The organism is Prosthecobacter sp. (genome assembly GCF_044226605.1).
Lineage (GTDB): Bacteria > Verrucomicrobiota > Verrucomicrobiia > Verrucomicrobiales > Verrucomicrobiaceae > Prosthecobacter.
Genome location: NZ_JBGAGS010000007.1, coordinates 112,628 through 170,298, shown reverse-complemented (window position 1 = coordinate 170,298; position 57,671 = coordinate 112,628). Strand labels below are relative to the sequence as shown.

Below are 57,671 nucleotides of genomic sequence, written 5' to 3'. Positions count from 1 at the left end.
GTGTCGTGATACATCTTGTCGTTCACGGCGAGGACGTTGAGGAGCTCGAGTCCGCCGCTCTTCACGGCCTGACGCAGGCCCTCGCTGATGAGCTTCTTTTCCAGCTCGTCCTTCACTTCGTTTTCGTAGCGCTTGGCGACGATGCTTTTGGGAGTCTTGCCGGGGCGGTAGCCGGGCAGGCGCACCATGCTGGCGAAGTAGGTGATGATCTCGTCCCGCTCCTTGCCGACCTGGTCGGAAGGAACTCGGACATGGGCGACGGCGCGGCAGTTAGGCTGATGTTCGACGTTGATGTTCATGAGAAAGGGGTTAGGGGCGAAGGGTTTTCCACCGCAAAAACCGGGCGGTGGGGACCGCTTCCGGGCCGGAGGGGCGTGCATGATAGACAGTTTGCCGGTTTTGACAAACAGAGAACGAAAACCCCTATTTTAGCCCGCCATGCGTGTTTTTCAGAGATTTGAGGTCTGGCTGCTGCTCATCGCCGGCGGCATCGCCATCTGGTGGGCGTTTTCGACGGGTCCAAACGGGGCCGAAACGGGGCCGGTGGCGGAAATGAACCCCGACTCCCCCCTGCAACTGCGCCGCTGTACCCTCGAGCGCGATTTTGGTAATGCCCGGCTGGATGTGGAGGTGCGCTACAAAAATGCCAGCCCCCGCCCCCTCTTTATGCAGCCGCCGGACGTGCGCCTGACCAGCGGCGCAGGCAAGGAAGTCCCCCCATTCATCCTCCCCGTGGAGCGCCCCTCCAGCGTGGAGGCCCAGACCACCAGCGACATCCGCCTGCGCTTCTGGCTGGAAAAAGCCGACCTCTCCGGCTCCCTGACCCTGGAAATCCGCGGCCAGAAGCTGGAGATCAAAAACAGCACCCCGCTGGACCTGGAAAAACTGGAAAATGCCAAGCCGAAGGTGTGGACGAGTGCGGACTGGAAGCTGTGAGCCCGAACTGTTAAAGCACATTCATCAGAGCATTTGCGCCTAAAGGAGAAGGCGCACGCTGGAACGGCAGGCAGCCTGTGAAGGGTGCCGTCACCGAGTCAAAACTGGCCAGCGGCCTTTGCGTGGCACCATGCCAGAACTGGACACCGCCCCGCGGTGGCAGAGTCACTTCATATTCAAGTTTCAGCAGTTTCTGCCCAGGCCACGAAACCTTGGGTTCGGCGACCGCGCCGTCCTGATAAAAAGCCAGCAGCGTGGCAGGCCGGGTAGGGCCATCAAACTCAACGATCAGGGAACCGCCCAACTGCCTCGCCATCTTGGGCGCTGCACTGGGTTCAACAGGCTGCCCCTTGGCATCATAGAGAGCTTTGATGGGTTCGGAAAAACTGCTCACAAACGCCAGCTTAACCGTCCTCGGTTCCGCCTGCTGGTTGGTGATGTGATCGATGACCATGGGCATCTGCTGGTCCGGGGAACGACCGGGCGAACGCAGGAAAGTCACCTTCTCATCCAGTGAAAACCCTCGGTAATTGAAAAGGCTGGTGGGTGCCTGCAAAGCAGCATTGTCATCCTGAAACGCAAACACGCCCAAACTGCTGCCTGGCAAAGGCGCACCATCCAGCCAGAGCTGATGTGCGGAAGCGATGCCGGTGGAATTTTGCAGGCTGCCGTCAGCATTTCTGATCCATGAACCCAGCTCATCCGCCAAAGTGCTGGCTCCTTTCCACAAAGCCTCATCCCTCACTTCCCAGTGGCCAGGGCCAAAGTTGATGCCCCGGGATTTGGCCGAGTAAACCACCCCTTTGGCGAAGTCGCTCGCTTCGGGAGCGGTAAAATGATCGGGTTCTACACCCTCCGGGAGGAAAACAATCCGCATTCCGTGGGCCAGATACCGTGGGTCCCCGGCCGGCAGCAGCACTGAATGGCGAACCGTCAGAGTGTGGGTATCCGCCTTCCACTGGAGGCGATACGACTGTCCGCCAGAACTGGAACGGAACCAGAAAACCGGCACACTGCGCAGCGTGCCCGAAGCAGGCAGGGCGGCCAGCCAGACGACATCCGGCCTGATCTGCAAGATGCCTTCGTCATTCACCTTCACCTGCTGCAAATTCGAATCGACAAGCTGCTGGGTCTGGGCAGGGAAGCGCACTTCGAAGTCGATCTCAGCCTGCTTGTCCTGGCCTGAAAGATTGGTCAGCGTGTCAGTGAAAGTCAGGAACTGATGAAAACCGTTCACAGGGTTGCCGGTCTGCCGGGAAACCCACACCCCATCCGCGCTGCCCTCGCTGAGATGGATCAATCCGGCGCTTACTTCCGGAAGCTGGTTCTGAGACAAGGGAGTGAATCTGGGGTCCGCACGGTTCGGCGCGGTTTCAGACCGGAAGTCCTGCTGAGCGTGAAACAGGCGGTTGATCGTGGAGGGGTGGTTGAGACGATGCCCCTTCATCTCAAACTCTGTGCCGTTGATGCGCAGCCGTCCCGCTTCAGGCAGCACCTCTGCTTTGCTTACAGTGCCGTTTTCAATGAAATCCCAGATGCCGCTGCCAAACATGTGATCACGCCGCTTGGTGCTTGGCTGGGACGGCGCAGTCCCCAGCGGCGCGGCTGCTGGTGGCGATGCCGTGGCTGATTTCGTGGATGCGGGTGCAGGTGTCGCCGGAGCCGGGACGGCTGCAGGAGCCGCAGGCACTGTGAGTTTGGCCACATCCCACAGCGAGATGGCGGTGTTCTCATGGCCGCAGGCCAGCAGGCTGCCATCGGGAGAGAGGGCCACGCAGGTGGCGTCATTGGTGGGCAGCGGCGCGTAGCCGACGAGCTTGCCGGTTTCGACCTCCCAAACAAAAACATGCTGGTGCCGACGCACGAAATCTACCAGCACACAGGCACAGCGCTTTTCATCCTGGCTGACACCCGCGCGCATGTTCGGCACCTCAAACCCACGCACGGGCGCTTCAAACCAAGGCAGCTGAGTTTTCCCGTCCAGGCTGGTGACGCAAACGCGGTCATTGAACTGGCGCACGACAAACTGCCGTTTGGGCAGCACGCCAATGGGCTGTGGAAACACAGATCGTCTGGGGTTGTCTGGGTCAGGCACTCCTGATGGATTGGGCAGGTCTTCAAGAGTGCCCTTCGGCAGGTTCAGGCGGACCCAATTGTCGGTCTTCACCGCGCGCATCACCAGAAAGTCATCTGGTGTAAAAAACCAGAGCTGCGGAGCCACCTCTGGAAACAGCCCGGTCACCGAACGCGAACTGCCTGCGCCGAGGACTGAATGAATGACCCCCTGCTGAACGGCATTGGTGGAGAGAATCCATGAAGCATCTTCTTTGACGAAGACCCCTGGGTAGGTGCCTTTCCATCCCTGCCGCACTCCTCCAAAGACCAGCTGAGGTGCAATGAGCTGAGGTTTCTCAGGCGGAGGTGCCTCCAAAGATGGCAGCTTCCACCTCAAAGGATCGTCATGCTCCTCAGACAGGACTTCGCTGTCATTGGCGATCAATGACAGCGTCTGGAAGGTGGATTCGCTCAGAACATGCCGCTCAAATCCGCGGAGCCAGGCACGCGGCTTGCGTGTGGCGATGTCCCAGGTCCAGATCCCATCCTGATCCGCGGCGAGCAGTGTTTTTCCATCTCCCAAGAAGCGCAGCTGGTGCGGCCTCCACACGTTCTGCTGCTGGCGTTCGGGCTGGGTGGCGTCCGTTTCCCGCAGGCTGACAATTCTCATTCCGTTCTCATGCTCCACCAAAAGATGGCTCCCATCAGGTGAAAGCGTGCCGCCCGAGTTTTCATCAAGCTTGATCTGATGGGTCTTTTTCGTCGCGAGATCCACCACCCGCGCCGAGTCCTTGGTAACCAGGACCAGCCGCTGACTGTCGGGCGTGAACTCAACATCGCGCAGAGTGCCAAATTCGGATTCGGGAGAGGTGCGAAAGTTATCCTCCTGGAAAGCCACGTCCCAGGACCCGTTGCGGAACTCCAGGCAGGTCACATCAAACTCAGTATGGCACAAAATGCGCCGCGCGTCCGGAGACAGCCGCGCAAAACCCCGGAGACGCTCCAAAGGCGGGCATTCAAACGAAGTGGGCTTCAGAGTGGCCAGGGAGAAACGCCACAAAACTTGTTTTCCATTCTCCCGGTTGGGCATCCACAGCTCGCTTCCGCGGACCATCAAACGCGTGACATCGAAAGTGAGCGCACTCGAACGCCCCGGGAAGTCATGCTGCTGAAGCAGTGCTCCTGACGCGGCATCCAGCAGACGCAGGCTCATCTGCTGATTCCAGACACTCAAGACAGCCACCTTTTTGTCGTCAGGAGTGAAGACTGCACCGCTGACGCTTTCCCCTTGGCGCATGGGAAGCTTCCACAAGCGGGTGCCGTCCTGAACACGAAAGCAGCCAAACGCGCCCGCCATCCATGCCTGCCCGTTCTTGGCGGGGTCCAGTCCTGGCTCGTCTGCCATGCTGCGTGAATGAGCACACAGCAAATCTCCTTGCTGCGAGATGCACCAGGCATCGCCAACATTCAGCAGCGAGCCACGGGTGGCCCGCATGGTTTTGGCGTCAGGCTGCCAGAAGGAGACCGGATGGATGCCAGATTTCCAAGACTCCATGGTGATGATCTTCCCGCTGCGGTGCCAGACTAGGCCACCACTAAGAAAATTGCCGCATCCCGGCACGCCGAGAAATCCCTGCAAAGCCGGATTGGTGGGGTTAAACGGGGCCCACTTAACCTCTTCCTGAGCGGCGGCCACGCCTGCCAGGCATAGAAGTGCGCAGGCGGCTTTCGAAACAAACAGTGATGACACATTCATAAGATCAGAGCGGATGTTATTTGTTGATGCCCGGCGGGACCACGAGGCCAACATCGGCCTCTTCGCCGTTTTTGCGCTGGATGTGCAGCAGCACGACCGCCTTCTTCGGAGTCAGCCGCTGCATCAGGCTCTCCGGCGTGTCCCCATCGTTGGGGTATGGGCTGGAGCCGTTGACGCGGAGGATGAAGTCTCCGGCGGAAAGTTTGAGCACGCCTTCGGGCGTCTTGTAGTCTTCCAGGACGAGGAGGGCGTGAAAACTCGGCTGCAGCAGAAGTTTGTTGCGCAATTTTTCGTCCACCAGCGCCACTTTGAGTCCGGGCAGCAGCTCTCTTTCCAGCGTGGCAGGCGGCAGTTTCACCGGTGTGTCCATCAGCGTGGCCTCGGTCTCCCGCTGCTCTGAGGCACGAAAGTAGGCCAGCTTTACCACCTCTCCGGTTTTCAAGGTGGTCATGCGCATGAGAAAGCGGGCTCGGCTGGTCACTGCCTGCCCGTTGACGCTGACGATCACATCTCCGGGCAGCAGGCCCGCTTTGTCCGCGGCCTGGCCTGCTTCGACATGCAGCACCACGGCACCTTTCGCTGCCGAGCTGAGCTTGAGCTCAGCGATCACTTGCGGGTCCACATCCACAAGTCGCACTCCGAGCATGCCACGTTTGACGCGCCCCCCTTTCATCAGATCATCAGCCACCTTCAGTGCCAGATTCACCGGCACAGCCAGGCCGATGCCTTCCCCGCCATAGCGTGCGGTGTTCATGCCGATGACCCGCCCGCGCCCATCGACCAGCGGGCCGCCCGAGTTGCCGGGATTGATGGCGGCATCCGTTTGAATGAAATCCTGCAAGCTGCTGGCCAGCCCGCGAATCTCGGCCCGGCCGGTGGCGCTGACGATGCCCAGCGTCACGGTTTGCTCGAGGCCAAAAGGGCTTCCGAGCGCCAGCACCACATCTCCCGGCTGCACCCGATCGCTGCTGGTCAGGGTGGCTGCCTTCCAGTCGCCGCTTTTCGCGCGGAGCAGCGCCACATCGGTGGCGCCATCCATGCCCACGATCTCCGCCGGTACATCCACCGTGCTGCCGCGCGGCCTGATCAGGATTTCCTGAGCTCCATTCACCACGTGGAAGTTGGTCATTACCAGACCGTCTCCCGTCAGCACGATGCCGGTGCCGAAACCCGACCTCCGCAGGTCTGCCTCCGCCAATCCGCGAGGCTTCATATCCCAGGGGTCATCGTCCCACTGCGCGCGGGGCTTCCAATGCTTGACCAAAACAGTTACGACACTATCCCGGATCCCGGCGACGGCCTCGCGATAGCTTAAAACGACGGCCCCAGCATTGGGCAGGGGAGAATCATCGCGCTTCAACCGTGAGGCTAGGTCATCCTCTGCCAGGGCTTGCCGAGAAAGGCAGGCGAAGAGCACGACCAAAATAATACGCATATTTTTTACGCTATCAGATCCATCGCCTCACTGGCAATTCTAGAATGGCTTTAAAATCACCCAAGTCGCCCCCCAGGAGCCGCTGGTTTCATCGGCGGGCCAGATGAACTCATTCACCTCTGGCAGCTTCGCCAGGAGCTGATGCACTCCGATTCTCAAGCTGCCGGTGCCTTTGCCGTGAATGATGCGGACGCGGAGGAGGCCACGCCTGCGGCATTCCGTGAAATATTCGGGCAGCAGGCTGCTGATTTCCCCGGGGCGGAAGGTGTGGAGATCAAGTTCCGGGCCGATGGGGTGCTCCACCACCTCGGGAATAGAGTCGTCATCGGCAGCGGGCATGGCGGAAAATGATTCGGCAAGGCCGCGAGTCCAGCGGCAATCGTAATGCACAATGCTTGTGCTATGGGCTCCGGCGTCTAGCATGGGCGAAGCACCTTCAAGGAGTTCCTTTTGTTTTCCAACCTACGATCCTGGCTTTTGCATCTGCGTGGTCTTGCACGTCAGGGCTGGGGTTTGTTGCGCACGACAGTAGGCGAGAGCACGCTCGATCCGTTTCCGCTCAAACAAATCCTGAAGGGATACCACAAGGAGTTCTTTAAAGCGGACTGCAGGAGCGGACTGGACGGGGCGCTGCTGGCCATCCCGCAGGGCATGGCGTTTGCGGTGGTGGCCGGACTGCCGCTGGCGTACGGCATCACCTGTTCTGCGGTGGCGTGTGTGGTGGGGGCGCTGTTGATGAGTTCACGGCATTCCATCTATGGCCCGACGAACGCGACGGCCTTCATGGTGTCGTCTTATTTCGCGGCTTTTCCAAACCTGAACCAGCTGGCCTCGATGCCCATGCTGGTGTTTCTGGTGGGGGCGCTGCTGATTTTCGGTGCTTATTTTCGGGTGGCGGACATGGCTCGGTTCATCAGCCGGGCGGTGGTGGTGGCGTATCTCACGGGAGCGGCTTTGCAGATGTTTGCGCACCAGCTGCCGGTGGTGCTGGGGCAGCAGATCGCCCCGGCTCCTGGCAGACCTGTGGCGCGGACGCTGGTCTCGGACGTGCATGATGTGCTGGGCCATCTGGGGGACATTCACTGGCCAAGCGCCCTGATCTGCGTGCTGGCCATCGGCTGCTATTACGGCCTCAAACGCTTTGGCAAGCGCTTCCCGGCGCTGACCTTCACGCTTATCCTGATGTCTTTCATTGCAGCGGGAATGAACAGAGCGGGGTGGCATGTCGCCACCTATTCCGATTTGTCGTTTACCTGGCGCACGCTGCTCCCCCCCTTCCCCGACTTCACCAGTGGCAATGCCTCGGCGCAGTTCAGCCAGCTCTTCGGACTGGCGCTCTCCCTTGCGTTTGTGGCGATGATGGAAAACTCCGCCATGGCGCGCACGCTGGCCAGCCGGTCCGGCCACAATGTGGATGCCAACCAGGACATGCTCAGCCTGGGTGCGGCCAATCTGGCCTGCGCCTATCTCAGCGGCATGCCTGCCTCCCATTCACTCACCCGTTCGCTGGCGGCGTATGAAAGCGGCGCGGTGTCTCCGGTGTCCGCCATCGTGAGCGGCGTGGTGTGCCTGGTAGCAGCGCTGACCATCGGCCCGCTGGTGGCTTATGTCCCCAAGGCCGCTCTCGGTGCGATGGTAATCTGCGTGGCGGTGGCTCTGATCAACAAGCGCCAGATCCACATCTCCCTGCGCGCGACGGCGTCTGACGCCATCGTGTTTGTCACGACTTTCTTCGCAACGCTGCTGGTGCCGCTGCACGTGGCCATCTTCACCGGCGTGGGCGTCTCGATCATCCTTTACCTGCACAAGGCCAGCCAGCCCTCCCTGGTGGAGTACGAATTCAATGCGGAGGGGAATCTGGCCGAGGCCCAGCAGGGCGGACGCCAGCATCCGGCGATCTCGATTGTGCATGTGGAGGGTGATTTGTTTTTCGCCTCCGCGGACATTTTCCGCACGCAGATTCAACGCTCGTGCGCCGACCCCAACCTGCGCATTGTGATTTTGCGGCTGAAGAACGCGCGGCATCTGGATGCCACATGCGCCATGGCGATCGAGGAACTGACCCGCGCCCTGCGGGCCGATGGGCGTGATATCATCGTCAGCGGCGTGTCGAAAGACCTGTACCGCGTGTTGAAGGATTCGGGAATGGTGGAGGTCATCGGAAAGGACAACCTCTTCCCGGCCAGCCCGTCGAATCCCAATCTTTCCACCCGCAATGCTTTGCGGCGTGCCCAGGAGATTCTAGGCATTAAAGATGCGGACGTGCGTATCTACTACGATCCTTCAAAATCTCCAAAGCACTAGATCCCGCTTTCCCCTATGAAATGGTCTTTCCGCCTCTTCTCCGTTGTCGGCACCGAGGTGCGCGTTCATGCCACCTTCCTGCTGCTGCTGCTGTTCGTGGCCAGCCAGAGTTATTTCAGCGGACAGGGGCACCTTGTGGCGCTCGAGTCCACACTGTTCATCATCGCGATTTTTACCTGCGTGGTGCTGCATGAATTCGGCCACGTCACCGCGGCGCGCGGTTATGGCATCCGCACGCCGGACATCACGCTGCTGCCCATCGGCGGGGTGGCGCGGCTGGAGCGCATGCCCCGGAAGCCCTCTGAGGAACTCGTCGTGGCCATCTGCGGCCCGCTGGTCAATGTGATCATCGCAGCAGGCATCTGGCTGGCCTTCGGCATCGATGCAGTTTTTCATCCGGGCTATGACTTCCTCAAATCAGGCGACTTCTTCGAGAAGCTCATGGTGTGGAATATTTTCATGGTGGTGTTCAACCTGATCCCCGCCTTTCCCATGGATGGCGGCCGCGTGCTGCGCGCCTTTTTTGCCATGTTCATGGAATACGGCGCGGCCACACGACGCGCGGCTTCCATCGGGCAGGGCATCGCGATGCTGGTGGCCATCTTCATGCTGCTGAGCCACACCTTTCAGCCCATGCTGCTGCTCATCTGTTTCTTCATTTTCATGGCCGCCGGGCAGGAGGCAGCCACGGTGACGCAGCAGGAGGCCACGCGAAACCTGCGCGTGCAGGATGCCATGCTCACGGACTTCCGCTCACTGCCGCCGGATGCCACCCTGCGCGAGGCGGTTGTGCTCCTGCTCGCAGGCAGCCAGCAGGATTTCCCTGTGCTGGACGCAGGCGGCGGCATGCAGGGCATGCTGACGCGCCATGACCTGATCTCAGCACTCGCTGAAAAGGGCCCCTCTCATCCGGTGAGCGACGTGATGCGGCCCTGCCCTGCCTCGGTGCAACCCGTCGGAGGTTTGACAGAAGGTCTCGACACCCTGAACGCGAGCGACTGCCCGGCCATACCCGTGCTGGATCCGATCAGCGGAAGACTCGTGGGACTGCTCACCGCTGAAAATGTGGGGGAGACGCTGATGGTACGCGCAGCCTTGATGAAGCTGCGGGCCTAGGCCGCGCCATCCGCCGACGGCGGATTCACCGCTGGCAGAGGTGCGACGATGTTCACCGGCCACGGAGAAAACTTTTCGAAGATGCCGGTGCCGAGTTCCTTGCTGCTGGCATAGCCGCGGCGGAACATCTCCAGCTTGGCATCGATGTTATCGACGTGGTGGAGGGCGACCGCCTCGGGTGTCTTGGGCAGCACGGGTGAACCAAACTCCAGGCTGCCATGATGCGCGGCGATGAGATGCAGCAGGTGCAGGCGCACGATCTCGGATGCAGGCTCCATGGCGGTCCATTCCCCCGCTGCGGGCTGCTCCAGCATGTCGCGCCAGAGCTTGTTCACGAGTTCCAGGCCCAGCGGGATGTGCCCAAGCATCTCCGCCGTGAGATTGTACGGCATGGTGAAGCCGGATTCGGCATACACGTTCTCCCAAAGCTTGCCACAGTCGTGGAACAGCACGCCGGCGATCATGAGATCGCGGTTCAAGTTTGGGTAAACACCCGCCACCGCCACGGCGCAGCGCATCATCTGCGCCACATGCTCCACCAGGCCGCCACGACGGGCGTGGTGGTTTTTGCGCGCGGCGCCGGTGCGGCGGAAGCGCTCGCCGTGGCGCTCGAGAAACAGCAGGCAAAGCTTCTGGAGGCGCGGATCGCGGATGGACTCGATAAAGGCAGTGATGTCCGCGTAGTCCGCCTGCTGGCGGGAGGCGAGATCGGGATCTCCCAGCAGCAGTGTGGATGATTCCTCTTCGGTAAGAGCGCGCATCTGCACCTGGCGGGGCTCAATGCCGTACTTGCCCTCAACCCAATGGCCGGAGAGCTGGATGAAGGAGTTGCGCGCCAGCCTGGCCGCGTCCTGGAACACGGGATTGTTGTCAAAGATGCGCCAGACCAACGAATCGGCCGCGTCCACGAGCTTGACCTCCAGAAACGGGCTGCCCGTGCTGGTGGCTTTCTCGATGCGTGACTCCACCTGCAAGTGCAGCCGGTAGGGCTGCGGCGTTGGATTCGCGACCTGCCGCAGCTGCGTGATCGTGATCAGGTCGAGGTCGTGAGCCGTGGAGTCTTCCATGGAGGAGAGTGGCCGCAGGGCACACTCGGCGTCAAGAGCGAAGCCGCCGGCTTCGGATCCAGTTGCGGCGCAACTGGACAATTACATCACGGGCTGGCCGATCTCGCGCCATGGTCCTTGCTTGAGAACGATGTCAGGCACAAGTGACTGCCAGTTGCCGTCGCGTGCGTGGATCATGTTGCGAACTTCCGCGCTGGTGTGGAAGAGAAAGTCATGATTCGGCTCCTCCAGAGCTCGCACGCTTTTGGTCTCGATCAGGTAGCGCAGCAGATGCTTCTGCTCGGGAGTTACGCGGGCATCATTCACCCCGAGGATCTGGCCGTTCAGCGGATTGCCCATGGGATAGACATAGACGCGAACCTGGTTTTTGAAAAGACGGCCGAAGGCTTCAAGCAGGCCACCCTCGAGGTCCGCGGACCAGCGTTCGTTAAACAGCTCCTGAAACAGGGGGAGTCCCAGCACGATGCCGATAGGGCACTGCGTGTGCCGGGCCAGGTAGCTGCTGACGCGGTGAAACTCCGGATATTTGGAAATAAGCACGTTTTTGCCCAGCGCCTGGAGCACGTCTGCACGCGCGAGGAATTCGCTGTCAGGCACCTCCGCCCCGCTGGCGAGGAGATTGTGCATGGTGATCTCAAGGATTTCGACGTTGTTGCAGGCGGCTTCACCGAAATCCGCTTTGAAGGCGGCCTGGCCGCGCTCAATCATGTCAAGATTCAGCTTGGTGATGGGATCAAAACTGCCGCGCTTGAGGAAGACCGGCTTTTTATACAGCACATCAGATGCCTGCCAGATTTCACCGTCAGCGCCGAAGAGCGCCGCATCGGCGAGGCCCAGACGCACGAGCTTCAGAGCAACCAGGCGATCTTGAAACTCCGATGCCGCGAAGACAGGGCCGGTGAAGTCAATCATGTCGATCTCGACACGTTTGCGTGTGAGATCGTCCAGCAGGCTTTGGAGGAAGAAGGACAGATCCTCCCGCAGGTAGAAGGCGGCGTAGATGAGGTTCACGCCGAGCTTTCCGAGCGCGTCTGCCTGGCGCGCGTTGGAGTCGTCCAGCAGACGCACATGCATCTGGATTTCATTGCACGGGCCGCCGGGCTCTGCCTGAAAGCGCATGCCGATCCAGCCATGGCATTCCTCCTTGGTGTCCCGATAGGAGCGGGCGCGCACGGTGTCCGCCACGGTGAAAAAGGTGGTGGTGGTGCCGCGCTTGGCATTGAGCCGCTGCACGAGCATGGGGTACTCGTGCTCCAGCATGGCGCACATGCGCTGGCGCGAGACGTACCGGGAGCTCTTGCCGTAGATTTCATCGCTGATGGTCATGTCGTAGGCAGACATGGTCTTGGCCACGGTCCCGGACGCGCCGCCGGCGCGGAAGAACCAGTTGGCGATTTCCTGCCCGGCGCCGATCTCCGCGAAGGTGCCGTAGATGGTGTGGGCGAGGTTGATCTTGAGCGCTTTCTCAAGCGTGCCGGGGCGTTCGTTGACGGAATTCATGCGGTGGCCTTATGATGCGCATGCCTGAGGCCGATGCACGAAGCATTTGAAAGCAGTTCCGGCTCCGTCGGGATCGCACAGGCGGTCCGACGCGGACTGGTCCTCCAAAAATCCGGCCAGGGTCTGGCGTGAAACCTCGATGAGGCCCAGTTCGTGCAGCCAGGCGCAGTAGTCGGTGAAGTTGATGTCGGCAGTGATGTCCTGGCGGCCTGGATTGGCATAGATGTCGGCTCCGGTGAGTCTTTGATGCAGCAGATAAGCACGCAGCGTGCCGTGAGGCCGACGATGATAGAGTCCGGGGAAGTCATCGCCGTAGTCGATGGTAAGCATGGCGCCGTTTTTCCAATGCGGCGTCCATCCGCGCAGCCAGTCCCGCACGCTGGGGTGGAGCTCGCAGCGCTGGCGGTCGGAAAAGGCAGTGTGGCGCAGGGCGCTGAAATGCGCTGCGTCGAGTGCGTGCGGATGAAGCTGCTCAGGCACCCAGACCTCCAGCCAGCGCTGCTCGGCGGCGCTCCACTGCACTAGGGTGGCGGGAAATGCGTCCAGGAGTTCGTTGTGGTAAATGAAGGCCTGCCCGCCAGAGGCGGTGAGGGCGGATTCAAGATCGTCGTGCCACACCACTTTGTTTCCCAGCTTCTTTTGCTGCTCCTGCCGCAGCACGGGAGAAGTCTCGACGATATGAAAGGTGAACCGGCGGCGTGCCCACCAGCCGAGCGCTTTGCGCACCGTCTGCATGAGCGAGCCGTCGCCGGCGCCGATCTCGATGATGTGACGGATGTGTGACTGCAGATGTGATTCCCCCTTGAGCCAGTCTGCGATGGCGCGGCCAAGGGATGGAGAGAGCGTGGCTGAGGTGGAGAAGTCTCCGCGGGTGCCGACGGTTTTGATGTGCCGTGTGTAGTAGCCGCGTTCAGGATCGAACAGGGCACGCGCCATGAAGCCGGAGAAAGGCTCAGAAACTGCGGATGATTTCATCGGCGATGATTTCCAAACCTTCGCGCACGATGTGCTGCGGCTGCGAGTAAGTGAGGCGCAGGCATTCGTGCGGATGTCGCCAGTCTTTATCCAAGCCGAAAGCAAAGTAGTGCCCAGGAATGACGAGGACCTTCCTTTCTTTGAGCCGGCGATAAAGTTCTGCGGCAGGGATGGGCAGGCCGTTGATCCAGAGCCAGAGGAAAAAGGCGCCCTCCTGCGCATGCAGCGCCCAAGGCACGCGATCGCCCAAGGCCGATGCGAGCACGGATTTGGCAAAGTCCGAGCGCTCGCGGTAGAAGGGGCGGATGACGGAGGGGCCGAGCTTGACGAGAGTGTCGTCCTTGAGCAGGGGCATGAACAGCGCCTGGCCGAGGTTGCCATTGGCCAGTGAGACGATGGCGTTCATGTTTGAAAGCGCCTTCACGATGTGAGGATCGGCGACGATCATGGCAGTGCGCACGCCAGGCAGGCCGACCTTGCTCATGCTGATGCTGAAGATCATGCCGGGCTGCCATTTGGGCTGGAAGCCATTGTGAATGACGCCAGGAAAGGGATGGCCGTAGGCGTTGTCAATAATGAGGGGGATGCCGTGCGCGTCTGCCAGCGCATGGAGGCTGTCGAACTCGTTTTGAGTGAGCACGTTGCCCGTGGGATTGGTGGGGCAGGAAACACACATCGCCGCGATGTCCGGCGTGATGCGCAACCGATCGAAATCGACATGGTATTTGATCTCGTGCGGGGCGGTTTCAACGATGCGGGGCAGGCAGGCGGTGAACTGGCCGGCGCTGAGCGCCTGATTGGCGTAGCCGATGTACTCGGGCAGCAGAGGAAAGAGGATGCGCTTCTTTGCCGCGCCAGCCTCACCCGCGAGAAGATTGAAGAGCAGAAAAAAAGCAGACTGCGAGCTGGGCATGACCCCGATGTTTTCATGGGTCACCTCCCAGCCACACTCGCGCTTGAGGAAGGCGGCAAACGCTTCACGGAAGAGCGGATTGCCCCCGGGCGGGTCGTAGTTGAGCAGCGTGCGGTCGATGCTGTGGTCGTCCAGCATGGCGTGCATGCGCTCACGCCAGATTTGCTGCACCGCGGGAATGGCGGCGGGCTGGCCGCCGCCGAGCATGCGCATGTCCGGGTGGGTCGTGAGCGCTGCGCCACAGTCGTCCATGAGTTCCTGGATGCCGCTGGGGCCGGCGAGGCGCTGACCGATGTCTGAGAAGGTGGATTGCATCAGGGGGCCACGAAGGTATGCACCCAGTCGCGGATGTTGAAGTTTGGCGCAGCTTTCTCAATCTGCCAGCGGCCATCTGCATTTAGCCGGACGCTGCCAAGCCAGCGCTGATGCCACTCTTCGGGAGCGATCATGCTGAGCTGGTGCCTGCCCTGAACTTCGTACAGGTGATAGACTTCGCCGCAGACGGGCTCGAAGCCGAAGTGGCTTTCATAGATGAGCTTGTTCCAGTTAAACGCGTCGATCACCTCCATGTAGCGCTCCTGCATTTCCACCATTTCCTGCTGGAGCACGCGTTCGGCGCGGGTGACGCCCCGGGATTTAAAACTGGTGAGATCCTGGGGAACGATCTTGGCAGCCAGCCGAGAGGCCGGATACGGCAGGAAGTTGCCACGGGGCTCAGGAACTTGCAAAGCAGCGTCGATGGGGTCCAAGGCAGTGGGTGATTGGGTGTTAAGGGTGAAGCGCCAAGGCCGGGATGCAACGGTGCTTTGATTTGAACAAGATGCCTCCCGGGCGTATCTTAGCATTGATGAAGAACGTCTCCCAATTACTGATGGGCGCACTGCTGTCCGGCATGCTCGCCTCCTGCGCCAGCAGAACCATGGACAGCATCCCCACGCTGGCCGAACTGTCTGCGTATGAAAACGTGGTCCGCGCCCGCTATCAGCACTTGTATGACGAACTGGAGCACAAGCGCTCCTCCGGCGCCATCAGCAAGGCTGATTACGAGGAGCAGAAGCGCCGGCTGGACAACAAGGTGGCCGAAGGCGTGAACAACGCCGCGTGGAACAAGCACTACCTGGCGGAGTCCGAGCGCAAGTCGGACGGTGTGCCGACTCCAGACAATCCGGTGGCCCTGAGTCCCGGGCAGGTGGGCGGCACCGGCATAGGTGGTTCCGTCGGCTCTGGTGGGATGGGATCTTTTTACCGGCCTTCGTATCAAAACTACGGTGCTGTGTCCGGCATGGGGGGTTCAGCAGGCCTCGGCAGCATGCGCTCTGCCAATGAGCAGATCGGCAACAGCAGGACCGTGCGGAATGATGCGATGTCCGCTGGTGGTTCCTTCATTTCCACGCCGCCACCTGGTTCCATTTACGACGAAGAGCAGAGGCGCTGAGCAGGCGTCCGCTTCAGAAATATCAGACAGGCGATATAAGCGACCGGCGCTCTGCGCAGATCAGGGAGTTGCTGTGCCTTCGGGCCATGTGGCAGGCTTTTCGTGTACCGGTTTCGTTGTGGACCAGGAGTCCGGCGAAGCATCCTGCGTCAAAAAGAATAAAGCCCTGTGAGGTTTGATCCCCACAGGGCTTTTGGCGGCGGATTGCTCCGCCACATTGACCTCTAGGAGGCCAATGCGTTACTTCTTCTTGGCAGCCTTCTTAGCAGCTTTCTTGGCGGCTTTCTTGGCGGGTGCAGCCTTCTTGGCGGCTTTCTTTGCAGCTTTCTTAGCCATAGTGTTTGTCCTCTTGTTGTTGTTGGTTGCGTTGTTGTTTTGTTTTGCCGCGGCTGCGCTTTTGGCGCCTCCACGGACATTTTTTCCTGCGGCTGCCGGAGCGGCTGCGCGCTTTTCTTCGATCGCTGCCTGCGCTGCGGCAAGGCGTGCGACCGGAACACGGAAAGGACTGCAACTCACATAGGTGAGGCCTGCACGGTGGCAGAATTTGACGCTGTCTGGATCACCGCCGTGTTCACCGCAGATGCCCAGCTTGATGTCGGGCTTGGTCTTGCGGCCTTTTTCGATGGCGATCTTGATGAGCTGACCCACGCCGGTTTGATCCAGAGTGGCAAAGGGGTTCTTCTTGAAGATTTCGTTCTCGGTGTAGGGCATCAGGAAGCTGCCCATGTCGTCACGGCTGATGCCGAGCGCGGTCTGGGTCAGGTCATTGGTGCCGAAGCTGAAGAACTGGGCTGTCTCGGCGATTTCATCAGCCGTGAGCGCTCCACGCGGCACCTCAATCATGGTGCCGACAAGATAGTCGAGCTTAATTTTTTTCTCAGCCATCACTTCTTTTGCAACCTTATGCACGATTTCCACCTGAAGGTCGAGTTCTTTCTTGAATCCGACAAGAGGAATCATCACTTCGGGTTTCACCTTGATCTTCTTCTTCGCCACATCTGCAGCGGCTTCAAAGATGGCGCGAGCCTGCATCTCGGTGATCTCCGGATAGGCGATGCCAAGACGGCAGCCGCGGTGACCGAGCATCGGGTTGAACTCATGAAGAGCCGCGACACGTGAGGTGACCTTCTCAACGGACACGCCCATTTTCTTGGCGAGCTCAGCCTGCGCTTTTTCTTCATGCGGCACGAATTCGTGCAGAGGAGGATCGAGCAGACGGATGGTGGCAGGAAGACCCTTGAGCTCGGTGAAGATGCCCGTGAAGTCTTCGCGCTGATATGGCAGCAGCTTGGCGAGCGCCTTTTTGCGGTCGCCCACGTTGTCTGCCAGAATCATTTCACGCACAGCGTCGATACGATCGCCTTCGAAGAACATGTGCTCCGTGCGGGTAAGACCGATGCCCTGGGCGCCGAACGCAACGGCGTTCTGAGTCTGCTCAGGATTGTCGGCATTCGTGCGGACCTGCATGCGGGTGGCCTTGCCGCACCAGTTCATGAGCTGCTCGAAGCTCTTGAACTTCTCGGTGCCCTGCGCGGCCTTGTCGCCGTGGATCATGCCGGTGATGATTTCGGAAGGAGCGGTCTTCAGTTCGCCCGCATACACGGTGCCGCTGGTGCCGTCGATGGAGAGGTAGTCGCCTTCGCTGAAGGTCTGGCCTGAAACGGTGACGGTCTTCTTGTCATAGTCGATTTCCAGAGCGGCAGCACCGCAGATGCAAACCTTGCCCATCTGACGGGCAACGAGAGCAGCGTGGGAGGACACACCACCACGAGCGGTGAGGATGCCTTCAGCAGCGATCATGCCGCGAAGATCTTCAGGGCTGGTTTCGTTGCGGACGAGGAGGACTTTTTCACCCTTCTGCTCAGCGATGACAGCGCGGTCGGCGTTGAGGTAGATCTTGCCGGAAGCGGCGCCAGGGCCGGCAGGAAGGCCGGTGGCGATGGCCTTGGCCTTCTTGACGTCTGCTGCGTCGAAGATCGGGGCCAGCAGCTGGTCGAGCTGGTCGGCGGGGTTGCGCAGCACGGCGGTTTCCCAGTCGATGAGCTTTTCCTTCACCATGTCCATGGAGAACTTCAGAGCGGCGGCGGCGGTGCGCTTGCCATTGCGGGTCTGCAGCATGAACAGCTTGCCTTCCTGAATGGTGAACTCGATGTCCTGCACATCCTTGAAGTGCTTTTCCAGAGTCTGGCGGACCTTCATGAGCTCCGCGTAGGACTTCGGCATTTCCTTCTGCAGCTGGGCCACAGGCTCAGGCGTGCGCACACCGGCGACGACGTCTTCGCCCTGGGCGTTGATGAGGAACTCACCGTAGAATTCGTTCGCGCCGTTGGCGGGGTTGCGGGTGAAAGCCACGCCGGAACCGGAGGTCGGTCCCGTGTTGCCGAACACCATGGCCTGCACGTTCACGGCAGTGCCCCACTCGGCGGGGATGTTGTACTTGCGGCGATAAACGATCGCGCGGTCGTTCATCCAGGAGCCGAACACAGCGCCGGCAGCGCCGCGAAGCTGATCCCAAGGATCGCTCGGGAAGCTCTTACCAGTGCGGTCTTTCACAAGCTGCTTGAAGCGCTTCACCAGTTCCTTCTGGTCGTCGGCGGTCAGGTCGCTGTCCAAGATGTCCTTGTGATAGGTCGAGTGCTTATACTCTTCGATGACGACTTCGAAAGGCTCATGGTCTTCGCCTTCGCGCTTCTGCACGCCGAGCACCACGTCTCCGTACATCTGGACGAAGCGGCGGTAGCAGTCCCAGGCGAAGCGCTCGTTGTTCGTGGCGGCCACGAGGGAGAGCACGGTCTCGTCGTTGAGGCCGAGGTTGAGGATGGTGTCCATCATGCCGGGCATGGAGTCACGTGCACCGGAGCGCACAGCGACCAGAAGCGGGAAGCCTTTGGAGTCACCGAACTTGTAGCCCATGATTTTTTCCATGCCTTTGACGGCGGCTTCCATCTGGCCCTGGAGAGAGGCTGGATAGGTCTTCTTGTTCTCGTAGAAGTACGTGCACACTTCGGTGCTGATGGTGAATCCGGGAGGGACTGGAAGACCAATGCGGCTCATCTCCGCGAGATTGGCGCCCTTGCCGCCCAACAATGCTTTCATGGAACCATCACCGTCTGACTTCCCTGGTCCGAAAAAATAAACGTACTTCTTTTTGTCTGCGCTGCCCTTGGATGCTGTCTTTGCCATAAGTGATTTTCAGATCGTCTGATGCGATCCGTGGTTGTTGTGTATGTTCTAGGTGGGGGTTGAAGCGCGGGATTTAAGTCGTTGAAGCAAATGATGCAAGCATTAGTTGACAATCAAAAGCTGCGGTGCAGTCGCGACAGCCACTCTCAAAATGGCGTCTGAACCGCCGCTGAACTTGGTTCTGCTTCATGACAAGTATTGACGTCGCGAGGCAAAAACGATTTAATATTCAATCACAACGACGACTGTTTTTTGAACCTCTTTCGTTCCCGGCAGCCGCTCAATACAAACCCAACCGAAGAACATGAAAATCAAACCTCGCGCCCGCCCTCTCATCGTACAAGCGGGCTTTACACTCATTGAACTGCTGGTGGTCATCACCATCATCGCCATCCTTGCAGGCCTTGTGATTTCCCAGGCCAACAAGCTGATGGCAGATGGAAGAAAGGTGCAGGTGCAGACCGTCATCAAAGATCTGCGCCTCGCCATCGGCAGCTATCAGGTCGAGTACAACCGCTATCCGGTGAACTCCAGCCTCCTCAGCTCTGCTTCCTCCGGCCAGGACATTCAGGCAATCCCAACAGATGAAAACAGTGGCATCGTTGGTGCGCTGTCAACGATCTCGGCTTCCTCGAGCAGCGGCTCATCCGGCGGTTCTGCAACCCAGAACTTGAACCCGAAGGACATCAAGTTCATCGACCTTCCGATTGCCAAGAACGGCATGTTCGGCCTGGTGAACGCCCAGCCTCCCTACAAGCTCGTCGATCTCTGGGGCACCGTTTATTACGTTCTGCTGGACACCAATGGCGACAAACAGGTGGCCAATCCCGACCTGAACAACTCGGATCCAAGGATCTCCTCCAACGCCATCAGCCCGCCGCCGAAAATGCTCCCGGTCGAGATCGCTGTTTACAGCTGGGGTCAGGACAAGCAGCAGCAGACAGAGGACGATGTCGTGTCCTGGCGGAACAAGTAAACCCTCTCTCAAAAGATTCGCGAAGCGCAATGGCTCAAACCGTTGCGCTTTTTTCATGCCCTTCTGCTCAGGCGCGTTGCGCCAGCAGTTCGCCCGCTTTGGCGGGATCGACCTTCTCGTAGAAGTCGTCTTCGATCATGCAGACGGGTCCGAAGCCGCAGCTGGCCAGACACTCGGCAAACTCGATGCTGTATTTGCCATCAGCACTGACCGCGATGGGATGATGATGGTCTGTGTGAGAACGGTCAATGTTGCCCGCTTTGCAGAAGGCGTCCATCAGCTCATAGCTTCCGGCCATGGCGCAGGAGAGCGTGCGGCACACGCGGATGTGGTACTTGCCTGGAGCGGCCTGACGAAAACCCGGATAGAAGGTGACCACTTCAAGCACCTGGATCGGCTCCAGCCCAAGCTTGGCAGCCACCCAGTTCACCGCTTCTTCGCTGATAAATCGGAAATGCTCCTGCACGAGATGCAGCAGCGGCAGCACAGCGCTGCGTTTTGAAACGGGATAATGCGAGATCGCCTCATCCATGCGTTTCTCCAATTCGGCTGGAACTTCAAAGGGCATGCGTGGTTGTCTCGGAGGAAAAGGTTGGGAGTGGATCAGCGGTCACATTCGCCCATGACGAAGTCCAGGCTGCCGAGCACTGCAGGAATGTCGCTGAGCATGTGGCCGGGGATCAGCTTGGAGATGATGCTGAGGTTAAGAAAGGAAGGGGCGCGGATTTTCAGACGATGCGGCACGCCGCCACCGGTGCTGTTGATGTAGAAGCCAAGCTCGCCTTTGGGATTCTCGGCCGCGAAATAAACTTCTCCCGCGGGAGCATCGATGCCCTGCGTGGCGATGATGAAGTGGTGGATCAGCTCCTCCATCTTCATGAGCACTTTTTCCTTCTTCGGCAGCAGTCCTTTGGCGTCGGCCACATTGATGGGGCCTTCGGGAAGGTTTGCCAGCACCTGCTTCAGAATGCGCACGCTCTGCCGCATTTCTTCCATGCGCACAAGGTAGCGGTCATAGCAGTCGCCCTTGGTGCCCACGGGCACGTCGAACTCATACTTCTCGTAATCGAGATAAGGCTGCGCCTTGCGCAGGTCGTGCTCCACGCCGGAACCACGCAGATTGGGGCCAGTGAGACCGTATGCGATGGCATCCGCCTTCGAGATGACGCCGATGTCCTGCGTGCGGTCGATGAAGATGCGGTTGCGCGAGAGCAGCTTGTCGATCTCGTCGATCACAGGCTCCAGCTCCGAAAGAAAGGTTTTCACAGCACCGACGAATCCGTTCGGCAGGTCGCGGATCTGTCCACCCACGCGGGTGTAGCTGGTGGTGAAGCGCGCGCCGGTGAGCTGCTCGCAGAGATTGTAGATCTTCTCGCGCTCCGTGAAGGTGTAGAGGAAGACCGTCATCGCGCCGACGTCCATGGCGAACACTCCGACTCCCAGCATGTGGGCCGAAATTCGGGCCAGCTCGCAGCAAATCACGCGAATGGCGCGGCCGCGCTCCGGCACTTCCCAGCCCATCAGCTTTTCCACCGCCAGGGCGTACGCCACGTTGTTGGCCAGAGGAGCGAGGTAGTCCAGCCGGTCCGTGTAGGGCACGAACTGGTTGTAGTGCATGTTTTCGGCGATCTTTTCGTCTCCGCGATGCAGGAAGCCGACATCGGGATCCGCCTTGGTGATGATTTCACCGTCCAGTTCCAGGATCAGGCGCAGCACGCCATGAGTGGCGGGATGGCTGGGGCCCATGTTGAGCACCAGTTTCTCTCCGACGATGTCCGTCGTGGTCTCTTCCACGGCTTCGAGCTGCCGGGCCACTTTGGCGGCGGTATCCGGGGCCTCGTATTCTCGGGTGACAGTGGGCATGAAAGGCAGGGGTCTGGTAGCGGGCGTGAAGACTATCTATCTACGCTGCCCAAAGAGCGGCAAGGCGATTTTGTGAAAAATTTCACAAGCGGGTGGAAACAGAGCCCTAAATGCCCCCATTTTCTCCATCAATCGGTCCTCTCGGCTCCTTATATAATGAGGGAACAACGGTTCGCCGGAGTTGCCCTCTGGCTGGAGTGGGACAAAATGTCCCCGCCCATGACCTGCCTCCGCCGCCTCAAGCTATTCCTGCTCGTCCCCTCGATAGCGGGCATCTGGCTGGCTGCACTGGCAGGCGGAGGGCTGGCCCATGCCACGCCCCCGCCCGAGGACGGCATTTTTGACGATACCCGGGCGCTGACTCCTGAAACCCGCCGGCAGCTAGCCGAGGAGCTCGGCAAATTTCGTCACGATTTGAAATGTGACGCGTGGATCACCGCCACCAGTTTCACCTCTGCAGGAATGACTCTGCGCAGACAGGCCCAGATCACCCGCCGGGAGTGGAGCGGCACGCGGCCGGCAGTGTTGATGGCCTATGACCGTGCCAGCAAAGGCAGCGCCATGTCATTTGCACCCGAGTTTTGGGACCGCTACCCGGCGGCCGAACTCGTGGAAATCATGCAGGAAACGCGCCGCATCCTCCTCGACCCCAAGCTCACACTCGACGAACGCATGGCCATGGCCACGCGAGCTTGGGTCGACAGGCTGCGCGGCTTGGAGCGCGTCCGGTTGAAGCAGTCACTTTGGCTTCAGCGAGGTGAAAAGAAGTTTGCGATGACGGTGCCAGCCATCCTGGCCGGAGGCGCGGTTTTTGCCGCCATGCTGGGCTTCATTTCACGGCGGCGCAGCGCACGTGCGGGCCGGCGTTTCTTTTTCCCCGATGTGCAGGTCGGCATGCGCTTCGGCGCACCTTACGGCGGCGGGGTGACCGCCGAGATCAAAACCAAGGCCGGGGCGCAGTAGCACCGCGTCAGTCCTCCGCCTCTGGCGTCTCAGCGTCCTCCGCCTTGATGCCCATGTCCGCCAGCCTTTTGTCGAGATCCACGACATACTTCCAGGGCAGCTTCTTGCGCTGATACTTCCGGAAGAGCAGGTCCCGCAGTTCCAGCCAGCGCTGCGGCGGCGGATTTTCCAGAGGCATCCACGCCTCGCCGTCTGGATGGGCATAGCGGAACTGCCATTCACGCGAGTTCCAATACGCGCGGATGTACTGTTTGCGGCCGTCTTCCAGACGTTCGTGCCATTCGTGGATTTGGTTTTTGGTCATTGAGAGCGTGCAGGATGCGCTAGTATCGCGCCCATGCAAGCCGCCAGCCCCGGCAGTTCCCCTGCCTTGCCCAAACTCCTGCTCTACCTCCTCGCCGTGATGCTCGGCGGCGCGCTGCTCTCCGCACCGCTGTTTCACCTCGGCAAAGCAGCCCATGGCTGGCTCTCGGCCTCCTCATGGCATGAGGCAGGCATGGTGAAGTGGCTGCTTTCAGAGATTCAGCGCGCGCAGTTCACGCGGTATTTCAATCGCGCCGTGCTCGTGTGCGCGCTGCTTTTTATCTGGCCGTTCATGCGCTGGGTGCGTCTGGAGCGCTCCCTGCTGCCCGCCTGGCGGCCCTTGGCCACAGGTGTCAAACAATGGGCCACGGGCTTTTTTCTCGCCGCGGGTCTTCTGCTCGCACTGGGCTTCCTGTTTTTGCAAAGCGGTGCGTATCAGCTGCGCCCCGACGCTCGCTGGTTGAAGCTTGGAGAGCCCATCACCGCCGCGCTCGGCGCTGGCATCGTGGAGGAGTTTTTCTTCCGCGGCCTGCTTCTGGGACTGCTGCTGCGGACGATGAAGGAATCCAAGGCCTTGCTCTCCCTCACCTTCGTCTTTGCGTTGGTACATTTTCTCAAACCACCTGAGGGCTGGCAGATTGCCGATGCCGACGTCACCTGGCGCAGCGGCTTCCTGGTGCTCAGACAAATCGCAGCCGGTTTTGGCGATGTAGACTTTCTCCTCGCTGAATTTGCCACGCTCTTCGCTGTCGGCTGGGTGCTGGCCAGGATGCGCATGCAAACGGGGGCGCTGTGGGCGGGCATCGGCCTGCATGGCGGCTGGGTCTTCGGCCTGAAGTACTTCAGCGCCCTCACCCTCTACACCGGCGGCTGGCTGCCATGGATTGGGGCAAATCTGAAAGTCGGCCTCGCGCCGTTGTGCACCGTGCTCATCACAGGCTGGATCGCCTCGCGTCTGCTGCGGACCCGATAATTCATTTGCAGCCGCAACATCCGCACCGAATCATACCTCCGTGCAACTCCCTGCCGGAGTGGCGGAATTGGTAGACGCGCCAGACTTAGGATCTGGTTTGGAAACAAGTGCAGGTTCGAGTCCTGTCTCCGGCACTTGCGAAGGGGAGATGGTTTTATACTTCGGCAGGAATCCAGTCCCTCCATTTCATACCGGCTGGAGCATCACCTCCACGAAGGTTCGTGCAGGTTTCGAGCCACATGGGAAAGACGTTTCCCCCACAGCATTGGCCTGCCGCATTTAGGGATTCACAAACCTTCTCAGCCGTTGATAGGTTTCCCGCAACACGGGATGACTGCGGGAGAAAGCCGGATTCCCAAGCCAGGCGGCGACGATTTCCAGCGCCGCCCGGTCTAGCTCGGCAAGCTCCGCGCCATTGATGGACGCTGCTTTCGTGAGCAGGTTATTGGAAACTGACACGTTGGCATTGGGAAACACGCTGGCGAATCCACGCAGTTCTTCCGGCGTCCGTTTCTCATCCAGCAGATAGGATTCGATGGCCTGTCGCTGGGTTTCATTTCGCAGGTCTCCGCGGGCCATCATGTTGGAGATCATCAGTCCGCTTTGCGGGTGCTGGCTGGCAGACCGGCTCAGCATCGGAAGCACGACCTCTGGCCGCACGAGCAGCAGCCTGTCCAGCGTTAGGAATGCCGCATGGCGCACCGCCTTCTGGTCTTGCTTGTCACACAGCGCCATAAGCTCAGGCGCGAGTGCTGTATTTCGGGTATGCACGATGACATCAAAGGCCTGCAAGTAACCCGATGAAGATTGGCGGCGCCATTCAGGGTTGCGCAGAAGTTCTGCAGACTTCGTCTTCAGCAGGACGTCGTCTTCAGGCAGGCCGCCTGCACGTGCCAGGTTTCTCATCGCCACAGCCCACTCGTCGGCCGAGGCTGAGGCTTGCAAAAAATCACGCGCTTTTGCAGCCGCCGCGGCGGGATCTACAAGCATGAGCATATCCAGCAAAAACACCCGGTAAGTGGGCCATTCCGCCAGGTTTTGGTCTGCCCCGATCTCAAAATCAAGCTGCGTGGCAAAGTCTCCACCATGCTCAAGCTCGCTCAAAATCCAAGCCGCGGCCTCCCTGGGAGACATCTGCCGCAGTGCGCTCTTCATTTCCCGCAGCACCGTTCGAAATTCAGTTTGGGTGCTGCTTTTCACCATCTGCTGGCGGCTGGCTGCCAGCCGTGATTCCAGGGAGCGCACCTCCGCTCTGCCAGCCACCCCGGTGTTGGAAAATACCAGGCGCAGCGCACACCATGCCAGGACGATGCACGCCAGCGCGAGGAGCGTCAGTTTGGCCGGACTGTCTTTTTTCATGGAGTTCGTCAGGAGGTGATTTCCAGAACTCAGGTCATGGCCCTGTCACCTGAATGCGGTAAAACGCTGAGGCGGCAGGTGCGGCGCTGTCGGTGAGGGTGACGCCGCCGTCGCTGGCCAGCGGACCCTGGGTGGTCACCGTGTACCAGGAATTGGCCGTCAGCAGCGTGCTGCGTTGCAGGATGTAGGTGCGGCCGGATTTGCCGGAGGTCGTCAGCGTGAAGGTGCCGTCACCCTTTTGCTGGGTGTTCGTTTTGAAAACATCCGCCCGGTCATTCGGATTTGTTCCTGCCGTGTATTCCGCCAGATTGCTCATGCCGTCACCATCAGGATCTGCATCATCCGCTGCATTCCCGCTGCTCGTGGTGACTCCAAAGCTGGCAAGACGCCAGGTTTCCTGCGGCGTGAGCACGGCGTCGTAAGTAAACGTAATCGTGGCAAGCTGGCCTCCGGTGACGGTGACATTCTGCGCAGTGGGAGCCTGATAACCCGCCACTGTCGTGAGCTGCAGCACATAGCTTCCCGCGTTCAGCCCGCTTTTCTGCGCCCCGCTTGCGCGATAGCCCGTCTCCGGACTCAGGCGCCATCCAGCCCCCGCATTGGCTGCGCCGGCTGGCGCAATGACCACCTTTAACGCGCCCGGATTGGAGGTGCTGCCGATGATGCTCACGCTGGTCTGCGTGATGCCGCCCCCGGTGTTGTTTGCACCACCGTTGCCGCTGATGTCCGCACGGTTGAAGAGATCGATCACCGCGCTGTCGATGGACCTCACGATCGTCTGGTTGTTGCCCCCCAGGTAGATGCCGGCCGGATACCAGATGCCATTGCTGTGCAGCACGCACAGCGGCCCGCCGGAGTTGCCACCAAAGCTCCTGATGTCCGTCGTGGCGAAGGTTCTGGCGTAAGGATTGGCAAAGCTCACGTTCGCCGCCGGTGTGGCATGCATGATGCCCTGACTGCCCGTCGCGATGCCATCGACAGGATAGCCGACGAGCATCTTGCTCGCATTGGAAAGCAGAAACTCATTCGCGGTCAGGTCACTGGCCAGATAGCCGCTGAACCCGTCACGTCCCGCCGCTTCATTGAAGTACATCGCCGCCACGTCCAGATTCTGCGACTGCGGGGAGGAGTCTCCCGGGGAGTTGTCTATCTGGCGCTGGGCGGCATAGCCGTCGAAGAGGTAAAAGCCACGGGGCACCAGAGGCTTGGGTTCATAGACTTCAGCGTGGCGCTGAAACGTCCATTGCAGCCCCTGCGCGGCGGAGAGTGTGCCGTCATCCCACACCACATGCGCGGCGGTCGCCACCACACGCGCTTTCACCACAAAGCCGCTGCTCGCCCCCGCATTGCTCGTGATCTGCCCCACATAGGCATACGGCTTCGTGGCGTCCGTGCTCACATCCGCAAAGCTCAGCGGCGCAGGTGCGGCCCCTGAGGTGGAATCAGCCAGGAAGTAGGTGATCGCAGGCGCTGCGACTTGACCATCGCTGATGATGACGCTGGTGTTTGCCGGTGTGGCCCGCCCGGAGACAGGTTTGCATTCCACCAGGTAGCTGCCCGCAGCCAGGCCGCTGTAGGTCGCTCCGCTGTCCCTCCATTGGGCATCACTCTCGCCCAGCAGACGCCATTGGCCGCGGCCCGTCCCCGTGGTGACGGTGTCTGGCATCAGGGTCACGCTCAGCCCCCCGCTGCCACCGGTGGTGGTGTTGTAATAAACTCGCGAGAGAACAGTGGTGGCCCCGCTGGCAATGCTGGCCACCTCTCCCGGTGGCTGGATGTAGGCGGGCACCGGGCGGTACTCGATCTCCCGGTCCGCCGTGGTCAGGCCTGTGGCGGACGAGCCAGCGGCGCGCCAGATTTGTTCACCCACAAACCGCCACCCAGTGAGCGGACCCGCCGGAGAGATCTGCACCGTGAGCTGGCCGGTGGAGGGCGGCGGCGCCGTGGGAAACTGCTGCAGCAGCCCGGAGAGCTGCGCGATCTGGAACGTCGCCGTCAGGCCCACGCTGGTGCCGCCGCTGCTCACCGCCCGCACCCGGTAAAAATAAGTGCTGCCCTGCAGGAGGTTTGCCAGTGTGGCGCTCACGCCCGTACTGGTGTTTCCAGACACGGAGGCTGGCGTGGCGCTCGTGCTGTTGGGGAAGCTCGTGCCGTCCGTGCCATAGTCAAAAAACACCTGGGTGCTGGCATTCTGCGCCTGCACCGTGCCCGCAAGCTGCACGCTCGTCGTGCTCAGCGGCGTGCTCCCGCCCGTGGCGACCGTGGGCGGCGCAAAAGCCGTCGTGAATGAGAGGATGCTGCCGTAGGAGGTGCCCAGGCTGTTCTGCGCAGCGATGCGGTAGTAATACTGCGTGCCAGGCTGCAGGCTGCTGAGATTCAGCGCCGGGTTCACCGCCGACGCGGTGTTTCCGATCCCCACCTGCGCCGACTGGCCGCCCAGTGCAGCCGTGGTGCCGTACTCGCACCACGCATTCGTCAGGCCGCTGTTGGCATTCACCACACCCAGCAGGGTGGCGGCGCTCGTGGTGATGCCCTGCGCAGCCCCGGTCATCACCGTCGGTGGGGCGGTGGCGCCCGCATTCGTCTGAAAGCTGACATCCGCGCCATACGCCATCCCTCCCTGGCTGGAGGCCACCATCCGGGAATGGTACGTGAAGCCGGCGGCCAGCCCGCTGATGGGGGCAAAGAGGTCTGCGGAGGTCACCTCAGCCCCGACATTTTGCACCGCCGTGCTGCTCCCATACGAGGTGCTCAGGCCATACTCAAACCACACCGTCGTGGCCCGGCTTTTGGGAATCACCGTGCCTCCCAGCGTGGCGCTGCTGCTGGTGATCGCGCCAGGGTTCGCGGGGATCACCTGCGGTGGGTCCGCGCTGGTGGTGAAGGTTGTTTGAGGGCTTCTGGAAGCACCGGCTGCATTGGTGGAAACAGCACGGCAGTAGTAAAGCGTGTTCGCCTGCAAGCCGGTCGCGACAGCCGTCACCGCGACAGAGCTGGACCCTGTGAGCGGGCTCGGCGCGGCGGCCACGGCTGTCCAGTTGCTGCCGTCCGTGCTGATCTCAAAGGCGTTGGTTGCAGAGTATCCGTTGGGGTTCACCTGGCCGTTAAGCCGCGCGCTGCTCACGCCGAGCTCCGTGGCGCTCTGCACCGCCACCGTGGGCGCCTGTGCCGTGATGGTGACGGTGAATGTGCCGTCATCGCTGCGGTTCGTGCCCGCCGCACTGGTGGCGCTCAGCCGGTAGTGGTAAACCGTGTTCACTGCCAGCCCCGGCAGCACCACGCTCACACTTTGCAGTGCCGTGCCATTGTTGGGAGAAAGGGCCGCGCTCGCGCTGCTGCCGTAGCTGGTGGTGGTGCCGTACTCAAAGGTGGCCGAAGTCGCCGCACCGTTGGGGTTCACGTAGCCGTTCAGCGTCATGTCCACCGTGGAAAATCCAGTCGGCAGCCCCAGCACCACCGACGGTCCGGTCAGCGGATAGATCTGCGCGATGTAGCCCTGGCTGATTCGCGCGCCCGCATTTCCAGGCGCTCCCGCTATCCCCCCGGTGCTGCCCTCATTGCCATAGACTCCGCCCGTGGAGGTCGCTCCTCCGGCGCTCAAAACCTCGTTCTGGATCTCATAAGGCCCCGCGCTGCGCACCGCCCCCTGCGCCCCGGCGGCGCACAGGAGGAGCGTCACCGCGAAAGCCAGCACCACCCGCCACCGTGGGTGTTCTCTGTTTCTGGCTGTGGCGCAACGATGCATCGGTTTCACAGTTCTATTCTTTCGAGGCGCTCGCCGGCGGCGGCGTGCCTGGCATGGCCGTGCGTGAAAGCACCTGCTCCAGCCTCAGAAGGCGTTCTTCCAGCTCACGCTCACGCTGGTCGCGTGCGGCATCCCGCTGCTGAAGCTCCCGCACTTTTTTCTGCAGGGCGCTCACTTCCTCAGCGCTTGCCTCGGCACGCTTGTGGTCCTTGAGAAATTCATTGAGCAGCATGGCGTTCACCTGCTCATAGCGCACCGACTGGATGCCGCCGCTTTCATCCCGCACGACGAGCGTGGGATCAATCTCCGCCACCTCCTCCGCGATGAGGCCGAACTGCGGCAGTTGAGCCGCGTCGATCTCCGGCTTGTAGCGGAACGACACCGGGCGCATGCGGAGAATGGCCGCGCTGGCCGCTCCCATCGTCTCGATCTGCTCCTTGAAGCGCCGCGAGGAAGTGGCCGTGCCGAGCTGGCCAGATGCATTGACATATACCGCGGCTCCCCCGCTGCTGGTGGCTCCGGAGATGCCTGCAATGTATGTCTGGCTCTGGTCGCCCACATTGCCGATGCGGATCACTCCTGATTCCCCTGCAACACCGTTGCTGCCAATATCGATGTTGTTATTGCCGGTCGTGAGCAGGTGCCCGGCATTGAAGCCAATCGCGATATTGCCGGCGCCTGTGGTGTTGCCCAGCAGCGATTGTTGACCCACGGCGGTGTTGTTGTTTCCGGTCGTGTTGTTTCCGAGTGATTGCACACCATTCGCTGTGTTTTGTGAGCCTGTTGTGTTCAACTGCAAAGCGCTGTTGCCTGTCGCCGTGTTATTGCTTCCCGTGGTGTTGTCGTTCAAGGCATAGAACCCCAGGCCCGTGTTCCACGACGCGGTGTTCACATACAGAGCCTCGTACCCCACGGCCACATTTTGATTGCCGCTCGCATTGGTGTAGAGCGCCAGGGATCCCACGGCCACATTTTGATTGCCGCCGACATTGCCGTTGAGAGCGCCGTATCCCACCGCCGCATTATGGTATCCAGTGGTGTTTGAAAAAAGACTGGTGCCACCAATCGCTGTATTGGAGTAGCCCGTGGTGTTCTCGTGGAGCGCCCTGAATCCCACCCCCGTGTTCAGATCGCCGTTGCTGGAGAGGAGAGCCTGCGTGCCTACAGCGGTGTTTGAGCCGCCGGTCGTGTTGGAATAAAGAGCATTGCTGCCCACGGCAATGTTGGAGGCCCCGGTGGTGTTGGAATAAAGAGCCAGCGTGCCGAACGCCGTGTTGGGTGTGCCCGAGGTGTTGCTGAAGAGCGCCTGGTAGCCGAAGGCGGAGTTGTTGGCGGCTGCATTGTTATACAGGGTGTTCGCCCCCATGGCGGTGTTGTTGTCGCCATTGCCGTTGCGGAGACTGTTGGTCCCTACGGCGGAGTTGTTGGCTCCAGTGCTGTTTGACAGGAGCGAGCCGCCCCCAAAGGCGGAGTTGCCGCCGCCGCTGGTGTTCGCACCCAGGGATGAATTTCCCACCGCCACATTGGAAGCGCCTGTGGTGTTTAAGACGAGCGCCGATTGTCCAACGGCGATGTTGGAATCGCCCGTGGTGTTCACCTGCAAAGCGGCAGAACCGATGGCCGTGTTGTAGCTTCCGGTCGTGTTGGAGTTGAGCGACAGCCATCCCAGGCTTGTATTTTGCGTGCCCGTCGTGATTGAGCGTGCGGAGGAAATGCCAATAGCGGTGTTGCTGCTGCCGGTGGTGAGCTTATTGAGCGCAGATGTCCCCAGCGCCACATTGTTCGTGCCGGTCATGGTAAAGTTCCCGGCGTTTTTGCCGACGAAAAAATTGCTCGTTCCGTAGGACTGCAAAATTGGCGCTCCTCCTTGCGAGATCACTCCGTTGCTGGAGTCTGACGTTGCCGGCAGTGAGATCCCGGAACCGATGGTTGTCGTGCCACCCAGCGTCAGGTTTGAAGCCAGTTGGGCCGAGCCGATGCCTGCTGCCACCACATTGCCGGCCACCATCGCATAACCCACAGAGGCAATCCGCTGGTCGGGCGCCAGCTGCTGCCAGCCGTTAGCGCCGTCATTGAACCACACTCGCAGACGAACGTCTGAATTGCTGAAGACGGATGCCGGAACCGAGATCATGTTTGTCAGCGTCGTGTCTCCGAGCAGCAGGGAGTACACTCCGTTGCTTACGCTTAGGGAGACCGCCGCTGTGGGCTGTGCGCCGGCGCTGCTGGTGCCGTCGTTGCTCCAGTAGGTGGCGCTGCCTGTCGCATTCACCAATGCAAATTTAAACTGGCCGGCGCCAGTATAGCCGGTGCCGTTCACTGTGACACGACCCTGATAGGTGAGCATGCCGGGAGCCTGCGCCAGAAGGCTGGTGGAGGCGAAGCAGGCGAGGAGGAAAAGAAAGCGCAATTTCATGCTGATCAAGGGCTGGGGACGCTCACGATTTATAAGCATTATGCCGCTTTAGTCACGGCGAGATTGAGAAGTAATCGTAATGGTTTAAATCTTGGCTAACCCCGACCAGATCATGCCAATACAGTGCCGAAAAGCCTCTCGGAGGCTTTGTAAAAACAGCCTCGCTGCTCTGGGAGTGGGCAAAAAGGCGAGGCTGGCGCTGGTGGAGGCCCATGAGTTATTTGCATTCGGGTGAACACGCACAATGAAGTGCCAGAAGGTGCGCAGCGCCATGGGTAATCCTACCCATGAAAAGGCAGAGAGCCGCACTCCGCACATCGCCCGGCATTTATCCACAGCTTCACAGTCTATCCCTGCGCCATAAACTCTCACGTACCATGGATGAAAAGCCCTGCCGTGTTTCGAATGCTTTCGATTCATGGACTGTCGGCACTCCGTTCAGCGAATCTTCCACATACACGGAACGACTCGAATGAGGCGTTCCACCTTAATGGTTCCATCGCTTTTTATGCGTGGGTTAAGGAGCCGAAACTCGAATGCGATAAAACGCTCTGCCTGCCGGACTGGAGGGATCTGTGAGCGTCACGGTGCCGTCGGCACCAAGCGGCCCCTGCGTTGCGACTATGCTCCAGGAGGCGGAGTCGAGTGTCAGATTGCGCTCGAGTAGGTAGGTGCGCGCGCTTTTGCCGTCGGTGGTCAGTGAGAAGGTGCTGCCGCTCCTCACCGCCGTCTTCACCTTGAAAACATCGCCCCCGCTGTTCGGATTGGTGCCCGCCGTGTATTCGGCAAAATTGGTCATCCCGTCGCCATCGGGGTCGGCATTGTCAGCGGCGCTGCCGGTGTTGGTGCTGATGCCGAAGTTTGCCTGGCGCCAGGATTCCTGTGCGGAAAGCACCGCGACGTAGGTGAAGGTAGCCGTCGTCTGCTGGCCACCCGTGATGGTGACGGTCGGCTGCGTGGGCGCCTGGTAGCCAGTAGGAGTGGTGAGGTCGAGTTGATACACACCCGCGGCGAGGTTGCCCTGGATGCTGCCGCTGGACTTGTACGATGAGGTGGCGCCGAGCAGACGCCAGCCTCCCGCAGTGGGGGTGGCTGTGCGTGCACCGGCAGGCTCGATGATCACCTGAATGGCGCCGGGATTTGAGGATGCGATGCCTGTGACACTTGTGTGCGTGATGCCGCCGCCGGTGTTGTTTGCGCCGCCTCCGCCGCTGACCTCGGCGCGGTTAAAAAGGTCAATCACACTGCTGTCTATGGCCCTGACCACGGTTTGATTTGTGCCGCCCAGGTACACCGCCGCCGCGTAGTAGTTGCCGTTGCTGTGCTGCACGCAGAGCGGCCCGCCGCTGTTGCCGCCGCTGCTGCGGATGCCCGTGGTGGCAAAGGTGCGTCCATACGGATTGGTGAAGGTCACATTCGCTATCGGCGTGGCATGCATGCGTCCCTGATCCGCAAGTGCGATGCCGTCAATCGGGTAGCCCACCAGCGTCTTGTTTGCGTTGGAGAGAATGAATTCGTTGTTAGTCAGGTCGCTGGCGAGAAATCCGCCAAAACCTCCACGCCCGGCATCCTCATTGAAGTAGATCGCGGCGACATCCAGATTTTGCGACTGCGGAGAGGAAGATCCAGGCGAGTTGTCCGCCGTACGCTGCGCCGCGTATCCATCAAAAAGGTAGAATCCGCGTGGTACGATGGGCTTCGGCTCATAGGTGCCAGCATCACGCTGGAAGAGCCATTGCAGGCCCTGCGCCGCAGAGAGAGTCCCGTCATCAAACACCACGTGTGCCGCTGTGGCCACGACTCGCGCTTTCACCACAAAGCCTGAGCTCAGTCCCGCATTGCTGCGAATCTGGCCTGCGTAGGCGTATGGCTTGGTGCTGTCCCCGGACACCGTGCTGAACGCCAGCGCCGAGGGCGGCGTGCCCGTCTGCGAATCGGCCAGGTAATAGGTGATGGTCGGCGAAGAGGTGGCTCCCGCGCTCACCTGCACCGTGGCTATCGCCGGCGTGGTGCGTCCGCTGACCGCTTTGCACTCGATCAGGTATGTTCCTGCGGCCAAGGAGGAAATCGTCACGCCGCTGTCGCGCCACTGCATGTCATCTTCGCCGAGCAGACGCCACTGCGCCCGTCCGGTGCCGCTGGTGATCGTGTCAGGCTTCAGGTTCACCGTGAGTCCGCCGCTACCCGAAACCGGGGTCACAAAGTACTCGCGATCCACCTGCACGGCCGGTTGTCCCGCGGTGACCGTCACCGTCTCCTGCGGAGGCTGCACATACCCGGGCACGGCGCGATATTCGATATCGCGATCACCCGTGGTCATGCCCCCCGCCGTCGCTCCCGAGGCTCGCCAGTTCTGCTCGCCGATGAAGCGCCAGCCCATCGTACTGCCGCCGTTGTGCAGCGTCACGGTCACTGCGCCGGTGGATGCGGAGGGTGCGGAGGGGAATTGCAGCGTCAGGCCGGAGATGATCTGCGGCTGGAAAGTGAGGACGTTACCGGTCGACACACCACCGGCGCTGGCGGCCTTCACGCGGAAGGAATAGGTGGTGAACTGCTGCAAATTGCTCAAATCCGCGCTCACCACCGTGACGGTGTCTCCCGTCACGGGCGAGGGCGTGCCTGCGAGCGAGTTGGGGAAGTTCACCCCATCCGTGCCCCATTCAAACGTGACGGCGGCGCTGCCGTTCTGCGCACGCACATCGCCGTTCAGCCGCGCACTGGTGGTGCTCAGCGCTGTGGCGGCCTGCGTGTTCACGATCGGCGGCAGCGGCAGCGTGGTGAAGGTGGACTCGCCGCTGCGGGTGACGCCGGAGGCGTTCTCGGCCACGAGGCGGTACCGATACTGCGTGCCCGGTGTAAGCTGCACACCCGGCAGCGAGACATTCACCGCCGAGGTGCCCGCCGAAAGGCCTCCCGTGTCCGTGATTCTTTCGAAGTTGGAGGATGTCGAGAGACCAAACTCAAAATAATACACGGTGGTGGCGCCGTTCGGATTCACAAAGCCGTTCAGCAGCACGCTGTTCGTGGTGGCACTGCTGGCGCTGAGGCCGCCGAGCGTGGGCGCGGAGATGGCGGTCGTGGTGAAAGTCACGTCGCTGCCATAAGCGGCGCCGCCTGCGTTCTGCGCCACGAGGCGGCAATGATAAGTCGTGTTGAGCGCGAGCCCGCTGATGGGCGCGATGACGTTCACGTTCGAGCTGCCTGAGGCGATGTTTTGCGGCGCGGTGCTGTTGCCGTAGAGTGTGTCCGTGCCGAACTCAAAGTAGATCGTGGTGGCGCGTGTGTTTGGGTTGACGGTGCCCGTCAGCGTAGCGCTGTTGTTGGTCAGGCTGTTGGCAGCGGTGGTGAAGGCCAGGGGAGGATCAGGCAGGGTGGTGAAGGTGAGGTCGCTCCCCACCGCAGTGCCGCCGCTGTTCGTCGCTACGATGCGGAAATGGTACGTGGTGTTTGCCTGCAAGCCCGTGAGCGCCTGCGTCAGCGCCACGGAGGTGCTGCCGCTCCCGGGAGTCTGCACGCTGGTCTGCGTGCCGTAGCTGGTGGTGGCGCCATATTCAAAATAGGCCGTCGTGGCGAGGCTGTTTGGACTGACCAGTCCGTTCAGGGTACCAATGGTCTTGTCCACAGAGGTGGCGGCATTCGTCGTCACCACCGGCGGGCCGCCGGGCTGCGTCAGTGGCAGGGCCACCAGCGCCAGGTTGTGCCGTGCCGTGGCGCTGGATGTGACGCGGATGATCCTCTCTCCAGCGCCCAATGCGCTTAAAGTCACATTCACCGGCGTTTCGCTGAAAGTGGTGCTGCCATTGCCCAGCTGGCCGTAGATGCTGTTTCCCCAGGAGGAAAGGGTGCCGTCAGAAAGCACCGCCACCGTGTGGTACTGGCCCAGCGCGAACGAGGTGATCGTCTTCCCGGCCAGCACACCCGTGAGAACCGGGCTGCCGGGGGTCAAGTACGTATCCGCAGTGACCTGGCTCACGCCGAGCTGCCCTGGCCCGTTCGTGTTGTCTCCCCAGACGCCGAGCGTGCCATCCGCGCAAACTGCGGCACTGTGAGATTCAGAGGCACCGATGAAGACCGGCGTCCTGCCCGCGAAGAGACCGCTGCTGCTGGTCAGCACCGCGACGGCGCTTGGATCAACCGTGCCATCGCCAAAAGTGCCATAGCCATTGTCCCCCCATGCGGCGATGCGCCCGTCCGTGCACAGAGCCAGCACATAATAACTGCCAGCCGTCAGAGCAGAAACGGTGCGCCCCGCCAAGACGCCCGAGGTGACCACCGACACCGGGACGTTGCTCCCATTGCTGGTGCCGTCCCCCAGCTGGCCGTTGTCATTGCCACCCCATGCGGCCAGTGTGCCATCGCTGCAGCGCGCCACTACGAAGTCGAGTCCGGCACTGATCAAGGTGACCGTCCTGCCATTGAGCACGCCCGCCGTGCTCACCGCCACCGGCGAAAGGCGTGTGGCGAAGCTTCCGTCTCCCAGCTGACCGCTGCCGTTCATTCCCCAGGCAGCCACCGTTCCATCACTGCATAGCGCCAGGCTAAACTCATAACCCGCCGCGATCGCGACGATGGTTTTGCCGCTGAGGATGCCGCTGGTGTTCACCAGCACCGGGGTCGTGCTCGGAGTCGTGTTGCCCGTGCCAAGCTGCCCCGCATTGTTCGCCCCCCAGGCCGCGAGGGTGTTGTCCGCGCAGAGAGCCAGCGTGTGACGCTCGGCGCAGGCCAGGGCGACCACCGTCTTGCCGTTGAGCACGCCGCTCATGCTCACTGCCACGGGTGTGTTCGCCTGGCTGGTGCTGTTGTTTCCGAGTGTGCCTGTGCTGTTGGCTCCCCACGCCAGCAGCCGCGTGCCGGCCCATTGCAGCACAAGGTCGTTGCCATCTCCGCCATAGTAGTTCGCCACAAAGTTGTAGGTCACGTTGCTGTAGGTCAGGGAAACCGCCTGCCCCTGCGCCACATTGCCAAACACGCCATTGATGAAGCCTGTGCCGGTGTTGTTCACCACCATCAGCCCCGCCCCCACGGAAGGAGCGCAGTTCAGAAGCAGCGTGAGCGTCTTTCCTGTGGCAGTGAAGGCAGAGCCGGTGGCCACCACATCTGTCTGGGCGTTGTAGGTGAAGGTGAGCGAATTCGATCCGCTGCCAGAAAGCGGGATGTCGAAAGGATTGAGGCTGCCGCTGAGGTTGTTGGAAATGTTCAACGTCACGGGTTTGTTTCCCGTACTTGTCGGTGTGAAGCTGACGGTACAGGTGGTGGCATCTCCCGGCTGAAGAGACGCTGCCGGAGACGCCGGCACCGAATAGTGCGCTTTGTTGGCTGCGGTGCCCGTGAAGGCAGCAGAGAGAGAGTTCAGCACCTGGGTGCCGGTGTTGCGAATCGTGAACGTCTTGGTCTTTGTGGTGCCCACGAGCGTGCTGCCGTAGCTCTGCGTGCCGCTTCCGTCCACCAGCACGGCGCCTGCCAGCTCCACCTGGATCATCGGTGCGTTGGTTGCCACGCCGATAAGGACCAGTTCATGACTGGCGGCGGCGCCAGCGGCGGCGTTGACATAGAAATCCACGCCTCCGAGAATCGTGCTGTCCACTGTCACAGGCACCAGGCTGTCGTTCGTCGTGTTGTTGCCAAGCTGCCCGAAGGTGCCTGCGCCCCACGCCGCCATGCTGCCATCGCGGCAGACCACGCTGCTGCTGCGGTAGCCAGCCTGGATGCGGCTGACAGTTTTTCCGCTCAAGGCACCCGTCATCACCACCGCCTGCGGTGTGCCAAAGGAGCCCGACGCGCTGTTCACACCGAGCTGGCCGCGATCATTGAGCCCCCAGGCGGCCAAAAAGCCGTCGGAGCACAACACGAGTCCGGAGTTGCCGCCAGCGGCGATCTTCGCGACCCGCCTGCCATTGAGCACTCCGCTCGCATCCACCAGCACCGGCACATTGCTGGCCGTCGTGCTGCTGTTGCCCAGCTGCTTGCTCGCGTTGGCGCCCCATGCGGCCACGGCCCCATCAGCCAGCAGGGCCAGTGTATGATTCTGGCCGCAGGCCACCGCCACCACGCTGCGCCCCAGCAGCGCACCGCTCGTCGTCACCGCCGCGGGCTGCAGGCTGCGCGTGTTGCCGCCGTTGCCCAGTTCACCATTGGTATTGTCACCCCAGCAGAAAACGGTGCCGTCACTGCACAGGGCCACGCTGTGGCTGGCACTGGCGCTGATGGCCACCACCCGCCTGCCACTGAGCGCTCCCACCATGTTCACCAGCACCGGCGTTGGGCGGTCCAGGACTCCGTTGTCGCCTATCTGGCCGAAGCTGCCGTCTCCCCACGCGGCCAGTGTGCCGTCACTGCACAGCGCCAGGCTGTGCTGCGCCCCCGCCGCTACAGCGATGATTTTTTTCCCGAGCAATGCGCCGCTCATCACCACCGCCACCGGAGTTGTGCTGCTGGAAGTGGTTCCATCGCCGAGCTGTCCATTTGCATTGCTGCCCCAGGCCGCCACCGTGCCGTCCGCACACACAGCCAGAGAGTGCGCCTGCCCGGCGCTCACAGCGAGGATCGTCTTCTGGTAGACCGGCGTCGTCGCCACCACCTGCGCAGGCACATTCGCCTGCGTGGAGCCGCCCGCGATCCCGAGCTGCCCGCTGTCATTGCTGCCCAGCGCAGCCAGCTTCGTGTTCGCCCACTCCAGCGTCAGGTCATTGCCATCACCGCCAAAATAGTTCGCCACAAAGCCGTAGCTCGTGCTGCTGTAGCTCAGTGCCACAGCCTGCCCATGCGTCAGATTTGAAAACTCGCCCGCAATCGGTTGCGGTCCCGTGTTGTCAAAAATCTTGAGACTGTCCCCCGGAGAAGGCGCGCAGTTGAGCGCCAGATTGATCGTCTGCCCGGCAGCATTCAGTCCGTTGAAGGAAAGCGGCACGTCCGTGGCGGCGGAGAATGTGGCGCCGTGTGAGGTTTCCACCATGAACCGGGCTACGGCGATGTCATCGAATCCGCCATTGATGGCAGCGCCTGCGGCCACGATTTTTCCATCTGTCTGCAGGGTTAAGCCCAAAATTTGAGCTCCTGAGTCTCCGATGTTGGTCACTGCCATGCCACTGCCATGAAAGCTTGTGTCCAGAGTACCATTGGTATTGTAACGGACCACGGCAAACGTGGAACTACCCTGGCTGGAGGAAGGGCCGCCTACCACAATCTTGCCATCGCTCTGAATCGCGACGCCATAGGCCGTGTCATCGCCGCTGCCGACTGTGGTCGTCACTTTGCCCGTACCATTGAAGCTGGTGTCCAGGCTGCCGTTGGCGTTGTAACGGACCACGGCAAAGTCATAGTCGGCTCCGTTGAATGAGCGTCCGACAACGACGATCTTGCCATCGCTCTGCAAAGCCATGCTGTATCCGGTGTCGTCCCCGCTGCCGATCGGCGTGGTCACTGTGCCCGTGCCGTTAAAGCTCGTGTCCAGGCTGCCGTTGGCATTGTAGCGCAGCGCCGCGAAATCGTGGCTGCCGTTGGTAACGCCGGTGAGGACGATCTTGCCGTCACTCTGCAATGCCATGCCAGTGGCCTGGCCGAATGGCGTGAGCACCCTGCCCGTGCCGTTGAAGCTCGTGTCCAGCGTGCCATCGGTGTTGAGGCGTGCCGCCGCGCAATAATTGTTTCCGTTGGTGTGAGTGTAGTTTCCGCCGAGGAGGATCTTGCCGTCACTCTGGAGCACGACCTTTTGGCCGTAGTCGCTGCCGGCGCTGAAATAGTCTGAGCTGGAGCCAATGGGCAGGATGATTTTGCCACTGCTGTTAAAGCTCGTGTCCAGGGTCCCGTTCGGATTGTAGCGCACCAGCGCAAAGGCATAACTGCCGCCGTTCTTCGCGTAGCCGGCCACCAGGATCTTCCCATCGCTTTGAATAGCCGGACTGATGCCAAAATCATCCCCGCTGCCGACCGCCGTCACGACTTTGCCAGTGCCGTTGAAGGTCGTGTCCAGGCTGCCGTCAGCGTTGCAGCGCACCACCGCAAAATCCCAGTTGCTCCCCGTCAGCGTGTAACCCGCCAGGACAATCTTGCCATCACCCTGCACGGCCACCCCGTTCGCCACATCATTGCTGATTCCGACTGAAGCCAGCAGCTTTCCACTGCTGTTGAATGTGTAGTCCAGCCCGCCCGGCCCCGGCAGCAGCAGCGTCAGGTCATTCCCCGTGCCACCGCTGTAATTGGCGACAAAATTATACGTCACACTGTTGTACGTTAGCGGCACCGTCGCGCCGTTGGCCACGCCTATAAACGTGCCTGTAATCGGGGACGTGCCCGTATTGTTGAAGACCAAAAGCTCCGTGCCGACAGCGGGTGCAAAGCCAAGCGTCACGTTCAGCGTGCGGCCCGTCGCGGTAAGACCGCTGAAGGTGTGTGGAGTGTCCGTCGCGGTGGCAAACGTGGCGGTGATTACTGACTCCGAGGTGTAGCGCACTATCGCGAAGTCGTTGTTCGTTCCATTGTAGGTCGTGCCCGCCAGCACCACTCCGCCGTCAGCCTGGACGGCGATCGCATTAGCCTGGTCGGCGCCGCTGCCAATCGGCAGGATTGCTTTGCCGGTGCCATTGAAGCTGGTGTCCAGTGTTCCATTGGCATTGTAGCGGGCGATTGCAAAGTCGTCATTGCTGCCATTGCTAGCGTAGCCACCCAGCAGGATCTTGCCGTCGCTTTGAACTGCCATGCCCATGGCCACGTCATCGCCGGCGCCTATTTGAGTGGTCACTTTCCCCGTGCCGTTGAAGCTGGTGTCCAGGCTTCCGTCGCTGTTGTAGCGCACCATCGCAAAATCCATGTCGCTGACGCTGTTGTAGTGGCCTGCAACGAGGATTTTTCCGCTGCTCAGTATCGTGACTGCCGCGGGTTCATCGGTGTAAGTTCCGATGGCGGTGATCACGGTTCCCGAACTGCCAAAGCTGGTGTCCAGACCTCCGGCTGCGGTGAAGCGCGCCACACCAAACTCACCGCCTCCCGCGCCATAATAATTCGCAATACCCGCCACGACGATTGCGCCATCGCTTTGCACCGCCACGCCAAAACCAATGTCGTACCCACCGCCAAAATCCACCTTGGTCTTGCCCCCCGTGCCAAAGCCCGTGTCCAGGCTGCCGTCACTGTTGTAGCGTATCAAACTGAAGTCATTGTTGCTGCCACTGATGTTCGTATGGCCGGCCAGCAGGACTTTCCCATCACTCTGGCAGGTGACCGCATACGCGCCGTCATTTTGATTGCTGACCGAGAGGACCGCCTTCCCGCTGCCATTAAAGCTCGTATCAAGGCTGCCATTGGTGTTCAGGCGGACGACCACGGAGTCAGTGTAGGATCCGTTGGAAGTTTCGCCGCAGACCAAGATCTTGCCATCTGGCTGGAGAGCCACGCGCCTCCCCGAATCATCGCCGCTGCCGATGGCCACAGTGACCTTGCCCCCGGTTCCAAAGCTGCTGTCCAGCGCGCCGCCGGTGGTGTAGCGCACCACGGCGATGTCATCATTGCTGCCATTGTTGCTGGTTCCCACCACAACAGTTTTCCCGTCGCTCTGGATCACGGCGGCATTGGCCCAGTCATTGCCACCGCCAATCGCCGTCGTGCGGATGCCGGCTGCATTGAAGGTATTGTCCAGCGCGCCCGCCAGCGCGGTGAGCGTGAGATCATTGCCATCGCCACCCGTATAGCTGGCCAGAAAACTGTAGGTGATGCCGCCAAACACCATCGGCACGACCTGGCCGTTGGCAAGATTCGTAAATTCCGCCGAGATCGCTCCTGACCCCGTGTTGTTCACCAGCGTGAGCACCTGCCCGGGCACTGCCGCAAAACCCAGCGAAAGGCTCACCGTCTGCCCCGCTCCGGAGAAGCCATTGGAGGTCAGAGGCACGGAACTGGCGGAAGCAAAAGTGGCCGCGTGGTCCACGTCTCCCAAAAAGCGGACAAGCGTAAAGCCGCCTGCTCCGTAGTAGTCTGGCTGGCCGGCCACCAAGAGCTTGCCATCAGGCTGAACCAGCAACTTGCGGCCCGCGTCCGCGCCAGTGCTGATAGCCACATCAGTCCTGCCGGTTCCATGAAAGCTGGTGTCCAGAAGGCCAGTGTTGGAAAGGCGCCAGAGGCTAAAATTCACCACGCTGGTGGAGCTCCCGGGGTAGTAATATCCGCCCATGACAATCTTACCATCGCCCTGTGTGGCAACACTGCGACCTACCAAGGCGCGCGAAGGGTTTGAAGGCGTCAGAGTCACTTTCCCCACGCTGCCAAAAGTCGCATCCAGACTGCCGTCCAAGTTGTACCGGGCCAAAATGGCCGCGCCCACGCCAGCGGTGCCGTTTTGACCAGCAGCCAGAATTTTGCCGTCCGTCTGAATCGAAACAGAGTAACAATAGTCATCGCTGCCAAAGTCAGTAACCAGCTTCCCAGTTCCGTTAAATCCGGTGTCAAGAGACCCGTCTGCATTGTAGCGCGCCAGGGCAAAGTTGGTGCCCGGATAGTCACCGGCATGGCCGCCGAGAACCAGCTTTCCATCAGCCTGCAGCGCCATGCCCCAAACGATGTCAGCGTGGGAAAAGTCCAGAGTCACTTTGCCAGTGCCACCAAAGCCGGTGTCCAGGTCACCATTGGATTTGTAACGCACGACGGAGAAATCGTAATAGGTGCCGTTCTTCGCCGCGCCGGCCACGACAATTTTGCCATCCGGCTGGATGACGACCGCATTGGCGTAGTCATCATCTGCTGAGACCGCGGTGATCACTTTTCCAGTACCGTTGAAAGTGGTGTCCAGTGTTCCATTGGCAAGGTAGCGAACCACGATGGTGTCTCCCCCGCTTCCGCTGCCAGTCTTTCCAGCCACCACGATTTTTCCGTCGCTCTGCAGCGCCACGGCATTGCCGTAGTCCTCGTTGCCCGTGTCCAGCGTGGTCTTGCCGGTGCTGTTGAAGGTCGTGTCCAGCGTCCCGTCAGCGTTGCAGCGGACCAGTCCGATGTCGTTGTTCACACCATTGAACACAAAGCCTGCGCCCACGATCTTGCCATCTGGCTGCAGCACATAGTCAGTGCCGTAGCTGTAACCGGCAAATGCCACCGTGCTTTTGCCTCGCGTGCCAAACGAATAATCAAGCACTCCCGCTCCTTGCAGCATCAGCACCAGATCATTGCCATCTCCGCCCAGGTAGTCGGCGGTGAAATTGTAAGTCACACCACCGTAAGCCAGCGCCACGGTCTGTCCCTGTGCGATGTTGCTGAACGTTCCGCTGATCGGATTGCTGCTGGTGTTGTTCACCACCGTTAGAACAGTGCCAGACGCGGGCACGTACCCGAGGGACAAACTCACACTGCTGCCCGTGGCGGTGAGTCCGTTTGTGGTCAAAGGAACGAACGCTCCGCTGGAAAAAGAGGCCGGCAAAGAGCTCGGGGCCGCTCGTGTCACAATGACCGTGTAGGTTTTGGTCGTGGTTCCATCCTGCGCGGTCACGGCGACAGTGATGGTATTGTCCCCATAGCCGAGGCTGATCGCCCCGCTGGCACTGCCAGAGACCACCGTGCTCCCATTTACCTTCACAGTCGCAGTGCCGTCTGCCAGCGTGGGAGTGACGGTCAATGTGTTTGTCCCTGGAGCGACAGCGGCCGTGTAGCTCGTCGTGCCGCTGGCAAAGACCGGGCTAAGAGTCCCGGCGCTGGGCGTCAGGGAGGCCAGGTTGGCATCAGAACTCAGCGTGGTGAAGGTCTGGTCCGTACTACTGCTCGTGCCTCCACCGTTGGTGGCGCTGAGGCGGTAATGGTAGGTGGTGCCAGGCGTCAGAGCCGTGAGTGAGGCAGAGACGCCTTGGACAAGGCTTCCGTTGTTGGGAGAAAGCGTTACGCTGGCATTCGTGCCGTAGCTAGCAGTGGGGCCATACTCGAATTGCGCAGTGGTGACATTGCCGTTTGGGTTCACCGTGCCATTGAGTGTGGCGGTCAAGGCCGTGATCCCGGTGGCAGAAGTGGGAACTACCGAGGGAGGCACCACATACGTGAAGAGCGTGTTAACCGCATTCGTGCCTCCGGGGGTGGTGACGAGTACGCTCACGGCACCCGAGGAATGTGCAGGTGTGGTGCATGTGAGCGTTGTGGCATTGGAAACCACGACGTTCGTCGCCGCTGTGCCGTCGATGGTCACGCCAGTTGCCCCGGTGAGATCCGTGCCAGTGATCGTCACGATCGTGCCGCCTGCGGTGCTGCCGCTGGGTGGGCTGATACTGGCGACGGTGGGCGCAGGGGGCGGGCCCAAGCCCGTGAAGGTGTATGCCGCCCCGGAATCGTTGAAGCTATTGTCGGTCTGAGTTCCGTCCACACCTGTGGCGTTGCTATCCTCCATGTAAGCTCCGATGACCGCCGTATCGCCCGACACGGCCACCGACTGGCCGAAGTTGTCACTCGCCCCGGTGTTGCTAGCTTTCAGGTAGGCCTGCTGTGTCCAGGTACTGCCGCTGCGGGTGAATACGTAGGCGGCACCAGCATTGCCGGCGCTGTTATCCACTTGATTGCCGCCCGCCCCAGTGGCGTTGCCGTCCTCCCCGTAGGCACCGATGACCGCCGTGTCGCCCGACACGGCCACGGACCCGCCGAAGTAGTCATCCGCCTCAGTGTTGCTGGCTTTCAGGTAAGCCTGCTGTGTCCAGGTGCTGCCGCTGCGGGTGAACACGTAGGCTGCACCAGAACTGCTGGCACTGTTGTCTGCCTGATTGCCGCCCACCCCGGTGGCGTTGCTGGCCTCCCCATAGGCACCGATGATCGCCGTGTTGCCCGACACGGCCACGGACTGGCCGAAGAGATCATTCGACCCAGTGTTACTGGCTTTCAGATAGGCCTGCTGCGCCCAGATGCTGCCGCTACGGGTAAACACGTAGGCTGCACCAGCATTGCTGGCACTGTTGTCCGCCTGATTGCCGCCCACCCCGGTGGCGTTGCTGGCCTCCTGATTTGCTCCGATGACTGCCGTGTCACCCGACACGGCCACAGACTGGCCGAATTGGTCACCCGTCCCGGTGTTGCTGGCCTTCAGGTAGGCCTGCTGCGTCCAGATACTGCCGCTGCGGGCGAAAACGTAGGCTGCACCGGCGTAGCCGGCGCTGTTGTCCGCCCCATTGCCGCCCACCCCGGTGGCGTTGCTGCGCTCAGAGGGGGCACCGATGATCGCCGTGTCGCCAGACAAGGCCACGGACTGGCCGAATTGGTCATCCGTCCCGGGGTTGCTGGCTTTCAGGTAGGCCTGCTGCGTCCAGATACTGCCGCTGCGGGTGAACACGTAGGCGGCACCGGAGTTGACGGCGCTGTTATCCGTCTGATTGCCGCCCACCCCGGTGGCGTTGCTGTCCTCCCCGAGAGCCCCGATGACCGCCGTGTCGCCCGACACGGCCACGGACCAGCCGAATAGGTCATTCGCCTCGGTGTTGCTGGCTTTCAGGTAGGCCTGCTGCGTCCAGGTCGTCCCGCTGCGGGTGAACACGTAAGCGGCGCCGGCATTGGCGGCGCTGTTGTTTGCCTGGTTGTTATCCACCCCGATGGCGTTGCTGCGCTCCAAGGGGGCCCCGATGACCGCCGTTTCGCCCGACACCGCCACGGAGTAGCCGAAGTTATCAAATGAGTCGGTGTTGCTAGCTTTCATGTAGGCCTGCTGGGCGACGGGATCTATGGTGATAGGGTACTGCGCTCCGGTATCATCATAGCGGACATCAAAACCTTCCTCGGTGGCTTCGAAGTGAGTGGGGATGACCTTGCCTCTGGAGTCCCAGGCTTTGAGGCCGGAGTAAGTGATCTGGCTGCCAAAGCTGATGCTCTGTGGGGAGACGGATGGTTTGAGGTTGCCGCGGACGCGGAGCCGGATTTCAGCAGGGGAGGCGAGTGTCCAGCCCTGCTCCAGGCCATGCAGGTCATTGATGAACCACTCGGTGATGGCTGGGGTGAGGCGGCGCTGGAGAGTGTTGCTGGCAGGCGTGACAGGCACTTGATCGCTCGTGCAGGCAGGAGTGTTGGCATCACGTTGCAATTCCAAACCCCACTCCCAGCTACCATCATTAGGCTTCGCGACAAAGCCGCGCTCATCAAACTTCATCTTCCATCCCAGCCCAGGGTTCCGTGCCTCATGGCTGCCGTCCTCCTGTTTGTAAAACTGATGCCGCCCCGCTTCATACGCCGCACGGATGCTCTGCCAGTCAGATTTGGCAATCCCCTTCGGCACCGTATCGAGTGAAGTGAGTTGCAGAGGTCTGGATCCAGGCGCACTCGGCTTAGGCGCCTGAGACTGAAGTGGCAAGTTAAAAATGGCCATCACAACCAGCGAAGCAGCTGTGGTGATGCACCTGCTCCATCCAGCGCGGAGCTGTAGCTCTTTAGATTGAGGCCGCATTGAATACAAGAAGTGAAAAACGGCTTCTCCTGGCACTCTCCAATCGGAAAAGAAGGGCGGAAATTGAGCGATTCATAGCCACCCTAAAGGCGAGTTTCACACATGGATGTCGAGGAGTGCTGGGCATAGCGAAACCGGGTGTCCCTGCGGAGACCGAGAAGAAGATCACAAAGACCACCAGGAAGGCCCGGATGTGGGCAATAATCCAAATTTGACAAGGCCGCGCTTCCTCAAGCGGGCCGGTCGGCGAAGTGGGCGGTGGGCGATCCATATCTTAAACAGAAGAGAAGTTCCGGCCTGCGCGCGCGCCACGCTTGCCAAACCTGGGCTGCATTGTAGTCAGCCCTTTGGCAAAGATCACGTAAAGAATTTTAGGTGCCCACACCGTAAAATTCACATTTTTGAGAGACTCATTTTGAAACAATCTTGCCCATCCTCTTAGGATCAAACGTGGCCTAAGAGAGGCATTGCAATCGCTTCGGACGCAAGTCCTGGTGAATGCATCTGCTGGAAAGCTCGGCCATCTCTTCATCTCAATACTCTCAGTCTATGACCCCAATAATGACACAGGCCCCCAGCACCGTGTACGGGTAGGATTACCCAGTCCCCGCGCCACGGCCGGGCCCTGGGTGATTGCTTCCCCGGGCATTGCAGGGGGTATTGAGATGGTCACTTCTCCTTCAAGTCCACCACCCCGGCCTCGGTCTTTTCTCCTCGGACAAGGAGTTCCAGAAAGAAACGGGAGGGGCCGTCGCCATTGCGGCGGGCGTGGTCGGTTTGGGAGAAGAGGGCGCGGGCGGTCTGGGTGTCTCCAAGGTCAAAAGCAGCGAGCGCCCGGTGGTAAGTTTCCACCCAGGGTGGCACGCTTGTCAGGGATGCGGGTCCCAGAAGCTCATGCACCACGGTGATATCCCGACGCCCTTTGACTCGAAACTGGCCCACACAGCGGGTGCAAAACTCGCCCGCAAGTTGCTCATGCACAGACTCGCTGATCAAGATGCTGGTGCCGAGCGTTTTGTTCAGGCTCTCAAGGCGGGAGGCCAGGTTCACTGCGTCTCCGATAAGGGTGTAGTCCACATGGCGGGAGCTGCCGATGTTTCCAGCCACCACCTCGCCATAGTGAATGCCCACGCGTGTGCGCAGTTCCTCACCACCCACCATCAGCTTGGCGTTTTCAAACAGCTTCCATGCGGCGCGCACGGCCTTGATGGGCGCGTTGTCATCCGCAAACGGAACACCCCAGGCGGCAAAGATCGCATCGCCGATGAATTTGATGACGACGCCGTCGTGATCAAAGATATGGCCGGTGGTGCGCTCAAAGTAGCCGTTGAGATTTTCCACGATGCACTCGGGATCTCCCACGTTCTGGCACATGTCCGTAAACGATTCGATGTCGGTAAACATCATGGCCGCCCGCATCTTGTCCCCGCCCAGTTTGAGGTGGAAATCCTCTGTCGAGACACGCTCCAGCATCTTTGGGGAGACGTATTTCTCCAGCGCCTCGCGCAGCCTGCGCCGTTCCTCAGTCAGTTTCATGCGGAAAAAACGCTCCACATAGAAGTGCGCCGCGGTGCCCCACACCAGCGCCACCGGCAGCTGGGCAAACGCAGCCACGCTCCAGGGAAACCACACGCTGCCATAGTGCATTTCCAAGACTCCCACCACCATGAGCAGCACCATGCCCAGCACCGTCAGCACCAGGCCCGAAAGCGGTCGCACGCACGTGAGACCCGCTCCGACCAGAAGTGCCACTCCCAGCAGCAGAAGCACATCCGCTCCGCGGCTGCTGCGGGTCAGCCAGCTGCCATTGAGCAGATTTGCCAGGATGTTTGCCTGCACTTCCACGCCACTCATCAGCGGTACGTCTCCACGGCGGTCCAGCCGATGAAACGGAGTGGAAAACAAATCCTCCCCCATCTTCGGACTGACGATGCCTGCCGCGCCGCCGATGATGACCACTTTGTCCCGAAAGAAAGACGGCTCTGTACCATCCAGCACATTCCGAACGGTGACGGAAGGAATCGCAGATATGGCTCCTGTCTGTCCCGCGTGAGGCGGAGGTCCGGCGAAGTTGACCCACCGTGCGTCAAGGCGTTGTCCTTCGTTCAAAGGCGCGCCCAGCGCCACCGCTGTCTTCCACGTCACCGAGGCCTCATCCTGCGTGCCGGTGGAAAGTTCGCGCACGGTGAACTGATCGTCGTGCCGCAGCGCCACCAGGCCAAAATCATCCGCCGCGTCGAGCAGCAGGTCGGTGGGCGGAATGAGCTGCTCTCCCACCACGCCTTCCTGGCGGATTTGCTTGCGTCCGCAGGCCATCATGACGATCCCGTGGCGCGCGCCGGCGACAGGTTGATTATGGTCATCCACACCACGAAAGCGGCGGATCGCGGCGGCAAAGGCTTCATCCACTTTGGGGTCGTTCCATTTGCGGTCGAAGATGATGTCATACACCACGGCGCGTGCTCCTGCCTCCCGCAGCTTGTCCAGGAGCGGAGCCTGCACGCTGCGGTCCAGCAGGTCACCCTCCAGCTGGTCGAGGTACACGGTGCGCATGGCATCGGCGCCGGAGGCACGGTGAAAGACGAATGGCAGATCATAGCTGAGCACCACCAAGCCCGCCCCGGAGTTCAGGAAAAAGAGGCCTGCGGCGGCACAAAGAAGCACTCCCACCAATGCCGTGAAGATTCGCACACGGCGCTCCGAGTCCCAGATGAACGCGAGCCGCCGCTTTCCTCCAGAAACCGTCGTCCCGGCGCGCACTGAGGATGCCGCTGCTGCAGGAGAAGGCTGCGAAGAAGGCAGCGGTGCTTTTGTTTTTGCAGAGGCAGGGGCGGACGCCGGTGCAGGTGCAGGTGCCGCCGTCACCCGGGCCACCGGCACGGCTTCGGCGCTGCGTGCGGAGGTCCGTTGCATGACGGGCGCATAAGGCACCATGGAAATCAGCTCCAGATCATGCCGCATTTCGGCCGCGCTCTGGTAGCGTTCCGTCCGGTCCATCTTCATGGCCCGCTGGATGATCGCGTCAAAGCGCGGATCCAGGCCCGGCACCTGCGCCGTGGCTGTTTTAAAAGAGCCTCGTGGCATCCTGCCAGTCAGCATCTGGTAGAGCATCACGCCGAGCGCGTAGAGGTCCGCGCGGCCGTCCGCCTGCATGCCCAGCAGCGCCACTTCGGGTGCCAGGAAATCCGGCGTTCCCACCGCACAGCCCGTGCGAGTCAGCGCGCCCGTTTCCGCCTCGTGCATGCGTGCCAGGCCAAAGTCAGCCACCTTCACCTGTCCCTTTTGATTAATCAGCACGTTCGCCGGTTTGATGTCGCGATGCACGATGCCCAGATCGTGCGCGGCTTTGAGCGCATCGCACACATGCAGGGCGATGGTGCGCGCCTGATCCGGCTGCAGATGCGACTGCCTGGAGATCATCGCAGCCACGTCCGTGCCATCGACATACTCCATCACAAAAAAAAGCTGCCCGCCCGACGTCTCACCGGAATCAAACACCGCCACCACAGACGGGTGCACCAGCTTGGCCAGCATGCGCGCCTCGTTTTTAAAGCGCTCCGCATAGCTGGGATCTTTGGCGTGCACGCCCGGCGGCAGGATCTTGATGGCCACGGGACGGTCCAGGTTTCTCTGCACACCGCGATACACCGCGCCCATGCCTCCGCAGCCGAGCATTTTGTCGATGGCATAGCCCGGCATGAGCGCCTGAAGCTCTTCCACGGTGGGAGGCATCCAGGGCTGATGAGAGCGCGGAGGGGAAAAGGCGCCGCCTGCCACTTCTTCCATGTTCATGATGACCGTGGTGGCGGAGTTTTCACTGCTGCCGTTCTGCCGCGGGTGGGGAAGTTCGGATTCTTGCTCAGGAGAATGGGGGGCGCTCATTCGGAAATGTAAAAGGGCTGGCCGTTCAGTTTAGAAGCTCAGGCGAAACCGCACCACAAAGGTCCTCTGGCGTGCGATGTCGTAATAAGGGCTCAGCGGACTGAGCTGATAATTCTGGTCGGTGAGGTTGAGGCAGCCCACGCTGATCTCGCAAAGGTTTCGGTTGAAGCGATAACCGGCAAACAGATTGAACTGCACAAACTCATCGCCCCTGCGCGGCGCTGCCCCTGGAGCCAGCCCGCGGGGATCATCCCGCAGGCTCTGCTTGAAAAAATTTGCCTCCGCCCGGGAAAAAAGCCCCGCGGGTGAATTCCAGTTCACCGAAAAACCGAGCTCATGCAGCGTGGCCTTGTCGCGTACACTCGCACCCGGCGCACCAAATGCCACGAGGTCATTAAAAGTGGTGCGCAGCTCAGACTGCGTCACGCGATACGTTGTGCCCACGGCAAACTCACTGCCCACCAGCTGGTTCACCGTTGCCTGCATGGCCTGCTCCGAATACGCGAGGCTTTGGGAGGTGCCGCTGGCAAAATAAGCCGGACTGATGGGAAACACGCCGGAGTCATAACCCGTGAATGCGCCGATGGTGCGGTTCACATCCTGCTGAATGATATTTCCTGTTACACCCCACCAGGTGCGCTTCGGCAGTCTTCCCTCCAGGCTCAGGCCCCAGCTCTTGAAACGAGGTGTCTCCACGGAGCCTGCAAGAGATTCGGAAATGACCGTGCGATAGCTTTGATTGAACCCCGCAATCTGCACCGGCTCCAGCCGCACGCTCTCATCATACGTTACGCCGCCGAGGCCTTGCGTGTAGGCTCCGCGCACCTGAAACCAGGGAGAGGGGTTGAGGATCAGGCCTGCCTTGCCCGAGAGCCGCTCATCCCGGCGCTGTCTGTCGTTCACCGGCGGATTGCGGAAATTATCCGGGTGGTTGATGTGATCCCACGACACACCGCCGATCAAAGTAATCCACGGAGCCGGCCGCCAGAAATCGTAGGCATACACGCTGAGGCGCTCAAAGTCCGTGACACTGTGCTGGTCCACCGCGGGAGTGGCAAAGCCCCCGATGAATGTGGGGCGGATGATGGCCATGTTTGCGTCCGTGGTCACGGTTCCCGCCTGAACGCGTGCGCCAGCCAGCACCGTGTGCTTTTTCATCTGCTGGATGTGCTGCAGCTCCGCGGTGAAGATCTGCCATGAGCGGTGGGTCCAGAAGGTGAAAGGCGCTGTGGCCACACCCACCACATTGCCGCTGCCGATGTAGGGCGCGATGGCCTGCTGCAGAGCGGGAGCGTACACCTGCGAGACGCCGTCCAGCGCCACCGTGGCACTGCCGGCCAGCGCAGGATTGGTAAAAACATCAAAGCCGCCCACCGTGCTGATCAGGCCCGGATTCATCCCGGTGGTGTCGCGCTGAATCAGCAGCTGGTTGGACAGCGGATCAGACAGAGTCTGCCCGCCGTTCAACCACCCGGCCAGGAAGAGTGTGTTGGAGCCCGGTGCCCAGCGGTGATTCCACCCCGCCAGCAGCAAACCCGGCCGCTGGTCTTCCTTGAACGACATGAGGGGGGACAGCGGCTGGTTGTTGTACGTGTCAAAGGTATCCCCGTCACGCTGGGCCGCCCACTTGCCCTGAAAGTACAGAATGTCATCGGGCGTGGGCTGCCATTTGACCTGCCCGTAAAGCTCCTGGAGCGAGGCGTTGTTGTTAAACCGCGTGCCAGGTGCGTGCCGCAGATAATAGTCCAGGCCGTAGCTCACGTTCCCATGCGTGCCGAACACCGAGGCCGAGGTGCGGAACTCACCCGTACTGCGGTATTCATTGGCGATGCTGGCGCCGATGCCGTCAGACTCCAGCAGCTTCGAGTACTCCTGCTGGGACACATACTGGGAGAGCGGTCCTCCGCCCACGGGTGAAAACATGTTGGCGAGCAGCAGCTCGTTAAACCATGGCGTCTCATTGCGGAGCTGGATGCGCTTGGGATCGCGCATGGAGTTGAAGGCGTTGGCCAGAAAGAGATGCGCGGAGGCGTTGGTGTAGTCACTCTGCACCGCACGGGAGGCCTCCCGCAGCGCCACAGCGTTCATGCCGCTGTTCAGGTAGATCTTCGCCAGGTTGGCATTCCGCACTGCTCGGTCCTGATCGAGCAGAAACTGCGAGCGGTATACTCGTCGGTTGTCATTGAGCCGGATGGATTCATTGAGTTCTTCGATGGCCGTGTTCGTGCGGTTGTGAAGCTGGTTCTCGATGGCCGAATACAGCCACGGCGTCGGGTCTTTGGGATCCAGCTGCTTGGCCAGATCCAGATCCTTCACGGCCTCCGCCCGCCGCCCGTCCACGCTCATCGCTTTTCCCAGGTAGCTGTGAAACATGGACATCAGCGGCTCCACCGTGGTGGCGGTCTGGATGTCCGCGCGCCCGGCGCCCACCTCGCCCTGCTTGATCTTGGTCAGACCCAGGCCCAGCCAGCCATTCCCCAGCGCGCCATCCAAAGCCACAGCCTGCTGAAAGGCCTGCCGCGCTTCCGTAATGCGGCTGCGCGCGCTTAGCACAAAGCCATGCAGTGCATGAGCTTGCGCATTGCGCGGCGTGATCTGCAGCGCCTGCGTCAGGGACTTCTCCGCCTCCTTCGCAAGGCCAAACGAAAACTCCAGCTCTGCCAGCCGCACCAGGGCATAACCGTTCTGTGGAGAAAGCTCCGTGGCACGCCGTGCCGCGGCCAGCGCCGCCGGAAGCTGGAAGCGTGACTGCAGGTAATAGCTGTCTGCCAGCGCTTCGGAAGCCGTGGTCAGGCTGCTCATGGACCACGCAGGCTGCTCTTCAAATTTCACCGCGGCGATCACGCGCTCCAGTGCGCGCCGCATCGCGTTTGACCTCGGCACATCCGCCAGAAGTGGCCGCGCTTCATCCACGCGCCCCACTGCCAGGAGCAGCTGTGCCTGAAGGCAGCGTTCTGCGGCAGTCCGTTTTTCTCCCGCAGGCTGCAGCTCCAGCGCACGCAGCAGGTCCCCTTCATGATAGGCCCCGAGCGCCTTGCTGGACGCAGCGCCTGGCACATCCCCCTGGCCACCGCCGAGCGTGGCTTCAAGTTCGAGCGGGTCGAGCACCGCAGGGTAATATAAAGCCCACTGCAAAAGGGATGAGGCCTCCAGCTTCGCAGTGCGCACCGGCGCTTTTCCGGGCACCGCCTCCGCCGCCTGCCCCGCCTGAATGATGACGCTCCCCTGTGCATTGCTGATCTCGATGCTGCCCTCCAGCGCCTGGTAGAAGGTGCGCCCGCCTGCCTCCACCTTCACAAAAAGCTGCGTGCCGCGCAGTGCGCCGTTGGCAGCCGGAGTCTTGATGTCGATCTCGCCGCTCTGCTCGCGGCTGAAGATGAACAGCGCACCGCTTCCGAGATCCAGGCGGGGTTTGTTTCCCGACACCAGCTGCGGGGTGATTTCGATCGTGGTCAGCTGCTCCATGCGCAGCGTGTACAAATCGGTAAGCTTCACCGTGGCGCGGCTGCGCTGCCGCGTGCGGATGCGCTCGCTGACTGCCATCGCCTGGTTCACCTTGGCGGGCGCCCAGGCACCGCCCGTTTGGGACTGCGTCTGCACGATGTTTTCCAGCTCCAGGATCGTGGCCTCCTGCGCCGGTGAATGGAGTGACGCCGCCGCCCAGAAGGCTGCAAAACACGCGGCTGTTCGTCTCGTCGAGGAGGTCAAAAAAGATCTCATGGGTCGGGGAAAATTCTTCAGCAGCACATCAAGGCCCTGTGACGCGGATGCGGTAGAAGCCAGCTCCGGCGGGTGCGGCGGCGTCGGTCAAAGTCACGCTGCCATCTCCGCTGAGCGGACCCTGGGTGGCGACTGCGGTCCACGTGCCGGCTGCCATCGTGAGGCTGCGCTCCAGCACATAGGTGCGCCCGTTTTTGCCTGCTGCGGTCAGTGTAAAGCTCCCACCGTTCTTCACGCCGCTCTGCACCTTGAAAACATCGGTGGCGCTGGTGGGGTTCGTTCCCGCAGTGTACTCCGCCAGGTTGCTCATGCCATCGCCGTCGGGATCGGCGCCGTCAGCCGCGCTGCCCGTGCCGGTGCTGATGCCAAAGTAGGTCATGCGCCAGCTCTCCTGCGCGGAGAGCGCCGCGGCATAGGTGAAGGTCACGGTGCTGAGCTGGCCGCCCGTCACCGTCACATTCTGCGAAGCAGGAGCATCGTAACCGGCCACGGTGTTCAGCTGCAGCACATAGCTGCCTCCATTCAGTCCGCTCTTCTGCGCCCCGCTCACACGGTAGCTCGTCTCCGGGCTCAGCCGCCATCCGGCACCCGCGCTCACCGCACCCGCAGGCTGGATAATCACGCTCAAGGCTCCGGGATTGGACGTGGTGCCAAAGGTGGTGACGCTGGTGTGCGTGATGCCGCCACCCGTGTTGTTGCCGCCGCCGGCTCCGCTCGTTTCGGCACGGTTGAAGAGGTCGATCACCGCGCTGTCGATGGAGCGCACGACCGTTTGATTGGTGCCGCCAAGATAGATCGCCGCCGGGTACCAGGCCCCGCCTTGATATTGCACACAAAGCGGCCCGCCGGAGTTCCCGCCAAAGCTGTGAATGTCACTCGTGGTGAAGGTGCGGCCATAGGCTGCCGTCAGGCTGACATTGGCCGCAGGAGTGGCAAACATGCGGCCTTGATTAGCGCCGGTGATGCCATCCACCGGATAGCCCACCAGCATCTTCTGCGCATTGGAGAGCAGAAACTCATTCTGTGAATTGTCGCTGGCCAGCCAGCCGCCATAGCCGCCGCGACCTGCGTCTTCGAGAAAATACATCGCGGCCACGTCCAGCGTTTGGGAGAGCGGCGAGGAGGTGCCGGGTGTGTTCTCCAGCGTGCGCTGTGCGGCATAGCCGTCAAAAGTGTAGAACCCGCGAGGTATTTGCGGCGTGGGTTCATAGCTTCCCGCATCGTGCTGAAACAGCCACTGCAGTCCCTGCGCGGCGGAGAGCGTGCCGTCGTCCCACACCACATGCCCTGCGGTGGCCACCACGCGCGCCTTCACCACAAAGCCCGTGCTCACCCCCGCCGTGCTGCGGATCTGCCCCACATAGGCGTAGGGCTTGGTCTGGTCTGTTGAAACATTGGCAAAGGGCAGCACCGACGGCCCCGTGCCGACCAGTGAATCCGGCAGGAAATACGTGATCGTGGATATGGCGGACGTGCCTGCGCTGACGACCGCTTTTACCGGCGTGGGCGTGGCGCGTCCGGAGACGGGCTTGCACTCGATGGAGTAGCTGCCTGCGTTCAGTCCCGTCACCGTCACATTGCTGTCACGCCAGTGGCTGTCATCCTCGCCAAGAAAACGCCACTGCGCGCGCGTGGCCTGCGGCACGGTGCTGGCGGCGAGTTCGTCCGGCTTCAGCGTGACCATCAGGCTGCCACTGCCCGAAGTCGTGGTGGTGTAGTAGACCCGCGTGAGAGTGAGCGTGGGATCTCCGCTGACGGTGCTCACCGTTTCCTGCGGTGGATTGATGTAGCCCGGCACGGGGAGAAACTCGATGTCCCGGCTGCCCGTGGTAAGTCCCACCACGGTGGTGCCGGAGGTGCGCCACAGCGTCTCCCCGACAAAACGCCAGGCCGAGGTGAGGCCTGCCGGAGTAAGCGTGACGCTCAGCGCCCCCTGCGCTGCAGGTGCCGCCGAAGGAAACTGCTGCAGCAGGCCGGAGAGAATGGCGATCTGAAACGTACCCGTCGCACCCGTGGTGGTGCCACCCGAACTCACGGCACGCACGCGATAGGAATACGTGACGTCCTGCAGCAGATTGGTGAGGTCTGCAGTGACGGCGGTGGTTGTGTTTCCGCCGATGGTGCCCTGAGCGGCATTGACACTGAAGGGGTAGTTCACACCATCGGTGCCATAGTCAAAGAACACCTGCGTGCTGGTGCCGTTCGCATTGACCGTGCCGCTGATGCGCGTGCTCGTCGTCGTCAGCGCCGTGGCTCCGCCCGTGGTGACCTCGGGTGGCAGGAAATTGGTGGTGAAGGTGACGGTGCTGCCAGTGGTGGTGTTTGCACCCGGCGTGCCGTTGTCGTAATTGTTTTGGGCCACAAGCCGGAGCTGATAGGGCGTGCCGGGCTGCAATCCTGTGACGTCAAAAAACACGTTCTGCGGCTGGGTGCCGCTGCCTGCCCCCAGGCTCTGGCTGTTGGAGCCAAAGCCCGGCACGATGCCATACTCAAAGAACGCATTGGTGGAGCCGCCGTTGGGATTGACATTGCCCTGCAATCGGGCGCCCGTGGTCGTGATGCTGATGGCTCCGACAGCGCTCACTGTCGGCGGTGCGGTGGCGATACCGACTGTCGTGGTGGTAAATGCCACATCCGCTCCCGTGGCCGTGCCGCCGCTGTTGGTGGCGATGACACGGTAGTGAACGGTGGCACCAGCAGTGAGGCCGGTGATCAGCACCGTCACATTGACGGCGCTGGTTCCAGCCGTCAGAACCTGGGCGGTGGTGGTGCTACCATAGAAAGTATTCAGCCCGTACTCAAAGCTCACGGTGGTGCTTCTGCCATTCGGGTTCACCGTGGCGGACAGCATGGCCGTGGCGTTTGTAATGGCGGTGGGCGCGGTGGTGATGGCGACCGGCGGATCCTGGAGAGTGGTGAAGGTGGCATCTCCCCCTGTGACTGTGCCGCTGCTGTTGGTGGCGGTCACACGGAAATGATACGTGGTATTGGCCGCCAGTCCCGTCAGCGTCACGCCCACATTGGTGTCGGTGCTGCCACCCACCGTCCCCGGCACCGCGGCAACGCTGGAGCCATAGGCCGCTGTTGTGCCGTATTCAAAGGTCACGGAGACGCTGTTGAAATTCGCGTTCACCGTCCCGCTCAACGTTGCTCCCGTCATCGTCGGAGAAGAGGCCGTCAATGTCGTGGCGACGGGTGCCGTGGGCGGCAGCCCCACGATAGCCAGGCTGTGGCTGGCCAGGGAACCGCTGCGTCCCAGCATGAACCGCCCACCAGAAGGCAGTGAGGTGGTGGTCACCAGTCCCGGAGTTTTGCGCGTGGTCGTGTTGTTGTTGCCCAGTTCGCCTTCGCCATTCCAGCCCCAGGTGACCATGGTGCTGTCCGTGCACATGAGCTGGGTGTAGAGCCCGCCTGCAGAGATGGTGCTCACCGTCTTGCCCAGCAATACACCCGAAGGGCTGATGGTGATCGGCACATTGCTGTTGGTGGTGCTGTTGTTGCCCAGTTCCCCCTCGCCATTCCAGCCCCAGGTGGCCATGCTGGCATCTGAGCACTGCACCACACAGTGATCCGAGCCAGACGCGATGGCCGTGACTGTTTTGCCATTGAGCGCCCCCGTCATCGTCACCGCCACGGGCACCAGGCTGTCTGTGTTGCTGCCGTTGCCGAGCTGTCCCGCACTGTTGCCACCCCAGGCATGCACCGTCCCGTCTGCGCAAGCCACGAGGCTATGATAATTCCCCGCCGCCACGGCGATCACGCTGCGCCCCACCAGCACGCCTGCGGCGCTCACGGCCACTGGCACCAGACTCGTGGTGGTGCTGTTGTTGCCCAGTTCCCCCTCTCCATTGTAACCCCAGGCCACCACGGAGCCATCGGAGCACAGCGCCAGATTGTGCGCCGACCCGGCAGCTATAGCGACGACGGTCTTCCCCGCCAGCGCGCCCGCAGCACTCACCGCCACTGGCACGGGGCTGTCGGTGCTGCTGTTATTGCCCAGCTGCCCGAGGCTGTTATTCCCCCACGCCGCCATCGTACCATCCGAGCACAGCACCAAAGAATGCAGCTGCCCCGCCGCGACGGCGACAACTGTTTTTCCCGCCAGCGCTCCCGTTTGATTCACCGCCACCGGCACATTGCTCTGCGTCGTGCTGTTGTCTCCCAGCTGACCATAAGTGTCGTCTCCCCACGCCGCCAGCGTGCCATCTCCGCAGAGCGCCAGACTGTGGAAAGCCCCCGCTGCCACGGCCACGGTCGTCCTGCCAGAGAGCACCCCAGACGTGTTCACCACCGCAGGCACCAGACTGTTCGTGGTGCTATTGTTGCCGAGCTGACCGGTGGCATTCCAGCCCCAGCTCATGGGCGAGGTCGCCGCCCACTGCAGCACCAGGTCATTGCCCGTGCCACCGTAGTAGT

27 protein-coding genes and 1 tRNA gene (2 of these 28 running past the window's edge) are annotated in these 57,671 nt (G+C 61.3%); 8 read left to right on the top strand and 20 right to left on the bottom strand.

Annotated features, from left to right (window positions below; translation table 11 throughout):
- Window positions 1–299, bottom strand: the 5' portion of a protein-coding gene (gene tig / locus ACILSO_RS11295) for a trigger factor (RefSeq protein ID WP_395737506.1). Its footprint begins 1,051 nt before the window's first position; only the first 299 of its 1,350 coding nucleotides appear in the window; its start codon is at window positions 297–299; its stop codon lies off the left edge, out of view.
- Between the two features lie 139 nt (window positions 300–438).
- Here tig and ACILSO_RS11290 point away from each other — a divergent pair, with 139 nt between their 5' ends.
- Window positions 439–936: a hypothetical protein gene (locus tag ACILSO_RS11290; RefSeq protein WP_395737505.1), complete on the top strand. Its 498-nt coding sequence runs from the start codon at window positions 439–441 to the stop codon at window positions 934–936.
- A 10-nt stretch (window positions 937–946) separates the two neighbouring features.
- On the opposite strand, the gene ACILSO_RS11285 is transcribed toward ACILSO_RS11290, so the two are convergent.
- The 3 genes from ACILSO_RS11285 to ACILSO_RS11275 all read right to left on the bottom strand — a co-directional run bounded on the left by ACILSO_RS11285 (window position 947) and on the right by ACILSO_RS11275 (window position 6,521).
- Window positions 947–4,747, bottom strand: a complete 3,801-nt coding sequence (locus ACILSO_RS11285; RefSeq protein WP_395737504.1) for a WD40 repeat domain-containing protein — start codon at window positions 4,745–4,747, stop codon at window positions 947–949.
- 16 nt (window positions 4,748–4,763) lie between these two features.
- A complete protein-coding gene (locus ACILSO_RS11280; protein WP_395737503.1) occupies window positions 4,764–5,960 on the bottom strand; it encodes a S1C family serine protease in 1,197 nt (398 codons plus the stop codon).
- A 261-nt stretch (window positions 5,961–6,221) separates the two neighbouring features.
- Complete coding sequence (locus tag ACILSO_RS11275) at window positions 6,222–6,521, bottom strand: Smr/MutS family protein (protein WP_395737502.1); 300 nt, start codon at window positions 6,519–6,521, stop codon at window positions 6,222–6,224.
- 177 nt (window positions 6,522–6,698) lie between these two features.
- Between ACILSO_RS11275 and ACILSO_RS11270 the strand changes: the two genes are divergently transcribed.
- Together ACILSO_RS11270 and ACILSO_RS11265 are read left to right on the top strand one after the other, a co-directional pair.
- The gene (locus ACILSO_RS11270) at window positions 6,699–8,486 is read left to right on the top strand and encodes a SulP family inorganic anion transporter (protein WP_395737501.1); all 1,788 of its coding nucleotides are present in this window, start codon (window positions 6,699–6,701) and stop codon (window positions 8,484–8,486) included.
- Between the two features lie 15 nt (window positions 8,487–8,501).
- Complete coding sequence (locus tag ACILSO_RS11265) at window positions 8,502–9,602, top strand: site-2 protease family protein (RefSeq protein ID WP_395737500.1); 1,101 nt, start codon at window positions 8,502–8,504, stop codon at window positions 9,600–9,602.
- Here ACILSO_RS11265 and ACILSO_RS11260 read toward each other — a convergent pair.
- The 5 genes from ACILSO_RS11260 to ACILSO_RS11240 form a co-directional block, all read right to left on the bottom strand.
- On the bottom strand, window positions 9,599–10,669 hold the full coding sequence (locus ACILSO_RS11260) for an HD domain-containing protein (RefSeq protein ID WP_395737499.1): 1,071 nt from the start codon (window positions 10,667–10,669) through the stop codon (window positions 9,599–9,601). The genes ACILSO_RS11265 and ACILSO_RS11260 overlap by 4 nt on opposite strands.
- Window positions 10,670–10,750: 81 nt before the next feature.
- Window positions 10,751–12,169 carry a TonB-dependent receptor gene (locus ACILSO_RS11255; protein ID WP_395737498.1) on the bottom strand — a complete coding sequence of 473 codons (1,419 nt, stop codon included), beginning with the start codon at window positions 12,167–12,169 and terminating at the stop codon, window positions 10,751–10,753.
- A gap of 9 nt (window positions 12,170–12,178) precedes the next feature.
- A complete protein-coding gene (locus ACILSO_RS11250; RefSeq protein WP_395737497.1) occupies window positions 12,179–13,144 on the bottom strand; it encodes an SAM-dependent methyltransferase in 966 nt (321 codons plus the stop codon).
- Window positions 13,122–14,372, bottom strand: a complete 1,251-nt coding sequence (locus tag ACILSO_RS11245) for a valine--pyruvate transaminase (protein ID WP_395737496.1) — start codon at window positions 14,370–14,372, stop codon at window positions 13,122–13,124. Before ACILSO_RS11245 ends, ACILSO_RS11250 begins: the two co-directional genes overlap by 23 nt.
- A complete protein-coding gene (locus tag ACILSO_RS11240; RefSeq protein WP_395737495.1) occupies window positions 14,372–14,806 on the bottom strand; it encodes a DUF2452 domain-containing protein in 435 nt (144 codons plus the stop codon). Before ACILSO_RS11240 ends, ACILSO_RS11245 begins: the two co-directional genes overlap by 1 nt.
- 98 nt (window positions 14,807–14,904) lie before the next feature.
- Between ACILSO_RS11240 and ACILSO_RS11235 the strand changes: the two genes are divergently transcribed.
- Entirely contained in the window at window positions 14,905–15,492 is a 588-nt protein-coding gene (locus tag ACILSO_RS11235; protein WP_395737494.1) for a hypothetical protein, read from the top strand.
- 240 nt (window positions 15,493–15,732) lie between these two features.
- Here the strand turns inward: ACILSO_RS11235 and ppdK are convergent, their stop codons facing one another.
- Window positions 15,733–18,675, bottom strand: a complete 2,943-nt coding sequence (gene ppdK / locus ACILSO_RS11230) for a pyruvate, phosphate dikinase (RefSeq protein ID WP_395737493.1) — start codon at window positions 18,673–18,675, stop codon at window positions 15,733–15,735.
- 304 nt (window positions 18,676–18,979) lie between these two features.
- On the opposite strand from ppdK, the gene ACILSO_RS11225 reads away from it, so the two are divergent.
- Window positions 18,980–19,651, top strand: coding sequence for a type II secretion system protein (locus ACILSO_RS11225; RefSeq protein WP_395737492.1), 672 nt, complete (start codon window positions 18,980–18,982; stop codon window positions 19,649–19,651).
- 67 nt (window positions 19,652–19,718) lie between these two features.
- On the opposite strand, the gene ACILSO_RS11220 is transcribed toward ACILSO_RS11225, so the two are convergent.
- On the bottom strand, window positions 19,719–20,219 hold the full coding sequence (locus tag ACILSO_RS11220; RefSeq protein WP_395737491.1) for an NAD(P)H-dependent oxidoreductase subunit E: 501 nt from the start codon (window positions 20,217–20,219) through the stop codon (window positions 19,719–19,721).
- A gap of 35 nt (window positions 20,220–20,254) precedes the next feature.
- Window positions 20,255–21,514: an NADH dehydrogenase (quinone) subunit D gene (nuoD, locus tag ACILSO_RS11215; RefSeq protein ID WP_395737490.1), complete on the bottom strand. Its 1,260-nt coding sequence runs from the start codon at window positions 21,512–21,514 to the stop codon at window positions 20,255–20,257.
- Between the two features lie 219 nt (window positions 21,515–21,733).
- Here nuoD and ACILSO_RS11210 point away from each other — a divergent pair, with 219 nt between their 5' ends.
- Window positions 21,734–22,477: a hypothetical protein gene (locus ACILSO_RS11210; protein ID WP_395737489.1), complete on the top strand. Its 744-nt coding sequence runs from the start codon at window positions 21,734–21,736 to the stop codon at window positions 22,475–22,477.
- A gap of 7 nt (window positions 22,478–22,484) precedes the next feature.
- Here the strand turns inward: ACILSO_RS11210 and ACILSO_RS11205 are convergent, their stop codons facing one another.
- On the bottom strand, window positions 22,485–22,781 hold the full coding sequence (locus ACILSO_RS11205) for a hypothetical protein (protein ID WP_395737488.1): 297 nt from the start codon (window positions 22,779–22,781) through the stop codon (window positions 22,485–22,487).
- Window positions 22,782–22,814: 33 nt separating this feature from the next.
- Here ACILSO_RS11205 and ACILSO_RS11200 point away from each other — a divergent pair, with 33 nt between their 5' ends.
- Window positions 22,815–23,753, top strand: coding sequence for a type II CAAX prenyl endopeptidase Rce1 family protein (locus tag ACILSO_RS11200; RefSeq protein ID WP_395737487.1), 939 nt, complete (start codon window positions 22,815–22,817; stop codon window positions 23,751–23,753).
- 52 nt (window positions 23,754–23,805) lie between these two features.
- Window positions 23,806–23,887 (top strand) — tRNA-Leu (locus ACILSO_RS11195).
- 145 nt (window positions 23,888–24,032) lie between these two features.
- Here the strand turns inward: ACILSO_RS11195 and ACILSO_RS11190 are convergent.
- The 7 genes from ACILSO_RS11190 to ACILSO_RS11160 all read right to left on the bottom strand — a co-directional run.
- On the bottom strand, window positions 24,033–25,112 hold the full coding sequence (locus tag ACILSO_RS11190) for a hypothetical protein (RefSeq protein ID WP_395737486.1): 1,080 nt from the start codon (window positions 25,110–25,112) through the stop codon (window positions 24,033–24,035).
- 34 nt (window positions 25,113–25,146) lie between these two features.
- Complete coding sequence (locus tag ACILSO_RS11185; protein ID WP_395737485.1) at window positions 25,147–28,791, bottom strand: hypothetical protein; 3,645 nt, start codon at window positions 28,789–28,791, stop codon at window positions 25,147–25,149.
- Between the two features lie 79 nt (window positions 28,792–28,870).
- Window positions 28,871–31,273 carry a tail fiber domain-containing protein gene (locus ACILSO_RS11180; protein ID WP_395737484.1) on the bottom strand — a complete coding sequence of 801 codons (2,403 nt, stop codon included), beginning with the start codon at window positions 31,271–31,273 and terminating at the stop codon, window positions 28,871–28,873.
- Between the two features lie 517 nt (window positions 31,274–31,790).
- Complete coding sequence (locus ACILSO_RS11175; RefSeq protein WP_395737483.1) at window positions 31,791–45,485, bottom strand: cadherin-like beta sandwich domain-containing protein; 13,695 nt, start codon at window positions 45,483–45,485, stop codon at window positions 31,791–31,793.
- 837 nt (window positions 45,486–46,322) lie between these two features.
- Complete coding sequence (locus ACILSO_RS11170; RefSeq protein WP_395737482.1) at window positions 46,323–49,535, bottom strand: protein kinase domain-containing protein; 3,213 nt, start codon at window positions 49,533–49,535, stop codon at window positions 46,323–46,325.
- A 30-nt stretch (window positions 49,536–49,565) separates the two neighbouring features.
- Window positions 49,566–53,255, bottom strand: a complete 3,690-nt coding sequence (locus ACILSO_RS11165) for a tetratricopeptide repeat protein (protein ID WP_395737481.1) — start codon at window positions 53,253–53,255, stop codon at window positions 49,566–49,568.
- Between the two features lie 28 nt (window positions 53,256–53,283).
- On the bottom strand, window positions 53,284–57,671 hold the 3' portion of the coding sequence (locus ACILSO_RS11160; protein WP_395737657.1) for a cadherin-like beta sandwich domain-containing protein. It continues 1,657 nt past the right edge of the window; only the last 4,388 of its 6,045 coding nucleotides appear in the window; its start codon lies beyond the right edge, outside the window; its stop codon occupies window positions 53,284–53,286.

Coding starts and splice junctions, on each gene's coding strand:
- ACILSO_RS11290 (WP_395737505.1), top strand. CDS start 439: ATGCGTGTTTTTCAGAGATTTGAGGTCTGGCTGCTGCTCATCGCCGGC.
- ACILSO_RS11285 (WP_395737504.1), bottom strand. CDS start 4,747: ATGAATGTGTCATCACTGTTTGTTTCGAAAGCCGCCTGCGCACTTCTA.
- ACILSO_RS11280 (WP_395737503.1), bottom strand. CDS start 5,960: ATGAAGCCTCGCGGATTGGCGGAGGCAGACCTGCGGAGGTCGGGTTTC.
- ACILSO_RS11275 (WP_395737502.1), bottom strand. CDS start 6,521: ATGCCCGCTGCCGATGACGACTCTATTCCCGAGGTGGTGGAGCACCCC.
- ACILSO_RS11265 (WP_395737500.1), top strand. CDS start 8,502: ATGAAATGGTCTTTCCGCCTCTTCTCCGTTGTCGGCACCGAGGTGCGC.
- ACILSO_RS11260 (WP_395737499.1), bottom strand. CDS start 10,669: ATGGAAGACTCCACGGCTCACGACCTCGACCTGATCACGATCACGCAG.
- ACILSO_RS11255 (WP_395737498.1), bottom strand. CDS start 12,169: ATGAATTCCGTCAACGAACGCCCCGGCACGCTTGAGAAAGCGCTCAAG.
- ACILSO_RS11250 (WP_395737497.1), bottom strand. CDS start 13,144: ATGAAATCATCCGCAGTTTCTGAGCCTTTCTCCGGCTTCATGGCGCGT.
- ACILSO_RS11245 (WP_395737496.1), bottom strand. CDS start 14,372: ATGCAATCCACCTTCTCAGACATCGGTCAGCGCCTCGCCGGCCCCAGC.
- ACILSO_RS11235 (WP_395737494.1), top strand. CDS start 14,905: ATGAAGAACGTCTCCCAATTACTGATGGGCGCACTGCTGTCCGGCATG.
- ppdK (WP_395737493.1), bottom strand. CDS start 18,675: ATGGCAAAGACAGCATCCAAGGGCAGCGCAGACAAAAAGAAGTACGTT.
- ACILSO_RS11225 (WP_395737492.1), top strand. CDS start 18,980: ATGAAAATCAAACCTCGCGCCCGCCCTCTCATCGTACAAGCGGGCTTT.
- ACILSO_RS11220 (WP_395737491.1), bottom strand. CDS start 20,219: ATGCCCTTTGAAGTTCCAGCCGAATTGGAGAAACGCATGGATGAGGCG.
- nuoD (WP_395737490.1), bottom strand. CDS start 21,514: ATGCCCACTGTCACCCGAGAATACGAGGCCCCGGATACCGCCGCCAAA.
- ACILSO_RS11210 (WP_395737489.1), top strand. CDS start 21,734: ATGACCTGCCTCCGCCGCCTCAAGCTATTCCTGCTCGTCCCCTCGATA.
- ACILSO_RS11205 (WP_395737488.1), bottom strand. CDS start 22,781: ATGACCAAAAACCAAATCCACGAATGGCACGAACGTCTGGAAGACGGC.
- ACILSO_RS11200 (WP_395737487.1), top strand. CDS start 22,815: ATGCAAGCCGCCAGCCCCGGCAGTTCCCCTGCCTTGCCCAAACTCCTG.
- ACILSO_RS11190 (WP_395737486.1), bottom strand. CDS start 25,112: ATGAAAAAAGACAGTCCGGCCAAACTGACGCTCCTCGCGCTGGCGTGC.
- ACILSO_RS11180 (WP_395737484.1), bottom strand. CDS start 31,273: ATGAAATTGCGCTTTCTTTTCCTCCTCGCCTGCTTCGCCTCCACCAGC.
- ACILSO_RS11170 (WP_395737482.1), bottom strand. CDS start 49,535: ATGAGCGCCCCCCATTCTCCTGAGCAAGAATCCGAACTTCCCCACCCG.
- ACILSO_RS11165 (WP_395737481.1), bottom strand. CDS start 53,255: ATGAGATCTTTTTTGACCTCCTCGACGAGACGAACAGCCGCGTGTTTT.